General features: G+C 69.5%; 53 protein-coding genes and 1 pseudogene (1 of these 54 cut by a window edge). 23 read left to right on the plus strand and 31 right to left on the minus strand.

Translation table 11 applies throughout. The features are described 5' to 3' along the window. The 3 genes and pseudogenes from ASC65_RS17795 to mdh all read right to left on the minus strand — a co-directional run. Window positions 1-316: pseudogene (locus ASC65_RS17795) on the minus strand (hypothetical protein); the annotation flags it as partial. Beyond that, window positions 313-6,990 (minus strand): Ig-like domain-containing protein, encoded by a 6,678-nt coding sequence (locus ASC65_RS00005; protein WP_156459494.1) that lies wholly within the window; start codon window positions 6,988-6,990, stop codon window positions 313-315. The pseudogene ASC65_RS17795 and the gene ASC65_RS00005, both read right to left, overlap by 4 nt. A gap of 379 nt (window positions 6,991-7,369) precedes the next feature. Then, window positions 7,370-8,332 carry a malate dehydrogenase gene (gene mdh / locus ASC65_RS00010; RefSeq protein WP_056447760.1) on the minus strand — a complete coding sequence of 321 codons (963 nt, stop codon included), beginning with the start codon at window positions 8,330-8,332 and terminating at the stop codon, window positions 7,370-7,372. Between the two features lie 134 nt (window positions 8,333-8,466). Here mdh and ASC65_RS00015 point away from each other — a divergent pair, with 134 nt between their 5' ends. The 6 genes from ASC65_RS00015 to ASC65_RS00035 all read left to right on the plus strand — a co-directional run bounded on the left by ASC65_RS00015 (window position 8,467) and on the right by ASC65_RS00035 (window position 15,523). Continuing rightward, window positions 8,467-9,246 carry an EcsC family protein gene (locus ASC65_RS00015; protein WP_235561353.1) on the plus strand — a complete coding sequence of 260 codons (780 nt, stop codon included), beginning with the start codon at window positions 8,467-8,469 and terminating at the stop codon, window positions 9,244-9,246. Between the two features lie 135 nt (window positions 9,247-9,381). Further along, window positions 9,382-10,269 carry a hydrogen peroxide-inducible genes activator gene (locus tag ASC65_RS00020; RefSeq protein WP_056447763.1) on the plus strand — a complete coding sequence of 296 codons (888 nt, stop codon included), beginning with the start codon at window positions 9,382-9,384 and terminating at the stop codon, window positions 10,267-10,269. 51 nt (window positions 10,270-10,320) lie between these two features. After that, window positions 10,321-11,922, plus strand: coding sequence for a family 43 glycosylhydrolase (locus ASC65_RS00025; protein ID WP_056447766.1), 1,602 nt, complete (start codon window positions 10,321-10,323; stop codon window positions 11,920-11,922). Between the two features lie 83 nt (window positions 11,923-12,005). Continuing rightward, window positions 12,006-12,158 (plus strand): hypothetical protein, encoded by a 153-nt coding sequence (locus ASC65_RS17415; protein WP_200939765.1) that lies wholly within the window; start codon window positions 12,006-12,008, stop codon window positions 12,156-12,158. Between the two features lie 72 nt (window positions 12,159-12,230). Beyond that, complete coding sequence (locus ASC65_RS00030) at window positions 12,231-12,485, plus strand: hypothetical protein (protein ID WP_056447767.1); 255 nt, start codon at window positions 12,231-12,233, stop codon at window positions 12,483-12,485. Window positions 12,486-12,610: 125 nt separating this feature from the next. Next, on the plus strand, window positions 12,611-15,523 hold the full coding sequence (locus ASC65_RS00035) for a M16 family metallopeptidase (RefSeq protein ID WP_082525799.1): 2,913 nt from the start codon (window positions 12,611-12,613) through the stop codon (window positions 15,521-15,523). 89 nt (window positions 15,524-15,612) lie between these two features. Here ASC65_RS00035 and ASC65_RS00040 read toward each other — a convergent pair whose 3' ends face one another. The 5 genes from ASC65_RS00040 to ASC65_RS00060 form a co-directional block, all read right to left on the minus strand. Then, window positions 15,613-16,434 carry a S1 family peptidase gene (locus tag ASC65_RS00040; RefSeq protein ID WP_056447768.1) on the minus strand — a complete coding sequence of 274 codons (822 nt, stop codon included), beginning with the start codon at window positions 16,432-16,434 and terminating at the stop codon, window positions 15,613-15,615. 20 nt (window positions 16,435-16,454) lie between these two features. Then, window positions 16,455-16,832 carry a four helix bundle protein gene (locus ASC65_RS00045; protein WP_082525800.1) on the minus strand — a complete coding sequence of 126 codons (378 nt, stop codon included), beginning with the start codon at window positions 16,830-16,832 and terminating at the stop codon, window positions 16,455-16,457. A 50-nt stretch (window positions 16,833-16,882) separates the two neighbouring features. Next, entirely contained in the window at window positions 16,883-17,326 is a 444-nt protein-coding gene (locus ASC65_RS00050) for a DUF350 domain-containing protein (protein ID WP_056447769.1), read from the minus strand. Between the two features lie 231 nt (window positions 17,327-17,557). Further along, window positions 17,558-18,730: a 23S rRNA (adenine(2503)-C(2))-methyltransferase RlmN gene (rlmN, locus tag ASC65_RS00055; RefSeq protein WP_056447770.1), complete on the minus strand. Its 1,173-nt coding sequence runs from the start codon at window positions 18,728-18,730 to the stop codon at window positions 17,558-17,560. 219 nt (window positions 18,731-18,949) lie between these two features. Then, window positions 18,950-19,354, minus strand: a complete 405-nt coding sequence (locus ASC65_RS00060; protein WP_056447772.1) for a metallopeptidase family protein — start codon at window positions 19,352-19,354, stop codon at window positions 18,950-18,952. A 209-nt stretch (window positions 19,355-19,563) separates the two neighbouring features. Here ASC65_RS00060 and ASC65_RS00065 point away from each other — a divergent pair, with 209 nt between their 5' ends. Continuing rightward, window positions 19,564-21,888 carry a PAS domain-containing sensor histidine kinase gene (locus ASC65_RS00065; protein ID WP_056447775.1) on the plus strand — a complete coding sequence of 775 codons (2,325 nt, stop codon included), beginning with the start codon at window positions 19,564-19,566 and terminating at the stop codon, window positions 21,886-21,888. 111 nt (window positions 21,889-21,999) lie between these two features. Further along, entirely contained in the window at window positions 22,000-22,854 is an 855-nt protein-coding gene (locus ASC65_RS00070; protein WP_056447778.1) for an HAD family hydrolase, read from the plus strand. Here the strand turns inward: ASC65_RS00070 and ASC65_RS00075 are convergent. Next, the gene (locus ASC65_RS00075; RefSeq protein ID WP_056447781.1) at window positions 22,823-23,344 is read right to left on the minus strand and encodes an SseB family protein; all 522 of its coding nucleotides are present in this window, start codon (window positions 23,342-23,344) and stop codon (window positions 22,823-22,825) included. The genes ASC65_RS00070 and ASC65_RS00075 overlap by 32 nt on opposite strands. Before the next feature lie 129 nt (window positions 23,345-23,473). On the opposite strand from ASC65_RS00075, the gene ASC65_RS00080 reads away from it, so the two are divergent. Next, the gene (locus tag ASC65_RS00080) at window positions 23,474-24,469 is read left to right on the plus strand and encodes an acyl-CoA thioester hydrolase/BAAT C-terminal domain-containing protein (protein ID WP_056447784.1); all 996 of its coding nucleotides are present in this window, start codon (window positions 23,474-23,476) and stop codon (window positions 24,467-24,469) included. On the opposite strand, the gene ASC65_RS00085 is transcribed toward ASC65_RS00080, so the two are convergent. Genes ASC65_RS00085 through sdhC form a run of 8 tightly spaced genes read right to left on the minus strand, consistent with a single transcriptional unit; the run spans window position 24,466 to window position 30,306 of the window. After that, window positions 24,466-24,792 (minus strand): PilZ domain-containing protein, encoded by a 327-nt coding sequence (locus ASC65_RS00085; protein WP_056447787.1) that lies wholly within the window; start codon window positions 24,790-24,792, stop codon window positions 24,466-24,468. The two genes, ASC65_RS00080 and ASC65_RS00085, sit on opposite strands and share 4 nt — an antisense overlap. Further along, window positions 24,789-25,589, minus strand: coding sequence for a kinase (locus tag ASC65_RS00090; protein WP_056447790.1), 801 nt, complete (start codon window positions 25,587-25,589; stop codon window positions 24,789-24,791). Before ASC65_RS00090 ends, ASC65_RS00085 begins: the two co-directional genes overlap by 4 nt. Before the next feature lie 4 nt (window positions 25,590-25,593). Further along, on the minus strand, window positions 25,594-25,914 hold the full coding sequence (locus ASC65_RS00095) for a 2Fe-2S iron-sulfur cluster-binding protein (RefSeq protein ID WP_056447793.1): 321 nt from the start codon (window positions 25,912-25,914) through the stop codon (window positions 25,594-25,596). Between the two features lie 40 nt (window positions 25,915-25,954). Then, window positions 25,955-26,821, minus strand: coding sequence for a tetratricopeptide repeat protein (locus ASC65_RS00100; protein WP_162245644.1), 867 nt, complete (start codon window positions 26,819-26,821; stop codon window positions 25,955-25,957). Window positions 26,822-26,843: 22 nt separating this feature from the next. Next, window positions 26,844-27,647 (minus strand): succinate dehydrogenase iron-sulfur subunit, encoded by an 804-nt coding sequence (locus ASC65_RS00105; RefSeq protein ID WP_056447795.1) that lies wholly within the window; start codon window positions 27,645-27,647, stop codon window positions 26,844-26,846. Further along, window positions 27,647-29,431: a succinate dehydrogenase flavoprotein subunit gene (gene sdhA / locus ASC65_RS00110; RefSeq protein WP_056447796.1), complete on the minus strand. Its 1,785-nt coding sequence runs from the start codon at window positions 29,429-29,431 to the stop codon at window positions 27,647-27,649. Before sdhA ends, ASC65_RS00105 begins: the two co-directional genes overlap by 1 nt. Window positions 29,432-29,434: 3 nt before the next feature. Continuing rightward, complete coding sequence (gene sdhD, locus ASC65_RS00115) at window positions 29,435-29,836, minus strand: succinate dehydrogenase, hydrophobic membrane anchor protein (RefSeq protein WP_056447799.1); 402 nt, start codon at window positions 29,834-29,836, stop codon at window positions 29,435-29,437. After that, on the minus strand, window positions 29,833-30,306 hold the full coding sequence (gene sdhC / locus ASC65_RS00120) for a succinate dehydrogenase, cytochrome b556 subunit (RefSeq protein WP_056447801.1): 474 nt from the start codon (window positions 30,304-30,306) through the stop codon (window positions 29,833-29,835). The genes sdhD and sdhC overlap by 4 nt, the downstream gene beginning before the upstream one ends. Window positions 30,307-30,485: 179 nt before the next feature. On the opposite strand from sdhC, the gene ASC65_RS00125 reads away from it, so the two are divergent. Beyond that, window positions 30,486-31,040: a hypothetical protein gene (locus ASC65_RS00125; protein WP_056447804.1), complete on the plus strand. Its 555-nt coding sequence runs from the start codon at window positions 30,486-30,488 to the stop codon at window positions 31,038-31,040. Here ASC65_RS00125 and ASC65_RS00130 read toward each other — a convergent pair. Both ASC65_RS00130 and ASC65_RS00135 read right to left on the minus strand, forming a co-directional pair. Then, entirely contained in the window at window positions 31,024-31,452 is a 429-nt protein-coding gene (locus ASC65_RS00130; RefSeq protein WP_056447806.1) for an HIT domain-containing protein, read from the minus strand. The two genes, ASC65_RS00125 and ASC65_RS00130, sit on opposite strands and share 17 nt — an antisense overlap. Window positions 31,453-31,483: 31 nt before the next feature. Continuing rightward, on the minus strand, window positions 31,484-32,377 hold the full coding sequence (locus tag ASC65_RS00135; RefSeq protein WP_056449082.1) for an SIMPL domain-containing protein: 894 nt from the start codon (window positions 32,375-32,377) through the stop codon (window positions 31,484-31,486). 229 nt (window positions 32,378-32,606) lie between these two features. On the opposite strand from ASC65_RS00135, the gene ASC65_RS00140 reads away from it, so the two are divergent. Beyond that, window positions 32,607-33,161, plus strand: coding sequence for a peroxiredoxin (locus ASC65_RS00140; protein ID WP_056447809.1), 555 nt, complete (start codon window positions 32,607-32,609; stop codon window positions 33,159-33,161). Window positions 33,162-33,264: 103 nt separating this feature from the next. Further along, window positions 33,265-33,798 (plus strand): carboxymuconolactone decarboxylase family protein, encoded by a 534-nt coding sequence (locus ASC65_RS00145; protein ID WP_056447811.1) that lies wholly within the window; start codon window positions 33,265-33,267, stop codon window positions 33,796-33,798. Between the two features lie 42 nt (window positions 33,799-33,840). On the opposite strand, the gene ASC65_RS00150 is transcribed toward ASC65_RS00145, so the two are convergent. Together ASC65_RS00150 and ASC65_RS00155 are read right to left on the minus strand one after the other, a co-directional pair. Further along, on the minus strand, window positions 33,841-34,902 hold the full coding sequence (locus ASC65_RS00150; protein WP_156459496.1) for a hypothetical protein: 1,062 nt from the start codon (window positions 34,900-34,902) through the stop codon (window positions 33,841-33,843). Between the two features lie 95 nt (window positions 34,903-34,997). Continuing rightward, window positions 34,998-35,789 carry a LytTR family DNA-binding domain-containing protein gene (locus ASC65_RS00155; RefSeq protein ID WP_056447818.1) on the minus strand — a complete coding sequence of 264 codons (792 nt, stop codon included), beginning with the start codon at window positions 35,787-35,789 and terminating at the stop codon, window positions 34,998-35,000. Between the two features lie 104 nt (window positions 35,790-35,893). Between ASC65_RS00155 and ASC65_RS00160 the strand changes: the two genes are divergently transcribed. Next, entirely contained in the window at window positions 35,894-36,535 is a 642-nt protein-coding gene (locus ASC65_RS00160; protein WP_056447821.1) for a DUF2306 domain-containing protein, read from the plus strand. Here ASC65_RS00160 and ASC65_RS00165 read toward each other — a convergent pair. Genes ASC65_RS00165 through ASC65_RS00175 form a run of 3 tightly spaced genes read right to left on the minus strand, consistent with a single transcriptional unit; the run spans window position 36,511 to window position 38,319 of the window. After that, window positions 36,511-37,035, minus strand: a complete 525-nt coding sequence (locus ASC65_RS00165) for a hypothetical protein (protein ID WP_056447824.1) — start codon at window positions 37,033-37,035, stop codon at window positions 36,511-36,513. The two genes, ASC65_RS00160 and ASC65_RS00165, sit on opposite strands and share 25 nt — an antisense overlap. Before the next feature lie 49 nt (window positions 37,036-37,084). Beyond that, window positions 37,085-37,453, minus strand: a complete 369-nt coding sequence (locus ASC65_RS00170) for an MmcQ/YjbR family DNA-binding protein (protein WP_056447827.1) — start codon at window positions 37,451-37,453, stop codon at window positions 37,085-37,087. 5 nt (window positions 37,454-37,458) lie between these two features. Then, the gene (locus tag ASC65_RS00175) at window positions 37,459-38,319 is read right to left on the minus strand and encodes a glutamate racemase (protein ID WP_056447830.1); all 861 of its coding nucleotides are present in this window, start codon (window positions 38,317-38,319) and stop codon (window positions 37,459-37,461) included. A 122-nt stretch (window positions 38,320-38,441) separates the two neighbouring features. Between ASC65_RS00175 and ASC65_RS00180 the strand changes: the two genes are divergently transcribed. After that, window positions 38,442-40,631: a M3 family metallopeptidase gene (locus tag ASC65_RS00180; protein WP_056447837.1), complete on the plus strand. Its 2,190-nt coding sequence runs from the start codon at window positions 38,442-38,444 to the stop codon at window positions 40,629-40,631. A gap of 66 nt (window positions 40,632-40,697) precedes the next feature. Here ASC65_RS00180 and ASC65_RS00185 read toward each other — a convergent pair whose 3' ends face one another. Beyond that, complete coding sequence (locus ASC65_RS00185; RefSeq protein WP_056447839.1) at window positions 40,698-41,000, minus strand: UrcA family protein; 303 nt, start codon at window positions 40,998-41,000, stop codon at window positions 40,698-40,700. 139 nt (window positions 41,001-41,139) lie between these two features. After that, window positions 41,140-43,833, minus strand: coding sequence for a phosphoenolpyruvate carboxylase (gene ppc, locus ASC65_RS00190; protein WP_056447841.1), 2,694 nt, complete (start codon window positions 43,831-43,833; stop codon window positions 41,140-41,142). Between the two features lie 178 nt (window positions 43,834-44,011). On the opposite strand from ppc, the gene ASC65_RS00195 reads away from it, so the two are divergent. The 6 genes from ASC65_RS00195 to ASC65_RS00220 all read left to right on the plus strand — a co-directional run bounded on the left by ASC65_RS00195 (window position 44,012) and on the right by ASC65_RS00220 (window position 48,246). Then, on the plus strand, window positions 44,012-44,572 hold the full coding sequence (locus tag ASC65_RS00195) for a beta-class carbonic anhydrase (protein WP_056449085.1): 561 nt from the start codon (window positions 44,012-44,014) through the stop codon (window positions 44,570-44,572). A 193-nt stretch (window positions 44,573-44,765) separates the two neighbouring features. After that, a complete protein-coding gene (ffh, locus tag ASC65_RS00200) occupies window positions 44,766-46,295 on the plus strand; it encodes a signal recognition particle protein (RefSeq protein WP_056447844.1) in 1,530 nt (509 codons plus the stop codon). A gap of 20 nt (window positions 46,296-46,315) precedes the next feature. After that, window positions 46,316-46,891, plus strand: a complete 576-nt coding sequence (gene rpsP, locus ASC65_RS00205) for a 30S ribosomal protein S16 (protein ID WP_056447847.1) — start codon at window positions 46,316-46,318, stop codon at window positions 46,889-46,891. A 145-nt stretch (window positions 46,892-47,036) separates the two neighbouring features. Then, on the plus strand, window positions 47,037-47,564 hold the full coding sequence (gene rimM / locus ASC65_RS00210) for a ribosome maturation factor RimM (RefSeq protein ID WP_056447850.1): 528 nt from the start codon (window positions 47,037-47,039) through the stop codon (window positions 47,562-47,564). 35 nt (window positions 47,565-47,599) lie between these two features. After that, complete coding sequence (locus ASC65_RS00215) at window positions 47,600-47,809, plus strand: KTSC domain-containing protein (protein ID WP_056447853.1); 210 nt, start codon at window positions 47,600-47,602, stop codon at window positions 47,807-47,809. Between the two features lie 26 nt (window positions 47,810-47,835). After that, window positions 47,836-48,246: a VOC family protein gene (locus ASC65_RS00220; RefSeq protein WP_056447856.1), complete on the plus strand. Its 411-nt coding sequence runs from the start codon at window positions 47,836-47,838 to the stop codon at window positions 48,244-48,246. Between the two features lie 3 nt (window positions 48,247-48,249). On the opposite strand, the gene ASC65_RS00225 is transcribed toward ASC65_RS00220, so the two are convergent. Beyond that, window positions 48,250-49,047: an enoyl-ACP reductase FabI gene (locus ASC65_RS00225; protein WP_162245654.1), complete on the minus strand. Its 798-nt coding sequence runs from the start codon at window positions 49,045-49,047 to the stop codon at window positions 48,250-48,252. 195 nt (window positions 49,048-49,242) lie between these two features. Here ASC65_RS00225 and ASC65_RS00230 point away from each other — a divergent pair, with 195 nt between their 5' ends. Next, window positions 49,243-49,800, plus strand: a complete 558-nt coding sequence (locus ASC65_RS00230; protein ID WP_156459497.1) for a hypothetical protein — start codon at window positions 49,243-49,245, stop codon at window positions 49,798-49,800. 102 nt (window positions 49,801-49,902) lie between these two features. Here the strand turns inward: ASC65_RS00230 and fabB are convergent, their stop codons facing one another. The 3 genes from fabB to ASC65_RS00245 all read right to left on the minus strand — a co-directional run bounded on the left by fabB (window position 49,903) and on the right by ASC65_RS00245 (window position 52,416). Continuing rightward, a complete protein-coding gene (gene fabB / locus ASC65_RS00235; RefSeq protein WP_056447864.1) occupies window positions 49,903-51,132 on the minus strand; it encodes a beta-ketoacyl-ACP synthase I in 1,230 nt (409 codons plus the stop codon). A 66-nt stretch (window positions 51,133-51,198) separates the two neighbouring features. Continuing rightward, complete coding sequence (gene fabA, locus ASC65_RS00240) at window positions 51,199-51,747, minus strand: 3-hydroxyacyl-[acyl-carrier-protein] dehydratase FabA (RefSeq protein WP_056447867.1); 549 nt, start codon at window positions 51,745-51,747, stop codon at window positions 51,199-51,201. A gap of 108 nt (window positions 51,748-51,855) precedes the next feature. Next, a complete protein-coding gene (locus tag ASC65_RS00245) occupies window positions 51,856-52,416 on the minus strand; it encodes an SH3 domain-containing protein (RefSeq protein WP_235561355.1) in 561 nt (186 codons plus the stop codon). Window positions 52,417-52,445: 29 nt separating this feature from the next. Here ASC65_RS00245 and ASC65_RS00250 point away from each other — a divergent pair, with 29 nt between their 5' ends. Continuing rightward, window positions 52,446-53,432, plus strand: coding sequence for a 2-hydroxyacid dehydrogenase (locus ASC65_RS00250; RefSeq protein ID WP_056447872.1), 987 nt, complete (start codon window positions 52,446-52,448; stop codon window positions 53,430-53,432). Window positions 53,433-53,496: 64 nt separating this feature from the next. Then, the gene (locus ASC65_RS00255) at window positions 53,497-55,524 is read left to right on the plus strand and encodes an alpha/beta hydrolase family protein (RefSeq protein ID WP_156459498.1); all 2,028 of its coding nucleotides are present in this window, start codon (window positions 53,497-53,499) and stop codon (window positions 55,522-55,524) included. On the opposite strand, the gene ASC65_RS00260 is transcribed toward ASC65_RS00255, so the two are convergent. Beyond that, window positions 55,525-55,690, minus strand: the 3' portion of a protein-coding gene (locus ASC65_RS00260) for a HesA/MoeB/ThiF family protein (protein WP_056447878.1). The gene runs 575 nt beyond the window's last position; 166 of the gene's 741 nt are visible here — the last part of the coding sequence; its start codon lies beyond the right edge, outside the window; its stop codon occupies window positions 55,525-55,527.

A 55,690-nucleotide genomic window follows, 5' to 3' on the forward strand; every position in this document is an offset into this window, starting at 1 on the left:
TGCCGGTGCCGACGAAGGTGCCGGTGCCGCCGACATAGAGCAGGTTCTCGATGTTGGCGCCCATGGTGTAGCTGCCGATGCGGGCCTCGACGGTGTCGATGCCTTCGCCGGCCAGCTCGACGCAGGTGTCGAAGGCGTCCAGCACGTAATAGTCGTTGCCCTGGCCGCCCTGCAGCTGGTTGTTGCCGCCGCCGGAGCCGCCCCACAGGATGTCGTCGCCGCCGAAGCCCAGCAGGGTGTCGGTGCCGATGCCGCCGTGCAGGACGTTGTTCCCGGCGTTGCCGATCAGCAGGTCGTTGTAGACCGAGCCGGTCAGGTTCTCGACGCCGGTGAAGGTGTCGGTACGTTGTTCCCGGCGTTGCCGATCAGCAGGTCGTTGTAGACCGAGCCGGTCAGGTTCTCGACGCCGGTGAAGGTGTCGGTGGCCCCGTCGCCGTCGTTGGTGGCGCGCATCAGGTCGAGGCGGGCGGTGACGCCCGCCGCGGCCAGGGTGTAGTCGACGGTGTCGACGCCGGCGCCGCCGTTGAGCAGGTCGATCCCGCCGCGGCCGCGCAGATTGTCGTCGCCGTTTCCGCCGGTGATGGTGTTGGCCTGGGCGTTGCCGGTGGCCGCGAAGTTTCCGGTCCCGCCGAAGACGAGGGTCTCGACGTTCAGCGCCAGGACATAGGCGTTGATGCGGGCCTCGACGGTGTCATTGCCCTCGCCGGCGACCTCGACGACGGAGTCGTTGGCCTCGAGGACGTAGCGGTCATCGCCCAGTCCGCCCTGCAGCTGGTTCACCACGCCCGATCCGCCCCAGATCACGTCATTGCCGGCCAGGCCCAGCAGGGTGTCGGCCCCGAGGCCGCCGCGCAGGATGTTGCCGGCGCCGTCGCCGATCAGGGTGTCGTTGAAGGCCGAGCCGGTCAGGTTCTCGATCGAGCTGAACGAGTCCGTGCCGCCGTCGCCGTCATTCGATGACACGTTGGTGTTCAACTGGGCGCGCATGCCGGCGGCGGCCTGGGAGTAGTCCGCCGTGTCGTTGCCCGCCCCGCCGTTGAGGACGTCGACGCCGCCCCGTCCGCGCAGGGTGTCGTCGCCCCCGCCGCCGGTGATGGCGTTGTTCTGGGCGTTGCCCGTGCCAGAGAACGCGCCCGCGCCGGTGAAGATCAGGGTCTCTAGGTTCGCCGCCATGACGTAGGCGCCGATGCGGGCCTCCACCGTGTCGACGCCCTCGCCCGACAGCTCCACGATGGAGTCGTTGGCCTCCAGCACGTACCAGTCATCGCCCTGCCCGCCCTGCAACTGGTTGAGAGCGCCGCTCCCGCCCCACAGGATGTCGGCCCCGGCGAGGCCCAGCAGGGTGTCCGCTCCGAGACCGCCGCGCAGCACATTGGCGGCGCCGTCGCCGGTCAAGGTGTCGTTGAACGCCGAGCCGGTCAGATTTTCGATCCCGATGAGGGTGTCAGCCCCGCCGTCGCCGTCGTCCGAGGCGGAGCCGGTGTTCAGCTGAGCGCGCACGGCCGCGGCCGCCGTGGAGTAGTCCGCGGTGTCGAGTCCGGCGCCGCCGGTCAGCACGTCCGCTCCGGCGCCGCCCCGCAGGCTGTCTTCACCGTCCTCGCCGGAGAGCCTGTCGCCCCATTCAGTTCCGACAAGCAGGTCGCCGGCCGAGGTCCCGCTGCGGACGTCACCGAGGAGCCGCTCGGTGACGTCGGCGAACCGGGCGGACTCGACATCCGTCAGGGTATCGGCCCCCTCCGGTCCGGTGACGGTGAAGATCCCGTCCGCGTTCTGCCGTATCACGTAGCCGGCGCGGGCTCCGGCGAAGACGGCCGTGTCCTGACCCGCGCCGCCGTTCAACTGGTCGGCGCCCAGCCCGCCGTCGAGAAGGTCATCGCCCGCGAGGCCGGCAAGCACGTCGTCGCCCGCCAGGCCGGTCAGGGTGTCGGCGCCGCCGTCGCCCGTTAGCGCATCGGGACCTTCGGCGCCCGTCAGGACGACGGGCGCAGGGGCCGGCCGGACCTGCACGGTCTGGTAGGCGACCGTGGTCACGCTGTCCGAGCCCTGGCGCGTGGTGACGGTGACGATCAGGTCGAAGCCGGTCCCCGCGTAGGTGGACGATGTCGTCAACGTCAGGCCCTGAAGATCGGCCTGGTCGAGCAGCCAACGACCGTCCGCCTGTCGCTCGCCGGCGGAGAGAACGGCGCCGGCGGGCACGTTGGACACGATGATGTCCACGGTCTCCGCGGCATCATGGGGCGTCACCTCGATCTCGAGCCGGATCGCCTCGCCGACGCGGCCGACGAAGGGCGGCTCCGGGTCGACGGCGAACCGGCGGGAGTAGAGGTTGCCGTCCCGATAGTCCGTCCAGACGACCAGGAGGTCGCCGTTGTGATCGAGCGTCGCCATGGGATCGGCGTAGACCTCGACCGACCCCTGGTTGCCGTAATCCTCCGCGTTGATGCGGAAGGCGGCGCCGACCGGCCGGTCTTCGGCGTCATACCGGCGGGCGACCAGGTCGCTGGCGGCGTCGTCGTTCGTGTCCCAGTTCCACAGCACGATATAGCCGCCGTCCGGCAACGCCACGACGTCCGAGAACCTCAGATCATCCGTCGTCGTGGTGGTCTGGACCGCGAATTCGGCGCCGCCGGTCACGCCGTCCCGCGTGAGTTCGAACCGGCGCGCGTAGATGCCATGCACCGCGCCGGGCTGGTCGGCGAAGGTGGTCCAAGTCACCAGGAAGGACCCGTCCGCAAGGGTCGCGACCTTCGCCTCGGACTGGCTGCCGTTGGCGTACTGATTGACCCAGTAGACGGTGGCGTCGTTGCGGGCGTCATAGAGCCGCATGCTGACGCCGCCGCTCGAGCCGTCCGTCGCCATGTCCGACCAGACGGCGACGAAACCGCCGCCGTCCAGCGCGGCGACATCGGGCCACCGCTGGGCGCCGCCGTTGGTGACCGGCCGGACGAGAAACTCCGCACCGGAGACGGCGCCGTCCGCATTGAACCGCTGCCCGCGGATCTCGAACTGACCGGCCGACGGCTGGCTCTCGAACAGGACGACGAAGCCGCCGTCGTCGAGAACGGCGACAGTCGGCGCTTCCTGGGTCAAAGCGGTCGTGGTGTTGACGCGAAACTCGGATCCGACGGAAGCCCCGACGGCGTCGAACCGCTGGCCGTAGATCCCCCATTCCGAACCGTCCTGCCCGGACGAGTGCCAGACCACGAGGAAGCCGCCGTCCGGCAGGGCGACCGGGGACGGGTTGTCCTGGGCCCCTGTCGCGAAGGTGTTGACCGTGAAGTCCCCTGGTCCGCCCCAGACCCGATCCTGGCTGACGACGGCGCCGGCGGCGTTCATGACGACGGCGCGCACGCCCCAGCCGTTGGAATCCCCAAACTGACCGGACCAGGTCACCACCCAGTTGCCGTTGGTCAGGGCGGCGACGCCGCCGTCGGTGTAGCTTCCGCCCGTCACCTGGGTGACGTTGAAGTCTGCGTTGGAGAAGGCGTCGGCCCCGGTGCGGAAGGCGATTCCCGCGCCGTCGGCGTCATTGTCCACGGGCAGGACCTGAACCGAGCGATAGGACACCGCCGTAGAGCGGCTGGGGCCGTCGACGGTCGTGATCTCGATCCGCAGCAGGATGTCGCCGGCATAACCCGGCGGCGGCGTCAGGGTCAGGTTGGCGGCCTGCGCCGCCGTCACCACCCAGGCGCCGTCGATACGCTGGCTTCCTGCCGACAGGACCGAGCCCGGCGGCAGGTTGGAGATGGCCAGCTCGAACGTTTCGGACGCATCGACCAGGGTCACCGTCAGCGGGATGGCGATCGGCTGGCCCTGATAGGCGGTGAAGGCCGCTTCGGGCGGATCGAAGCGGCGATGATGCACCTCGCCGTCGCCCCACCATGTGGCGATGAGCGTGCCGTCCTCGAGCACCGCGAAGCTGGTGTCGGTGACGGCGCTGTCGGACAGCTGGTCGCCGGCCGTGGTCGCGTTCAGGCGGAACTCGGAGCCGAGGAAGAGCGTGCCGTCGGCGCTGACGCGCTGGCCGTAGACGCCGGCGCCGGAGCCGTCCGTGCCGGCCGAGGTCCACAGGATGATGAAGGTGCCATCGGCCAGGGCGACAATGTCCGGCGAGGTCTGATTGCCCGGCGTGGTGCGATTGGCCCACCGCTCGCCCAGGATCGGTTCACCGTCCCTGTTCAGAACCCTGAAGACGATCCCCGTGCCGGAGGCGTCCGGCGACTGCCAGGCCGCAACCATGTTGCCGTTGGCGAGGACCGCGAGCGTTGGATGGGTCTGGACGCCGGCTATGGTGGTGTTCAGCTGCAGCGGGTCCCCGACCGCTCCGGTCAGGCTGTAGCGTTCGATCCAGATGCCGTAGTCCATGTCTTGGCCCGACGTCGGGCCGTTATAGAAGCCACGGGAGTCCTGATAGACCCCGAACAGGCGGCCGTCCGACGTCTGCACGAGCTGCGGATGGTCGTCGAGGCTGGCGTCGGAGTCCATCCAGTGGCTGCCCAGCAGGGCGCCGTCCGGACCGTACTGTCGGTACCAGGCGTCGTTGTCGGAGGCCGAGAAGAAGGTGGTCCAGCCGATGGCGAAGCCGCCGTCCGCTCGCGGCGCGAGCGTCGGGGCGCCCTGGTTGTAGGCCGTTCCGGAATAGTACTGGGTGTTGAACGCGGCATCGGTCACCAGATGGGTCTGGGTCGCCGTCCCGTCGGCGGCGTAGCGTCGGGCATAGACGCCGGTCGTCGCCCCGCCCTCGATCGGACCGGCCCAGGCGACGACCCAGCCGCCGTCCGCCATGGAAAGCACGGCGGTCTGCTGCTGGTCCCCGGCCGTCAGGTGATTGACCAGTTGCTCGCCGCCGACCTTCTGGCCGAGACGGTCATAGCGCTGGCTGTAAACCCCGGTCCCCGAACCGTCCTGCCCGGCCGAGACCCAGACGATCAGATAGCCGCCGTCCTCGAGCGCCGTTACGGAGGACTGGCTCTGCACCCCGACCGTGGTCGTGTTGACCCGCACGTCCGCCGCGTCGATGGCCACGGGCGTCCAGTTCGCCAGTTGGCCATAGCTGAAGGTCGCGCCGTCGGTGACGGCGGCAAGGCGAAGCACGCCGGAGCCCTGGCTGCTGGCGCCGGCGGGGTCGCGCACCGTGTAGGTGAAGGCCTGTGCGCCGTGCCAGTGCTGCCCCGGCGTGAAGGTGACGGTCCCGTCGGCGTTCAGTCTCAAGCTGCCGACGCCGGCGATGGCGACGCTCTGGCCTGCCGCTACCGCTTGGCCGTTGAGGTGGGTGATCGTCATGACCTCGCCCTCGACCTCCCGGTCATTGGCGAGGGGCGAGAAGGTGACGACCTGGTCTTCAGACGCCTCGATCAGGTCGCTGGCGGCGCGTGGCGCATCGTTGACGGCCGCGAAACTGACCCCGAACGAACGCGTCACGCCATTGGCCAGGTCGCCGTCGGTGAACGCCGTGGCCTGCAGGGACAGGACGCCGGTGAAATCCGGCGGCGGTCTCAGGGTCAGGCCGGGCAGATCCTGGCGGTCGATCAGCCAAGAGCCGTCCTGCTGACGCGCGCCCGCCGAGAAGGACCCGCCTTCGGGCAGGCCGACGATCCGCACCTGGCCAGGCTCGCTGGGATCGACCTGAGTCATCGTCATCGTCAGGGCGATGGCCAGGTCTTCGGCCGTCTCCAGGGCGGACGGGACATCAACCCGTCGGAAGGTGATGTTTGGATCGGCTCCACCAGTGGTGGAGACTATGACCAGGTCTCCCGCGGCGTTCAGGGCGACCGCGTCGTAGCCGGCCAGGGATCCTGCGGTCGAGATGGGCGCGCCGATCGCGGCCCCACTGGAATTGTAGCGCTGCAGGGCGGTCCCGGAGGCGTTGGTGAAGGCGACCACATAGCCGCCGTCCTCGAGCGCGTGGACCATCGGCCGACCGATGATTGCGCCAGTGTCCTGAACCAGGATCGGCGCGCCGACGGGCGTCCCGGCTGCGTCGATCAATTGTGACATGACCGAATAGCTGGAGCCTGACCACTTCTGCCAGACGACCACGGCCGTGCCGTCCTCAAGCACGGCGATACTGGGCTGTCTCTGATAACCGCTGCTGGCCTGTGGGGAAGCGACCACTTGCAGGTCACCCGTGCGAGGGACGCCGGCGGCGTCGAAGGCGCGCACGAACACGCCGGCGCTGCCGCTCCAGGCGACCAGGTAGCCTCCGTCAGGGAGGCTGGCGATGTCGGCCTCGATCGAGGTCGTGGTGGCCTCGTTGACCCGCTGCGCCGCCCCCGAGAGCGCGCCGTTGGCGTCGAGGCGCTGGGTCCAGACGGAGTAGCCGCCTTGCGCGCGGCTGTAGGAGATCAGGAACTCTCCCGATTCCAGCTGGGTGATGGCCGGACCGTCCGTGCCGCTCATGCCGCCGGGTCCGACGGTGATCTTGGCTCCGACCGCCGCGCCGGCGGCCGAATAGCGCTGGGCCATCAGGCCGTCGAGTTCCTGCCAGACGACCATGAAGCCGCCGTCCGGCAGACCGATCGTGGCCGTGTGGCCCGTGTAGCGCACCGTGCCGACTGCGATGTCGCCGCTCAAGGCGACGCCGCTGGCGTCAAAGCGCCGTGCGAAAAGCGAACCGGTGCCGCCGCTGGAAAAGCCGCTGGTCCAGACCACCACATGGCCGCCGCCCTCCAAGGCGCCGACGCTGGCGTAGTTCTGCGCGCCCGTCAGTGAGGCGTTGGCGGTCACCGCCGCGCCTATCCAGGTCGGCGGACCGGCCTGGTTCACGGTGAACGTCAAGCCGGCCGACAGGCCGTCCATTGGCTGGTCGACCCCTGTGTAGGCGGCATGCCGGCCGTCATCTGGCGAGGCCTGAGTGATCGCGCCGGCGAGCGGGGGCTCCAGCGGCTGATCCACGCCGGCGGGGGCGAGATTGTCTCCGCGGACCGCGCCTTCCGTCCCGATGCAGGCCCCGACAAATCCGTCCTGTGACCGACCCAAGCGCTTGACCATCTGCCCCTCCTCCGCGACGGCCTCGCCCACCCCGAGAGGATAAGCTGCTGGAACAGCGAAGTTTTCTTACTTCTCGGCCGTCATTACTTCCTAGCGCGCCCGGCGGGCGACCCACACCCCCAAACGAGGACCGTCAGGCCGAACTTGCGAGACCCGTGTTCTCGATGACACGCGCGTCTCCCCTTGGCGTCCGGCCACCACCGCGCGGCATCGCCAGGAAAGCTACCGAACGAAGCGGCCTCGGAAATCATCATTTCTTAGTAGAGACGCCGCCGCGCTGTCGGACATGAGAAAAGGCCGCGGATCGCTCCGCGGCCTCTTTCCTTTTCGTCCGCGGTCGGCGGCCCTGCGGGACCGCCCGTCCCGGGCCGGCTGTGGCTTAAGCCAGCGAGCTGTCGATGTCCTTACAGGCCTGGATGAGGCCCTGGACCGACTCCACCGACTTGGCGAACATCGCCTTCTCGTCGTCGTTGGTGGTGAACTCGATGACCTTCTCGACGCCGGCGGCGCCGATCAGGGCCGGGACGCCGACGTAGAGGTCGGACAGGCCGTATTCGCCCGAGAGCCAGACGGCGCAGGGCAGGACGCGCTTCTGGTCGAGCAGGTAGGACTTGGCCATGGCGATGGCCGATTCCGCCGGGGCGTAGAAGGCCGAGCCGGTCTTGAGCAGGGCGACGATCTCGCCGCCGCCCTTGCGGGTGCGGTCGACGATGGCGTCCAGCTTCTCCTGGGTCAGGAAGCCGGCGGCGACCGCGTCGGGCAGGGGCAGGCCGCCGATGGTCGAGTGACGGACCATGGGGACCATGTCGTCGCCGTGGCCGCCCAGGGTCCAGGCGTTGATGTCCTGCACCGAGACGCCGGTGGCTTCCGACAGGAAGTAGGCGAAGCGGGCCGAGTCGAGCACGCCGGCCATGCCGACGACCTTCTCCTTCGGGAGGCCCGAGAATTTCTGCAGCGCCCAGACCATGGCGTCGAGCGGGTTGGTGATGCAGATGACGAAGGCGTTCGGGGCGTGCGCCTTGATGCCCTCGCCGACGGCCTTCATGACCTTCAGGTTGATGCCGATCAGGTCGTCGCGGCTCATGCCCGGCTTGCGCGGCACGCCGGCGGTGACGATGCAGATGTCGGCGCCGGCGATGTCGGCGTAGTCGTTGGCGCCCTTCAGCGAGACCGACGAGCCGAACACCGAGGTGGCCTCGGCGATGTCCAGCGCCTTGCCCTGCGGGGTGCCTTCGGCGATGTCGAACAGGATGACGTCGCCCAGCGCTTCGCGCGCCGCCACGTGGGCCAGGGTGCCGCCGATCATGCCGGCGCCGATAAGGGCGATCTTCGCGCGAGCCATATACATCTCCGTGGGCCTACCGCGCTGCGCGCTACTTGAGGCCGTCTGTCTAGGGTGGGGAGGAAAGGTTGGCGGCGGTCTAGACCCGCGCGCGCGAGCCTGCAACCGTGACGCCGCGTGAGGTTTCAGACGCCATGGCCCAGCCGCCCGAACTCATCCCCGCCGCCGACGTGCCCGCCGACCTGATCACGGTCGCGGACGAGGCCGTCGTGCGCGCCGAGATGGAGGCCTGGCGGGCCAAGGTGCTGAAGCGCCAGAATCTGTGGGACTGGGCCAGCAAGGGGACGCAGGAGCGGATCAACCGGATCATTCCGGAGCGGGTCCACGCGGTGATCACCGCCGGGGTCGAGGCGATGACCAAGGGCATCCTGTTCGGCTCGGACCTGGTGAAGGCCCGGCCGACGGCGCAGGGCTCGCTGGCGGCGCGGGAGCTGAGGGCGCGGGCGGCGATCAAGGTCTATCGCAACACGGCCGGGATCGAGGGCGGCGTCGCCGGGGCGGGGGGCTTCGTCATGGCGGCGGCCGACTTCCCGGCCCTGATGGCCATCAAGGTGCGGATGCTGGGCGACGTGGTCGCCTGCTACGGCTGGGGCGGCGGCTCGGTGCGCGAGCGGCTGTTCGTGCTGCACATCTTCCACCTGGCCTTCGCCAGCGCCCGGCGGCGGCCCGAGGCGCTGAAGGCGCTGGAGGACTGGATCGCGAACGTGGACCAGCCGACCGCCATCACCGACTACGACTGGCGGAAATTCCAGCAGGAGTACCGGGACTACATCGACCTCGCCAAGATGGCCCAGCTGATCCCCGTTGTGGGCTCGCCGATCGGGGCGGTGGTCAACTGGCGGCTGGTCGACCGGCTGGGCGACACCGCGGTGATGGCCTGCCGGATGCGATGGTTCGGCGAGGGCGGGACGTAGCCTTGGCCTCCCGGGCGATGATGGAGGATGGGCTCCATCCCCGCTTCGCTTCGTCGGGGATGACAAGGCAGAGTCTCGGCATAAGTGCAATCGATTGCATTTGAAGTTCGCATAGCGACGGCCTATTTCCGCCGCATGCTCCCCACCCTGCGCCAGCTCCAGTACCTCAAGCTCCTCGCCGAGCACGCCTCGTTCAGCCGGGCGGCGGAGGCGGCGCATGTGAGCCAGCCGGCGCTGTCGGCGGGAGTGCAGGAGCTGGAGAAGATCCTCGGGGCGCCGGTGGTCGAGCGGACGCGTGGCCATGTGCAGCTGACCGCGGTGGGGGCCGAGGCGGTGAAGCGAGCCGAGGACGTGCTGGCGCGGACCGAGGACCTGGTCGAGGCGGCGAAGAACGCCGGCAAGCCGCTGTCCGGGCGGTTCCGGCTGGGCGTCATCCCGACCGTCGCCCCCTTCCTGCTGCCGACCAAGCTGCCGGGCCTGAAGACGGCCTATCCGGCGCTGCGCCTGTTCATCCGCGAGGACCTGACGCCGCGGCTGGTGGCGGCGCTGAAGACCGGCCAGCTGGACGCGGCGGTGATCGCCCTGCCCTACACCGCCGCCGGCATCGACCACGCCCGCATCGGCGACGACGAGATCCTGGCCGCCGCCCCGGTCGGCCACGCCCTGGCCGCGGCCGGGCCGATCCCGCCCGGCTCGCTGAAGGCCGAGGACCTGATCCTGCTGGAGGACGGCCACTGCCTGCGCGACCAGGCCCTGGCCGCCTTCGACATCGAGCCGCCCAAGGGCGAGGACGTCTTCGCCGCCACCAGCCTGCACACGCTGGTGCAGATGGTCTCCTCGGGCCTGGGGGTCAGCTTCCTGCCGGAAATGGCGGTGCGCGCCGGCCTGGCCGACATGCCGGGGGTGGTGGTGCGGCACATCTCGGCCAAGGCCCCGCGGCGCGAGATCGTGGTGGCCTGGCGCGCCGGCTCGAGCCGGGCCGGCGAGGCGCGGCTGCTGGCCGAGGCGCTCAAGCTGGATTGACGCGGCGCCTGTCTACCGGTGTCATGCGCGCCGGGACAGGGAGACGTGCGCATGGCGTGGACGCGGCGGAGCGCCTTCGGGCTGCTGGGAACGGCCGGAGCGGCGCCGCTGCTGGCCGGGGGCGGCGAGGCGCGGGCGGCGGACTGTGCGGCCCCTGAGGCGACCTGGGCGCGCGGCGTCGAGGGCCAGCGCAAGGCCGACCTGGGCGACGGCCTCTACCTGAATCCCATCATGGCCGGGGACCATCCCGACCCGTCGATCCTGCGGGACGGCGACGTCTGGTACATGACCTTCTCGTCGTTCGAGTCCGTGCCGGGGCTGGTCATCTGGCGCTCGCACGACCTGGTCAACTGGAGCCCGGTGACCGCCGCCCTGACGCGCAACATCGGCTCTGTCTGGGCGCCCGAGCTGTGCAAGCACGCGGGCCGCTTCCACCTCTATATCCCCGCGCGGACGGCGCAGCGGCGGACCATCTGGGTGGCCTGGGCGGACCGGATCGAGGGACCGTGGAGCGATCCGGTCGACCTGAACCTGCCCGACCACATCGACCCGGGCCACGCGGTCGGCGATGACGGCAAGCGCTATCTGTTTCTCAGCGGCGGCGACCTGATCGGATTGTCCGAGGACGGACTGTCGACGGTCGGCGCGGTGCGGCATGTCTACGACCCGTGGCGCTATCCGGCCGACTGGGACGTCGAGAGCTTCTCGCCCGAGGGGCCCAAGATCACCCGGCGCGGCGACTGGTACTACATGATCACGGCGGTGGGCGGCACGGCCGGGCCGCCAACCAGCCACATGGTCATCGTCGCCCGTTCAAAGTCGGTGTTCGGGCCGTGGGAGGACCATCCGGACAATCCGCTGATCCGCACCAAGGACCGGTCCGAGCGCTGGTGGTCCAAGGGCCATGCGACCGTCGTCGAAGGGCCGGCCGGCGACTGGTGGATGGTCTATCACGCCTATGAGAACGGCTACTGGACCCTGGGCCGCCAGACCCTGCTGGAGCCGATCCGCTGGCGGGCCGACGGCTGGCCGGAGGCGGGCGCCGACCCGGCCGCGCCCATCACGGCGCCCCGCGGCGGGCGGCCCGTCGCGCACGGCGCGGCCCTGTCCGACAACTTTTCGAGCGAGCGGTTCGGGACGCAATGGAGCTTTCCCGATCCGGGTCCGGACGACCGCGCCCGCTTCGCCTGCCGCGACGGCGTGCTGCACCTGAAGGCCGCCGGCCGGTCGCCCAAGGACGGACCGCCGATCACCTTCGTCCAGGGGGAGCAGGCCTATCAGATCGAGGTCGACGTCGAGATCGATCCGGGGACCACCGCGGGGGTCGTGCTGTTCTACGACAGGGCCCTGTACGCCGGCCTCGGCTTCGACGGCGAGCGGTTCGTGACCCACCAGTACGGGCTGGAGCGGGGCCGGCCGGCCAATCCGCACGGGCGGCGAATGCGCCTGCGGATGACCAACGACCGGCACGTGGTCACCTTCCACCACAGCGGCGACGACGGCGCGACCTGGACGAAGTTCGACCGCCAGATGGAAGTCTCCGGCTATCACCACAACGTCCGCGGCGGCTTCATGATGCTGCGCCCGGGGCTCTATGCGGCGGGCGAGGGCGAGGCGCGGTTCCGGGATTTCCGGTTCCGGGCGTTGCCCTGAGCCCCCACTGTGAGCTTGACGGTCGCGGCGGCATGTCCGCTCATGCGGCGACCCCGGCCCGGCCGGACTGCGGAGGACGTTCGATGAACAAGGCCGGCGCGATCGGATTTCCCATGGGCATCATCATCGGCGTGATCGTCGGCGCGCTGATCGACAACATGGCCATCGGCATCATCCTCGGCCTGGCCCTCGGGTTCGGGGTGCTGACCTTCGGGGGGCGCAAGCCGAAGGCTTAGGACCGGAGTGAGGTCAGATTGATTCCAGGACGGGCCGCTTACCGGCGAGGCCTCTCGCCAGGAGGACAGGACATGGCTGAGATAGTCTATCTCACCCCTGGCGAAGACGCGCCCAACCACGGCGACGACCAACCTTGGCTACGGATCGAAGCGACCAGCGACGGGCTGTTCTACGGGACAGGCTGTTCCTGGAAGCCCAATGGCGAATTCGTCGGCTATTGCTCATTGCCGGAAGATGACGTCTCGCTTGAGACCGCGATGACGGCGGCCCAGGAATGGGCCGCAAAGTACGGCGTCCCGATCATCTGGGTCCAATTGACGCCATAGGCGGGGCGGGTTCACCCCCACGCTAACTGGCCCGCCCTTCATTACAGCAACGTAAGGGACGGCCCCGCTCCGGCTTTGATAGGGTCGGCGCAGGCCCGCGCGGCGGGCGACCGGAGCCTATCCCCATGAAATCCCGCCTGATCCTGACCGCCGCCGCCTCGGCCCTGCTGGCCGGCGTTTCGGCCTGCGCCACCGTCGATGCTCCGGCTCCGGTCGCGGCGACCACCACCACCGCTGCGAACGCCGACGCGCCGCAGCTGACGTGCAGGCCGACCCCGGTTCAGGCCCCGGTCGCGGCCGGCGAGGCCCCGGCGCTGGGCTTCCGCGAGTGCGTGCTGCCGAACGGGCTGCGGGTGTTCAGCGCGCAGGACCCCTCGACCGCCAACGTCACGGTGCAGGTCTGGTACCGCGTCGGCTCCAAAGACGATCCGGCCGGCCGCTCGGGCTTCGCCCACCTGTTCGAACACCTGATGTTCAAGTCGACCAAGAACATGCCGACCGAGACCTTCGACCGGCTGACCGAGGACGTGGGCGGCTTCAACAACGCCTCCACCTGGGACGACTTCACCAACTACTACGAGGTGGTGCCGGCCAACCACCTGGAGCGGCTGTTGTTCGCCGAGTCCGACCGGTTGGGGTCGCTGGTCGTCGACGCCGATGTCTTCGCCTCGGAGCGGGACGTGGTGAAGGAGGAGTACCGCCAGAGCTATCTGGCCAATCCGTACAACCGCTTCTTCGGCCTGCTGGCGCCGCAGACCATCTATGAGAACCACCCCTACCGCCGACCGGGCATCGGTTCGATCGAGGAGCTGAACGCGGCGACCATCGACGACGTGCGCCGCTTCCACGCCACCTACTACCGGCCGGACAACGCCGTACTGATCGTGGCGGGCAATTTCGACCAGGCGAAGCTGGACGGCTGGGTGGAGCAGTATTTCGGCGGCCTGACCAATCCGACCGCCGCCCTGCCCGCCAACAATGTCGTCGAGGCCGAGCCGACCGGACCGCGCGAGGCGACCTTCTACGGCGCGAACGTGCCGCTGCCGGCGGTGATGCTGGCCTGGCGCACCGTGCCCTACAGCCATGAGGACCGCGCCGCCCTGACCGTGCTGGACGGCATCCTGTCGACCGGCGAGAGCAGCCGCCTGTACCGCTCGCTGGTCTATGAGAAGCAGATCGCCCAGCAGGCCAGCTCCACCCCGGACTTCGCCAATCAGGCCGGCAACCTGACCGCCTACGCCATCATGGCCGACGGCGAGTCGCCCGACGAAGGCGTCGCCGCCCTGCGCGCCGAGATCGCCCGCTTCCGCGACGCCCCGGTCACCGACGCCGAACTGGCCGAGGCCAAGAACGAGCTGGTCGCCGACCTCCTACGGGAGCGCGAAGGGGTCGACGACCGCGCCAACGCGCTCGGCTTCGCCCTGATGTGGGATGGCGATCCGGCCGCCGCCGATCGCGAGGTCGCCGCGCTCAAGGCCGTCACCGCCGCCGACATCCAGCGCGTCGCCAACCGCTATCTGACCGAGCAGCGCATGATCACCATGCGCTACCTGCCGGCCGACGACGCCCACCCGCAGACCGAGCAGAACAAGAACGTCGACGCCCCGGTGCATGTGGCCGACCTGGCCGCCGCCGGCGTCCCGACCGTCCTGCTGCCCGAGGCCGAGCGCGCCCGCATCCCGTCGCCCGGCCCCGAGGTCGCCCCGGCGACGCCGGCCGTGGCCGACTTCAAACTGGCCAACGGCCTGCGCGTGCTGGTCGCCCCGACCGACGGCGTGCCTCTGGTTTCGGCGCGGTTGAGCTTCGACGCCGGGACGCGCGATGACGGCCGCGTCCCCGGCCTGGCCAGCATGACCGCCGGCCTGCTGACCCAGGGCACCACCACCCGCTCGGCGACCCAGATCGCCACCGAGATCGAGAGCCTGGGGGCCACCGTCGGCGCCGGCGCCGGGGTGGACTTCACCAATGTCTACGCCAACGCCCCGGCCGACGTCTTCCCGCAGACCCTGGCCCTGATGGCCGACGTCGTGCGCAACCCGGCCTTCGCCCAGGAGGAGTTGGACCGCCAGCGCGACCAGACCCTGGACGGCCTTCGCGTGGCCCTGAGCCAGCCCGGCCAGATCGCCTCGCAGTCGGTCGGCCGGGTGGTCTACGGCGACGCCGCCTACGGCGCGCCGGGCTCGGGCACGGTGACCTCCCTGCCGAAGATCGACCGCAACGCCGTGGTCGCCTTCCATCGCGCTCACTTCGCCCCGAGCGACGCCACCCTGGTGTTTTCCGGCGCGATTACCGAGGCCCAGGCCCGCACCCTGGCCGAGCAGGCCTTCGGCGACTGGCGACCGGCGACCAGCGCCCAACCGCGGATGACCAATCCGGCCGGCGCCGTGCTGGCCCCGCGGGTGGTGGTGATCAACCAGCCGGGCGCCGGCCAGGCGGCGGTGGTGGCCGCCATTCGCGGCGTCTCGCGCACCGACGCCGACTACTTCCCGCTGTCGCTGGGCAACACCCTGCTGGGCGGGGGGTATTCCTCGCGCCTGAACCAGGAGGTGCGGATCAAGCGCGGCCTGAGCTACGGCGCCGGCTCCTCGCTGGGCGCGCGCGCCGATGAGGGCGTCTTCACCGCCAGCGCCCAGACGCGCAACGACGCGGTGCCGGCCGTCGCCGAGCTGATCCTCGAGGAGATCGGCCGCATGGGGACCGAGACCGTTTCGGAGACCGAGTTGGCCCCGCGCCGGGCGGTCATGATCGGCGGTTTCGGCCGCTCGCTGGAGACCGTCGACGGCCTGGGCGGCTTCATCGCCAACCTGGCCCTCTACGACCTGCCGATGAGCGAGCTGGCCGCCTATGCGGGCAACGTCCGCGCCGTCACGCCCGAGCAGGTCGAGGCGGCCTTCGCCCGTCACCTGCCGGGATCGGAAGCCAGCCTGGTGATCGTCGGCGACGCGGCCCAGTTCATCGACGCCCTGCGGGCCAAATATCCGAACGTGGAGGTGATCGCGCTGGACGACCTGGATCTGGATAGGGCGGCGCTTCGCTGAGGTTCTGGGTTCTAGGGGCTAGGTTCTAGGGAATTCCGGCATCGCCGGCGGTCTCCCTAGAACCTAGAACCTAACCCCTAGAACCTGAGTCAGGCCGACAGACACACCACCTGGGCCACGCGCAGGTCGCGGCGGAGTTCGTCGGCGACGATGCCGTAGTTCTCGATGTCGACGGTGCGGCCCATCAGCGGCTCGTCGGCGCGCTGAACGCCGCGCAGCGCCGGGGCGAAGGTGTCCGGGGCCGTGGTGTAGATGCGGCCCCGGCGCGGGCTCTCGGCGATGGTCACCCCGACGACGCGGCCCTGGCGGTCGAGCACCGGCGCGCCCGACAGACCCGACAGGGTGCCGTCCAGCTGGTCGGTGCGGCCGACCTCGGCCCAGGCCAGCACCGGCTCGTCGCGCTGGCCGCGACCGCGCACGCGCAGGGTCTCGCGGCCCAGCAGCCGGCTGGTGACCTCGCCGGCGCGACCCTGCGGGAAGCCGGGATGGAAGGCGCGCTGGCCCTTGTGCATCGGAGCGTCGGCGGCGACGGGCAGGGCCGGCGGCCCGCCCGCGGTCAGCAGCACCGCCATGTCGGCCTGGGGGGCTAGGCGCACGTCGGCGGCCACGGCGCGGTCGCCGCCGACCATGATGGCCGGGCGGCGGCAGCCCTCGACGACGTGACGGGCCGTCACCCAGACGCCTTCCTGGGCGATCGAGAAGGCCGTGCCCGAAGCGGGCTGGAAGGGGATGTCCGGCGCGTTGACCGTGACGGCCGGATCGAACGGGGTCACCGGGCCGAGCAGCGCCCCTTCTACCTCGTCCGGCGGCGGCGGGGCTGGCGGGGCGTCGGCGTTTTCGCGCTGAGCAAGCGAGAGCAGCACCAGGGCGGTGACGACGGCGGCGTAAATTGCCCAGTCCGGAGGACGCATGAGGTTCTAGGTTCTAGGTGCTAGGTTCTAGGGGAAGAAGAGACGACCAAACTGCCTCTCAGAGCGGTCAACATTCGCCCGACCTCCTCGGCCTGACGCAACACAACATCGGTGGCGTCCCGAGGGGCAAGCTCGAGGTCCCCGACGAGGAGCAAGAAGGTCTCCAGCTCGGCCAATGAGCCTTTGGCGATGCTCACAAACTGAGCGTAATCCCGACGCGTCCCACGGCCATGACCTTCAGCGATGTTGGCCGGCACTGAGGTGGCCGCACGTATCATCTGGCCGGAGATACGGTACTCCTCGTGCTTCGGCATCTCGCGGGTCAGCCTGTAGACCGCGGCAGCCAACCCCATGCCCTTCTGCCAGACTGTCAGGTCCCTGTAAGATCGCACCGTCACGTCACCGCTCCCCGATTGATCCCTAGAACCTGATCCCTAGAACCTAGCACCTATCCAGTCAGAGCGGCGGCGAGGATCAGGGCGGTCGCCAGCTTGGCGCCGACCAGCAGGACGGCGGCGGAGATCTCGCCGTCGCGGATGCGCTGGGGCAGGCCGGTCAGCAGCAGGTCGACGATGCGGAAGGCCAGCAGCTGGAGAACCACCGTCGCCACGCCCCAGATGGTGATGTCGCGCACCGAGGTGGAGACGCTGAGGCTGACCGCCAGCGGGATGGCCAGGCCGACCAGCACGCCGGCGAAGGCGACCGCGGCGGCGGAGTTGCCCTCGCGGATCAGGCTGATCTCTTTCCAGGGGGTCAGCAGGGCGTAGATGACGGCGCCGGCGACAAGCAGGGCGAGAGTCACGCCCAGGTGAGCGAGGGTCGTCGGGAAACCGGTCGCGAAGGCCTGGACCTCCGGACTTTCCAGAATCTGAGCGAGGGACGAGGAGTCCATTGCTGACCGCGTGACTGACACAACTCCCGCTTGCCCCATTGAAGCCCCAATCCGCAAGCGCGGCGGCGCCACAGTCGGTCAAGATCTGTGTCGGTGTGTGTCGGGCGAAGTGATTAGTGGTTCGTGATTAGTGGTTGGCCGGCAGGGGTGAACGCCGCCGGCGCCCAGCTGCCCCCCGCAGGCGGTCCAGCACTGACCAATCACTAATCACGAACCACTAATCACTCGCCCTCAGGCGGCGTCGGCCGCCGCGTCCTGGCCCGCCTTACGCAGCGCCGAAGCCCGGACCTTTTCGCTCTCGGACTTGAGCTGGCCGCAGGCGGCGAGGATGTCGCGGCCGCGGGGGGTGCGGATCGGGCTGGCGTAGCCGGCCTTGTTGAGGATGGCCGCGAAACGCTCGATCGTCTTCCAGTCCGAGCACTCGTAGTCCGTGCCGGGCCAGGGATTGAACGGGATCAGATTGACCTTGGCCGGGATGCCCTCGATCAGCTTGAGCAACGCCCTGGCTTCTTCCGGGCTGTCGTTGACGCCCTTCAGCATCACGTACTCGAAGGTCACGCGACGGGCGTTGGACAGGCCCGGATAGGCGCGGATCGACGCCATCAGCTGTTCGAGATTGTACTTCTTGTTCAGCGGCACGAGCTGGTCGCGCAGCGGGTCGTTGGTGGCGTGCAGGCTGATCGCCAGCATGGCCTGGGTGCGGGTCCCCAGCGCATCGAGCTGCGGCGTCACGCCCGAGGTCGAGACCGTGATCCGACGGCGCGACAGGGCGATGCCCTCGTTGTCCGAGATGATGTCGATGGCGTTGGCGACGTGGTCCAGATTGTAGAGCGGCTCGCCCATGCCCATGAACACGATGTTCGACAGGCGGCGGTCTTCCTTGGGCGACGGCCATTCGCCGAGGTCGTCGCGGGCGACCTGGACCTGGGCCACGATCTCGGCGGCGGTCAGGTTGCGGACCAGCTTCTGGGTGCCGGTGTGGCAGAAGGTGCAGTTCAGCGTGCAGCCGACCTGGGACGAGACGCACAGGGCGCCGGCGCGGCCGACGTCCGGGATGTAGACGGTTTCGATCTCGATGCCCGGCGCGGTGCGGATCAGCCATTTGCGGGTGCCGTCCTTGGACACCTGGCGCTCGACGATCTCGGGACGGGCGAGGGTGAAGCTCTCGGCCAGCTTGGCCTGCATGTCCTTGGCGACGTTGCTCATCGCCGCGAAGTCGGTGACGCCGTAGTGGTGGATCCAGCTCCACACCTGCGAGGCGCGCATCTTGGCCTTCTCGGGCGGGCACACGCCGGCGTCGATCAGCGCCTGTCGCAGCTCGGCGCGCGTCAGACCCGAGAGGTTGACGGGAGCGGCGGGCTGGGCGGCGCTGGACGTGCGCGAAAGGTCGAGCGTGAGGCTCAAGGCTGCATCCTTCGGTGGCGGGAGGCGGGGCTTATACCACAGATCGTGCGGGTTTTAAGGCGGGGGGGAGTGGCTAGTGGCTAGTGGCTAGTGGCTGGCCGCCAGCCTGCGACGGAAAAGTTCGCGCCGCCCTTCCGCAACCAGCGAATCTGCGAACACTAGCCACTAGCCACTAGCCACTAGCCACTAGCCACTAGCCACTAGCCACTAGCCACTCAGTCAGTCCGCGTCCTCAATGTCGTGGATCTGGTCGTCGTCGAGGCCGAAGTGGTGGCCGATTTCGTGGATGAGGACGTGGGCGATGATCTCGGAGAGGCCGACGTCGCCGCGCTCGCACCATTCGTCGAGGATCGGGCGGCGGTAGAGGAAGATGCGCGAGGGCTCGGCGGCCGGGCCCATGCTGTCGCGGCGGCCGATATCGACGCCGTGGTAGAGGCCGGTCAGCTCGAACGGGTCCTCCATGTCCATCGCCGCCAGGGTCTCGTCGTCGGCGAAGTCGTCGACGCGGATGACCACCTCGCCGGCCAGGCCCTTGAAGGGCTGCGGCAGGGCGTCGAAGGCTTCGCGCGCCAGACGGGCGAAGTCGTCGAGGGACGGGGCGAGCTGGTTGGTCCAGGTGGTCATGGATGCGGCGCCCGTGGCGAGTGATTAGTGGTTAGTGATTAGTGATTGGCAGCGGCGTGTCCACGGCCGACGACGGGGCTACGACGACAGGGACCGCACAGGCCAACCATTAATCACTAACCACTAATCACTGCGCCGCCCCTCGTCCCTCGACCGCGCTCGCCCATGCGTTATGGTTACCGAATCGGAGCGGGAGCTGATCAGGACACATGGCTGAGGCGGACATCGCCTATGTCGCGACCGCGGGGGCTGCGGGGCTGGCGCTGGCGCTGAGCGCCTGGGCCGCGCGGCTGCGCGGTCAGCTGGCTCAGCGCACCGAGACCGCCGAGGCCGAGCTGGAGTCCGCCCACGCCGCCCTGGCCGACCGCGACGGGGCGCTGGCCGCCTTCGAGGACGTGCGCCTGGCCCTGACCCCCGACGGTCGCCCGCGGCGGCTGGGCTCGCCGGTGGCCTGGGACGCCATCACCGCCGAACTGGGCGGCGAGGGCGACGAGACCACCGACCCGGCCCTGCTGGTCATCGACGCGGTGCGCGCCGCCGCCGGGCCGCGGCTGGACGCCCTGCTGGATCACGGCGAGGCCTTCGACGCAGTGCTGGACGGCTCGGCCGGCGGCTGGGCGGTCGAGGGGCGCTCGTCGGCGGGGGCGGCCTGGCTGAGGCTGTCGCGGCTCGGCCTGGTCGGCACGGCGGCGGAGAGCGGGCTGGGCCTGCTGGCCGACGCCTATCCCAATCCGACCTGGATCACCGACGCGGCCGGACGGCTGGCCTGGGCCAATTCGGCCTGGCTGGCCGAGATGAAGACCGAGAGCGTCGAGGCGGCGCGCGAGAAGAAGCTGAGCTTCGACCGCGGCGCGGACGCCATCGTGGCGGAGGCCGGGCGGCTGCATCAGCGCCAGGAGGGCTTCCGCTGGACCACCGGCGGCGGTCGGCGGCGGGCCTGGCGGATCGTGGCCGAGCCGGCGCCGGGGGGCGCGGGCGCAGTGCTGGCCTTCGCGCTCGACATGACCGAGGCGGAAGAGACGCGCGACACCCTGCGCCGCCACGTCGAGGCCCATGACGAGACCCTGAACCATCTGGCCGACGCCGTGGCCATCTTCGGTCCGTCGAAGCGGCTGGCCTTCCACAACACCGCCTTCCAGCAGCTGTTCAATCTCGATCCGGCCTGGCTGGACGAGCGGCCGACCCACGCCGAGCTGCTGGACCGGCTGCGCCAGCGCCGGCTGCTGCCCGAGGTGATCGACTACGCCGGCTGGAAGGCCAATGAGCTGGACTTCTACGGCGCCTCCGAGGCCGCGCCGGACGACAGCTGGTCCCTGCCCGACGGCCGGACGCTGCGGGTGGTGCGCCAACCGCACCCTCTGGGCGGGGTGCTGCTGCTGTTCTCGGACATCACCGACGAGCTGAAGTTGCGCAGCCGCTACAATGCGCAGATCCAGGTGCAGACGGCGACGCTGGACAAGCTGAACGACGCCGTCGCCGTGTTCGGCTCGGACGGGCGCATCCGCCTGCACAATGAGGCCTTCGACAGCTTCTGGGGCATCAGCGGCGAGGCGCTGGACGCGGCCGGCGACTTCGACGCCGTCGCCGCCCTGTGCCAGTCCACCATGCCCGACCCGGCCCTGTGGCTGGGACTGAAGGCGCGGGTCGCCGACCCCGATCCGGAGAGCCGAGTGCCCATTTCGGGCGAGGGGCGGACCACCGACGGCCGCATCGCGGCCTGGCAGACCCGACCGCTGCCTGACGGGGCCACCCTGGTGGCGTTTGTCGACATCACCGCCCGCCGCGGCCTGGAACAGGCCCTGGCCGCCAAGGCCCAGGCGCTGGAGGAGTCGACCGCCCTGAAGCGCGAGTTCGTGGGCAGCGTGTCCTATGAACTGCGCACGCCGCTGACGACCATCGTCGGCTATTCCGAGCTGCTCGAGACCCTGGGCGACCTGCCCGACCGGAGCCGCCAGCACGCCGGGGCGATCCGCGTCGCCGCCAGCCAGCTGGCCCGCTCGATCGACGACGTGCTGGACATGGCTCAGATCGACGCCGGCGAGATGGAGCTGACGCTCGGCGACGTGCGCGTCTGCGACCTGCTGGACCAGGCGGCGGAACGGGTGCGCGGGCGGATCGAGGGTCGCGGGGCCAGCCTCAACGTCGCCTGCCCGTCCGGCCTGCGCCCGATCCGGGCCGACTCCCAGCGGGTCGGCCAGGCCATCGAATATCTGCTCGACAACGCCGCTCGCGCCGTCACCGAGGGCGGGGCCGTCAGCCTGACCGCGGAGGCGTCTCCGACCGAGGTCCGCATCCGCGTCGAGGATACCGGGCGGGGCATCCCCTATCATCTGCAGGCCCACGTCTTCGACCGCTTCGTGCGCCGCGAGCGCGGCGGGCCGGGCGTGGGCCTGGCCCTGGTCAAGGCCCTGGTCGAGCTGCACGGCGGCTGGGCCGAGGTCGAGAGCGAGCCCGGCAAGGGCGCGACCTTCATCCTGCACCTGCCGATCGAGGCGGCGGTGGCGGCGGCCGCGCCGGAGCTGCGGCTGGGCTGAAGTGAGTGATTAGTGGTTAGTGATTAGTGGTTGGCGGCCTCGGGCGCCGCTTTGACACCCCAATCACTAATCACTAGCCACTAATCACTTTTCGCGCCGGACCCCGCCCGCATGGCCAAGCTCCTCAAGACCGCCCTGATCTACGACTTCGACGGCACGCTTGCGCGCGGGAACATGCAGGAGGTCACCTTCATCCCGTCGGTGGGGATGGGCATCGGCGACTTCTGGGGCGCGGCGGACAAGCTGACCCGCGAGGCCGACGCCGACAACATCCTGATGTACATGCAGCTGATGCTGCAGCGGGCGCGGGAGAACGACGCGCCGATCACCCGCAAGCTGCTGGCCGAGCACGGCCAGGACGTGAAGCTGTTCGACGGGCTGAAGACGGACCTGACCGGGCCGGGCTGGTTCGAGCGGATCAACGCCGTGGGCGCCAAATACGGCCTGGAGATCGAGCACTACATCATCTCGGCCGGGCTGGAGGAGATGATCGACGGCTGCCCGATCCGCGAGGAGTTCCGCCACGTGTTCGCGTCGAAATTCGTCTACGACGACGCCGGCGTGGCCATCTGGCCGGCGGTGGGCGTCAACTACACGACCAAGACCCAGTATCTGTTCCGCATCAACAAGGGGGTGCTGAACCACTGGGAGCACGAGCGGATCAACAAATTCATGGCCGACGACGACCGGCCGGTGCCGTTCGAGCGGATGATCTTCCTCGGCGACGGCGACACCGACGTGCCGACCATGAAGATGATGCACACCAAGGGCGGCTTCTCGATCGCCGTCTATGACCCGCGCAATTCCGAGCGCGACCAGCAGAAGATCTACGGCCTGATCTCCGAGGACCGGGTCAATTTCGTCGCCGCTGCGGACTATCGCGAGGGCTCGGCGCTGGACCTCATCGTGAAGGGGCTGATCGGACGGATCGCGATCAATGCGGGGACGATGCCGGAAGGGGTGTGACGGGCGCCCGCTGGATCGACTGAAGCAGGATCGCGATTTCCTCCGGGGTGAAGATGACCACCGGCCCGTTGTTGTAGTTCAACACGAACCCCGCCTGGTTCTGCAGGCGCAGCACCTGTTCGCCGGTCATGCCCAGCAGGGGGACCTGTTGGCCGAAGGCCGCCGGCGCGAGCTCCTGTCGCGTGAACCCGAAGATCACCGACTTGCCGTTGATGTCGCTCGCGAACAACTGCATCGGCAGCGCCTCCAGCGTTCCGGCGCGCTCTCGAGCGGCCGCAGCGTCGTACGTCGACTGCTCGACCCGGACCCAGATCTTTCCATTGAGGAAGCTGGTGAGGAAGGCGTTCCGAGCCGCGGGGTTCTCGATCGCGGCGGCCAGATTGGCTTCGATCACCTCGGGGGACCATTGGGCCGCGACGGGCGACTGAGCCTGGGCTTGGGCGACACCAAAACAGCACCAGACAAGAACGGACAGGACGAGCGATTTCATGCTCGTCTTGGAGCAAAGCGGAGCCGTTTCGACAAGCTCCGAAGACCGCCGTGCGTTCGGCTGCATCCAAACCGGCGGTCGGCGACGACTACCCTGTGAAAGGCGGATATTCCGCCGGAGGGAACGACCGTGAGCCTGACCCGACTGACTCGAGTATTTCTCGGCGGCCTGTTCGGCCTGCTGGCCCTGATCTCGCTGCTGACCGCGGCCCCCGCCCAGGCCCAGGAGCGCGTGACCGAGACGCCGGTGCCTGGCTTCCCGCACGCGGTGCTCTACACGACGGACGATGCGCCCCGGCCGGTGGTGGTGATCCTGCACGGGGCCGACGGAAACGACGAGGCGAGCACGCGCTTCGGGCCGATCCTCGCGGAGCTGGGCTATGCGGCCGTGGGCCTGCCTTACTATTCGCCGAACTGGGGCGAATACGGTCCGCCGCCGAAATTCCCCGACCTGCCAGGCAGCTTCGTCGACATCCGCGTCGACCAGATCGGCGCGCTGCGCGAGGCGCTGAAGACCATGCCGGGTGTGGACGTCGAGCGCTTCGGCCTGTTCGGCGGCTCCAAGGGTTCGGAGTTCGCCCTGATCGCGGCCAGCCGCTATCCGTGGATCGACAGCGTCGTCGCCTACACCCCGTCGGACGTGGTGTGGGAGGGCTGGGGGCTGGAGACGGTCGAGGCCGAAGGAACGCGCTCGTCCTTCTCGTTCGGCGGACAGGCCCTGGCCTTCATGCCCTATCGCGGCTTCGTCGAGGGGCTGCTGGCCGGGCCGGGCAAGGCCGACCTGCGCGCCATCCACGAGAACGGTCGCGCCGACCATCCCGGGCGGGAGGCCGCGGCCCGTATCCCGGTCGAGCAGTATCCGGGCGCCCTGATGCTGATCGCCGGCGGCAAGGACGCGCAGTGGAACAGCGAACGCCAGGCTCGCAATATCGAGGCGTCGCGGCGGACGGCTGGGCTGGAGACCGAGCTGCTCGTCTATGCGGACGCCGGCCACGACCTGATCGGCGGCGACGGCGACCTGCGCGGCGAAGGGCGCGGCGGCGGCGCGCCGGAGGCCGATGCCGCGGCGCGGCTGGACGCCTGGCCGAAGGTGGTCGCCTTCATGGCGCGGACCTTGGGGGACTAGCGCCCCCCGGCCCGCATATAGGCGTCGCGGGCGGCGGCGAGGCGCGAGGGGACGAGGCCGCCCAGGCCGGCGGAAGCGCCGCGCTTGACCCCGGCCTCGACACCCTTGCACCAGGCCACCTCGACCTCGATGGCCAAGGCCTGGCCGACGTCGATGACGATCACCCGTGACGGCAGGGGGTAGGCGCGATCGAGGCGCAGCTTCATGCCGGCCGCCGATTGGTCGGCGATCAGGCAGGGCAGCTCCAGACCGGGCGCGACGATGACGCCGCGCGCATTGGCGGGCGATCGAGTCTCGAACCGGCGGTCCTGGCTGGGCTTCATGCGGCGATAGAGCCCGGAACGCGGTCCCGGTCCAGCGTCACCGTAAACGTCGCCGCGACGCCGCCCGAAAGCATGCGCCGGGTGAGCCGTTCGAAGTGGGCGATGAAGCCTTCGATCCGCACCCGGTCGGCGGCGGGCAAGGCGTCCGGCGCGAGACCGAGCAACTCCGCCTCCTGCTCGCAGCGCCAGTCCAGGACGACATCGAAGGACGGGGCCTTGAGGAAGACCAGGGCGTCGAAGCGGGCGAAGAGGTCGGCATAGGGACCGGCGACGGCGGTGTTGATCGCGCTCCGCCAGCGGCCGTCGGCGTCATGGTCGCGCTCCAGGGCGTTGACCGGCTCGGCCAGGGCGGCGGCGTCCTCGGCCTGCACGCCGAGGCACCAGCCTTCCAGCAGGATGGCCGAGGGGCGGCCCCGGACGACGGGCCAGTCGGCCTCGGTCCGGCGATCGTCGGCGTGTTTGTCGAAGGCCGGCAACAGCGTCGCGGCGTCGGGGCCGGCGGCCGACAGGGCGTCGAGGGTGCGGCTCAGGAGGGCCAGGTCGTGGGTCCCCGGCGGCCCGCGCACGGCGAACAGAGGATGGATCGTGCGGGCCAGGGCCTCGCGCTCGGCCCGGGTCAGATAGACGTCGTCGAGCGAGAGGTGGGCGGCGCCGAAGCGGGCGGCGGCCTCTCGGGCCAGGGTGGTCTTGCCGCAGCCCTGCGCGCCCGCCAGGGCGATCAGCGGCGGGCGGTCGGTCGGCCCCTGCGCAATCAGGCGGCCGATCAGGTCGATCAGTCGCGGATCGGCCCGCCCCATGGGATCAGTGCTGGTTCTCGGGGAGGCGGACGATCAGGCCGTCCAAGTCGTCCGAGACGCGGATCTGGCACGACAGGCGGCTGTTCGGCTGGACGTTCTCGGCGAAGTCGAGCATCGACTCCTCCATGGCCGAGGCGCGGCCGGTCTCGGCCTGGAAATTCTCGTCCACATAGACGTGGCAGGTGGCGCAGGCGCAGGCGCCGCCGCAGTCGGCGTCGATGCCGGGCACATTGTTGCGGATCGCCCCCTCCATCACGGAGAGGCCGTTCTTGACCTCGACGGTGTGCTCGCGCCCGTCGTGTTCGATGTAGGTGATCTTCGCCATGCTGCGGCTCATATCCCAGCCCGCGACGGACGCAAGGGGCTCAGGGCGCCTCGGGGCCCGCAAGAAGGCGGCGGACCAGGCCGAGATGCTTTTCCGCTTCGTCCCGTTCCGGGCCAGCGGCCACCTGGGGCAGGGCGATCTCGAACCACCGGATCGACTTGCGAAGAGCCTCCGCATCGAGGTCAGCGGCGCTCCGCCCCCGGACGCCACTGACCATATAGGCCCGGGCCAACTCCAGGGCGGCGTCCTCGCGGCCGGCGTCATAGGCGACGAGCCACCAGCGGACGGCCTCGTCGTTATCCTTCTCGACGGTATCGCCGTTCCAGTACATCTGGGCGAGGGTGAAGGAGGCGTTCCTCTGCCTCTGGGCGGCGGCGAGACTGTACCAGCGGAAGGCCTCAGCGTGGTCTTCGGCGACTCCGGAGCCGAAAAGATAGAAATTGCCTGTGTCGGTCTGGGCGTCGGCATCGCCCATCTCGGCGGCTCGGCGGCACAGCTCGGCCGCGCGGACGGGATCGGCGGTCACGCCCTTGCCCGTCATCAGTATCAGGCCGAGCGCACACAGGGACTTGGCGTAGCCGCCTTCGCCGGCGGCGGTATAGAGGGCGACCGCGCGCGGGAGATCAGCCACGCCGCCATGGCCGTGCTCGTAGCACTCGGCCGTCATGTGCGCGGCCTCGGCCGAGACTTCAGCGCCCGTTTCCCAGGCCCGGCAGGCGGCGGGAAAATCCGAACCGTTCCCCGCCAAGCCCAAGGCGCCGTAGCCGTCGTAGATGGCGCGGGCGCCTGGAACATCGGCTTCAGCGAGACGACCGATCTCGGCATAGGACTCGGCGATGGGCCGACGCGCCATGGCCGCGGTCAGCTCGGCATTCGCGGTCGGCCCGGCCGCTAGGGCGACCGACATGGAGAGGGTCGCCAGCATCACGTCAGGCCGACGCCTTCTCTTTCTTCCGGCTCGGCGAGACCATCAGCTTCTTGGTCTCGGCGATGGCCTTGGCCGGGTTCAGGCCCTTCGGGCAGACCTGGGCGCAGTTCATGATCGTGTGGCAGCGGTAGAGCTTGAACGGGTCCTCGAGGTCGTCGAGGCGCTTGTCCGTTGCGTCGTCACGGCTGTCGGCGATCCAGCGGTAGGACTGCAGCAGGGCGGCCGGGCCGAGGTATTCGGTCTGGTTCCACCAGTAGCTTGGGCACGAGGTCGAGCAGCAGGCGCACAGGATGCACTCGTACAGGCCGTCCAGCTTGGCGCGGTCTTCCGGCGACTGCAGGCGCTCCTTCTCCGGATCCGGCTCGTCCGACTGGAGGTAGGGCTGGATGGAGTCGTACTGGGCGTAGAACAGCGACAGGTCGGTCACCAGGTCCTTGACCACCGGCTGGTGCGGCAGGGGCGCGATGGCGATGGTGTTGGACGAGCACTCGTCCATGCCCTTGGTGCAGGCCAGGGCGTTGCGGCCGTCGATGTTCATCGAGCACGAGCCGCAGATGCCCTCGCGGCACGAGCGCCGGAAGGTCAGGGTCGGGTCGATCTCGTTCTTGATGTGGATCAGGGCGTCCAGCAGCATCGGGCCGTGCTCGTCGGCCGAGACCTCATAGACGTCCCAGCGCGGATCGGCATCGACCTCGGGGTCGTAGCGGTAGACCTTGTAGGTCTTGACGTTCTGGGCGCCGGCCGGGGCCTTGTGGACCTTGCCGGTGGTGGGCTTGGAGCCCCGCGGGAGAGTGAGCTGGACCATTAGTAAACCCGCGCCTTGGGTTCGATGTACGAGACCTCGTCCGACATCGTGTAATTGTGGACCGGACGGTAGTCGATCTTCACCTGATCGCCGGGGGTCTTCCAGGCGAGGGTGTGCTTCATCCAGTTGACGTCGTCGCGATCCGGGAAGTCCTCGCGCGCATGGGCGCCGCGGCTCTCGGTGCGGTTCAGGGCCCCCTCGATGGTGACCAGGGCCTGATCGATCAGGTTGTCGTATTCTAGGGTCTCGACCAGATCGGTGTTCCAGATCAGGCCGCGGTCGGTGGTGCGGATGTCGTCGCCCTGGGCGTGGATGGCGCGCAGTTTGGAGACACCCTCTTCCAGGGTCTTGCCGGTGCGGAACACGGCGGCGTCGGACTGCATGGCGCGCTGCATGGCCGTGCGCAGCTTGGCCGTCGGGGTCGAGCCGTTGGCGTTGCGGAAGCGGTCGAGGCGAGCCAGGTGGCCGTCGGTGGCCGAGGCCGGGGCGTCCGGCACGGCCGAGGTCTTGTCGACGACCTCGCCGGTGCGCAGGCCGGCGGCGCGGCCGAACACGACCAGGTCGGTCAGGGAGTTGGAGCCCAGGCGGTTGGCGCCGTGCACCGAGACGCAGGCGGCCTCGCCGACGGCCATCAAGCCGGGAACGACGCTGTCCGGGTTGCCGTCACGGAGGGTGAGCACCTCGCCGTGATAGTTCGTGGGGATGCCGCCCATGTTGTAGTGGACGGTCGGCAGCACCGGGATCGGCTCCTTGGTGACGTCGACGCCGGCGAAGATCTTGGCCGATTCCGAGATGCCAGGCAGACGCTCGTGCAGGATGGCCGGATCCAGGTGGTCCAGGTGCAGGAAGATGTGGTCCTTGTTCGGGCCCACGCCGCGGCCTTCGCGGATCTCGATGGTCATGGAGCGGCTGACCATGTCGCGCGGGGCCAGGTCCTTCACGGTCGGCGCATAGCGCTCCATGAAGCGCTCGCCTTCCGAGTTGGTCAGATAGCCGCCCTCGCCGCGGGCGCCCTCGGTGATCAGGCAGCCGGCGCCGTAGATGCCGGTCGGGTGGAACTGCACGAACTCCATGTCCTGCAGGGGCAGGCCGGCGCGCAGCACCATGGCGTTGCCGTCGCCGGTGCAGGTGTGGGCCGAGGTGGCCGAGAAATAGGCGCGGCCGTAACCGCCGGTCGCCAGGACCACCATCTTGGCGCGGAAGCGGTGCAGGGTGCCGTCGTCCAGCTTCAGCGCGGTAACGCCGGTGCAGGCGCCGTCCTGCATGATCAGGTCGAGGGCGAAATATTCGACGAAGAACTCGACCTCGCGACGGACCGACTGGCCGTAGAGGGTGTGCAGGATGGCGTGGCCGGTGCGGTCGGCGGCGGCGCAGGTGCGCTGCACGGGGCCCTCGCCGTAGTTGCGGGTCATGCCGCCGAAGGCGCGCTGGTAGATGCGGCCGTCGTCGGTGCGCGAGAAGGGTACGCCCCAGTGCTCGAGCTCATAGACCGCCTTGGGCGCCTCGCGGACGAGGTATTCGATGGCGTCCTGATCGCCCAGCCAGTCCGACCCCTTGACGGTGTCGTACATGTGCCATTTCCAGCTGTCCTCGCCCATGTTGCCGAGCGAGGCGGAGATGCCGCCCTGGGCCGCGACGGTGTGCGAGCGGGTCGGGAAGACCTTGGTGACGCAGGCGACCTTCAGCCCCTGCTGGGCGGCGCCGAGGGCGGCGCGCAGGCCGGAGCCGCCGGCTCCCACCACCACGACGTCATAGGCGTGATCGACGAATTCGTAGGCGGCCAACGATCAGGCTCCGAGACCGGCCGGGAGCGGGGCGGAGCCCAGCGCCAGGCGCACGAGGAAGAAGACGCCGGCGACGGCCAGCGCAAGACAGAGGACGCCGATCAGGCCCAGGAGGGCGGTGCGGCTCGACGGCTTGTGGATGTAGTCGTCGACGACGACCTTCAGGCCCATCCACATGTGCCAGATGCTGATCAGCAGGGTGATGGCGAGGACGACGGCGTTGACCGGCGAACGGAACCACTCGGTCGCGCCGGCGTAGCCCGAACCCGACACGGTCCAGGCGCTCCAGAAGCCCCACAGGGCCAGCGGGATGAGAATGAGGGAGGTGGCGCGTTCGGCCTTCCACTCGCCGGCGCCGTGGCGCTCGGACACCTTCACATTGCGGATGAAGCGGGCGTTGCTCACAGGACCACCTTTCCGCTCAGGAACAGGGCGGCCCAGAAGCCGACGGTGATGACGACGGCGGCGACCATGCTGATCACCGTCAGCTGGTCGGCGGGCTTGATCGCCAGGCCTTCGCCGGCGTCCCAGACCAGGTGCCGGATGCCGGCGGTCAGGTGATAGGCGGCGGCCAGGGTGACGCCGAACCAGATCAGCAGGCCGAGCGGCGAGCCCATGCAGCCGGTGTAGGCGGCGTAAGCGTCCGGCCCACAGGCGGCGGCGACCATCCAGCCGACCACGAACAGCAGGCCGAAGGACAGGCCGATGGCCGCGCCACGGTTCAGGATCGAGCCCCACATGGTGACGTGGAAGCGCCAGATCTGCAGGTGAGGCGACAGGGGCCGGATGCGGCCATTGGGCTGACGCACGAAGCGACCGGTCTGATCGGTCGTCGGATCGTTGGAGGCGTCGCCCGGCGGAGGGGTGCTCGACATATGCGAATGGTTCTCAAAAACCGAGCGAAATCAGTCGCCCGAAATCGGTGATCAGGCTTTAGTCAGCGGGGGGGCGGGGGTCAACGAAGCGCGGACCGATACCGCCACGCCGATCACGAATTCGCGGGTCGCCCGTTCGCCGCTTTGCCAGAACCGCGTGATCGCGGCAGAGTGCGCCCATGTCGGGGTACATCGTGGCCATATTGGCGGGCGTGCTGGTTCAGCAGGCCGCGCCCCATCCATCGACGCTGGAGACCTATTCGGCTCCGGCGATCCGGCCGTTCGAGCCGGCCTCGGACTTCGGCCAGGAAGTCGCCCAGGGCGATGCGGCGCCGAACCCGAACCGCGAGCCGCTGGCCGAGCCGGTGCGGGTCGACGCCTACGCCCGCTCCTATGAGTACGCCCCGACCGACGCCGAGACGGCTTATGACCAGGGCGTGGCCTCGGCCGAGGTGCGCACCGACCAGACGGCCGGGCCGCTGGACGGGGCCTGGCGCATCGCCGACGGCGAGGGCCGGACCCTCTATGAGGTGGTGCTGTTGGACGCCGGGGGCGCGATCGCCGAGGGCGGCTGGCGTCGGACCAGCGCTGAGGGCGGGGCCACGGCCAGCGCCGGAACGCTGACGCTGGAGGGCGTGGGGACCATCACGCTGACGCCTTCGGGCAAGGGCTGGACCGGGCGGCTGACCGCCGACGGCCGGACGACGGCGGTGACGCTCACCCGTCCCGACTGAGCCGGATCCGCGACACCGCGGCCTGCAGGGCCGAAGCCCCGTAGGGAACCGCGCCGCCGCGCCCCCAGATCGGATCAGGCCACAGTTCGTCGTCGTGGCGACGGCCGACCACATGCACATGCAGCTGGGCCGTGACATTGCCGAGGGCCGCCACGTTGAGCTTTTGCACCGGTCGACCGGCGGCGACGGCCAGGGCGCGCACCGCCTCGCCGGCGCGCACGATCTCCTCCATCAGCTCGGCCCGTTCCGCGGGCGTCAGGTCCTCGATCTCATGGAGCCCCGGCCGGCGGGGAATGAGGATCAGCCACGGGAAGCGGGCGTCGTCCTGCAGTCGCACCTGGCACAGGGGCCAGTCGCAGACCACGACGGAACCGGCGTCAAAGGCGAGATCGGCCTGGAAGGCTGCGTTCATGCCCAATGGGTTACGCGGTCAGGCTTAGGCGTCAACCTGTACCAAGGGCATAGACCACGCAGGCGCGGTCGCTGAGCTCGCGCAGCGGCGGCTGGAGGGCCAGGCGGGCGGCCTCGATCTGCGCCTCGGTGGGCGCCGCGCCGCCCGGCGGCGGGGGCGGCGGCGGCGGCGGCGGGGCCGGAGCGAAGGCGCGGGCGCCCGTCACCACGACATCGGTCGGCATCTCTTCGCCGCCGTAAGCGGGCCAGCCGGCCAGGACGTCGGTCTCGCAGGCGCGGCCGGAGGGGTCGATGACCTTGACCCCGCCCAGCGAGGCCCCTGCGTTGGAGGCGGCGGCGCGAGCGCGGTTGGCGGCGTCCTTGACCGCCTCACCCTGCAGCCAGGTGTTCAGCGCATTGTCCGGCTCGAGGTTGAACCAGACCTGGCCGATCGAGGTCGGCTGGGAGGCGACGACGGTGGCGTAGACCCGCTCGAGCAGGCGCACATCTCGGACGGTGACGGTGATGGTGGCGTCGGCCTGGTAGCGCTCGATCTGGTCGGCGCGGGCGTTCTCGCGGACGACGCCCTGTTCGTCCCGGTACTGGTCATAGAGCGGGCGGGTGGAGACGGTGGTCTCGACGCGGACGACCTCGGGGCCGTAGGCGGCCAGGGCCTGGCTGAGGGCGCGGACGCGCTCCGCGGCCTTGCGCGAGGCCTCCGCGGCGCTGCGTTCGACCGCCTGATAGGAGCCGCTGAAGCCGGCGCGGTTGGCCGGAACCTGGGTGCGGACGTGGCCGACCGAGGCGATGACCGGTTCGCGCATCCACCACGGCGCGGGGACGTAGCGCTCGCCGATGGTGGCGGGCGGAGTCTGGGCGAGGGCCGGCGCCGGCCAAAGCGCGGCGGGGGCGGCGGCGATCAGCAGCGAGGTGACGACGATACGCATGGCGGGCTCCTTGTTCGCCTGCACGCTGGCCGATCGCATGGACCGCGAGAAGCCTCCAGGGCCCAATCGTCAGGAGCCGTCAGCCCTATGAGCTCCATAAGTATTATCTATGGAGAAAAGCAGTTTCCAATCATTGACTTTGTGCACCGCAACGGCCATTTCGCGGCTGCGGCGCCGGACGACGGCGCTCCAAGCTTCCTTTTTCCAGAACTGCCAGGAGAACAGCCATATGCTGGGCGTCGGTCAAAAACTGCCGGAATTCAAAATCATCGGCGTGAAGCCGGGCTTCAACAGCCACGAAGAAGGCGGCGTTTCGGCGTTCGAGGCCGTCACCAACGAGAGCTTCGAAGGCAAGTGGAAGGTGATCTTCTTCTACCCGAAGGACTTCACCTTCGTGTGCCCGACCGAGATCGCCGAATTCGCCAAGCTCGGTAAGGACTTCGCCGACCGCGACACCGTTGTCCTCGGCGGCTCGACCGACAACGAATTCGTCAAGCTGGCCTGGCGCCGTGACCACGCCGACCTGAACGCCCTGCCGATCTGGCAGTTCGCCGACAACGGCGGCAAGTTCGCCCGCGACCTGGGCGTCCTGAACGAAGAAGAGGGCGTCGCCCTGCGCGCCACCTTCGTGGTCGACCCGCACAACGTCGTGCAGCACGTCTACGTCACCAACCTGAACGTGGGCCGCGCCCCGGCCGACACCCTGCGCGTCGTCGACGCCCTGCAGACCGACGAGCTGTGCGCCTGCAACCGCCCGGTGGGCGGCGAGACGCTCGCTGCTTAAGTTGAAGTGACGAGTGGCGAGTGACGAGTGGCGAGGTTCGCCGCGCGTTGCTCGCCACCACTCGCCACTAACCACTCGTCACTCGCCACTGCGGAGCCTCCCCATGTCCATCGACGCCCTGCGCGACCTCATTCCGGCCTACGCCAAGGACATCTCCCTGAACCTTGGCTCGCTGGCCTCGGAGACGGTGCTGAACGACCAGCAGAAGTGGGGCTGCTTCCTGGCCTCGGCTCACGCCATCGGCGTCGGCCCGGTCGTGAAGGCGATCGAGGCCCAGGCCGCGACCATCCTGTCGCCCGAGGCGATGAACGCGGCCAAGTCGGCCGCCGCCATCATGGGCATGAACAACATCTACTACCGGTCGCTGCACCTGATGAAGAACCAGGAGTACACGACCATTCCGGCGCGCCTCCGCATGAACGTGATTGCCAATCCGGGGGTCGAGAAGATGGACTTCGAGCTGTGGTCGACCGCGGTCTCGGGCATCAACGGCTGCGGCGCCTGCCTGGACGCCCACGAGGGCGAGCTGCGCAAGCACGGCGTGCCCGCGACCCAGATCCAGGCCGCCCTGCGCATCGGCGCCGTCGTCCACGCCGCCAGCCGCATCGTGGCCTCGGAAACGGCGCTGGCGAACTGATCGACTGAGCATCGAGGGGCGGCCCGCTCGCCCCTCGCTCCTTCACGGCGCAGGCGTCGCCAAGACCGCGCGGCTACCCCAGCGGTAGCCCGGCTCGAACGGCGCGCCAGGGATCTCAAGGGGGTAGATCCCGCTCCCATAGGCGCAAGGGACGGTGGACCCGTTCTGATAGGCGGCCACGCGCAGGCGACCGGCCAAGTCAGCGGTCAGCCGCCCAGGCACGTCCGCCGCGTTCAGGACCGGTCCAAGGGTCTCGCCGACCAGGTCAAAGGTTCCCGCGTAGACGACCTCGCCCGGCGCCACGTCGAAGGCCGCCGAGCCGAGGCAGTGGTTCACCCAGCCCGTCCCGCTGATCCGCCAGCGCCCCGCGGGGACTTCAAAGGCCTGCCAAGCGCCCTCTCGATTGCCGCTGATGAAGAAAACGGCATTGCCGCCCGTTTCCGGCGTCCGGGCAAAGCTCATGTGTCGCCCCACCGCTCGCACGATGATGATGGCGTTCCCCGCCGCCGGCGCCCCGATCCGGTCGAGGGCTACGCCGCGCTTGCCGGTCAACGGAGCGCCCGCCGCCTCGTCGTAGGTGCGCAACTGGAGCGGAAAATTCTTCAGTCCGAACGACCGGACGCTGAGCTGATGTCGGCTGGGCGCGCGCGGCCGGGACGGGGTGTGATAACGCGCCGGATGGGCCGCCTGATTATCCCACTGCCTGGCCATAAGCCCGGGCGGCGTCGCCGCGCCGACCATGGGCGCGAAGCGGGTCGTGAACTCTTCGTCGGACAGTCGCGACAGCGCGCGACCCTCCTCCTCGGGCAGCTGGAACACGCGCCAACCCTTGGCGATCATGCAGTTCTCGGCCGCTGAGGCCCCGATGGCCTGAAGCACGCCGCCCCAGATCACTGCAAACGCCAGCCCCTGCGAGGGAGCCGAGCCGTTGGGCCGGATATTGGTGGCGACGAAGCAATCCCGATACGCCTCGTCGTGCTCGTCGAGACTCGCGCCGGGCCGGTTGTAGAAGGCGTAGCCCTGAACGGGTTCGCTGATCATTAGGCGCGTGTCCCGCGACTGGGCTGACGCATCAAACGCCGCGGCTGCGAGCATCAGCCCCAACAGGCCGGTCTTCCAGGTCATCCGACTTCCCCCTACCGGCGGTGACAAACGACGCTTCCGCCGCCGCCAAGCTTGACGTTATCGCTCGCCGTTGACTAGCCCGGGCCGACCGGCGCGGCCCAGTCCGTCCCCTTCAGGGCGGCGGCGTAGGTGCGGCTGACCGGCGCCGCCGATCCGTCTGACAGGATCAGCTCCCCCCGGCCGGCCTTCCAGCTGGCCGTCTGGACGGCGGTGCGCGCCACCCACCAGGAGCGGTGCGTCTGGAAGCCGTCGGCGGCGCCCAGCGCCTCTAGAGCATCGCCGAAGCGCATCAGGACCAGCTCCGATCCCGCCTCGGTGCGGATCCGCAGGTAGTGGTCCTCGGCCTCGACGGCGACGAGCCGGGCCCGGGCCAGCCGTGGGGCGAGCTTGGCCCGGATGGCCGGCGGGGCGACCTCCGGCGAGGGCTGTGCTTCGGCGCGCGGGCGCAGAGCCGAGCGGGTCAGCCAGGCCAGGCCGACCACCGCGACATTGATCGTCAGCACGCTGGGCATGGTCAGAAGGACCCGCTCGAAGCCGAAGCTCTGGCCGAACAGGATGGCCGGGATCAGCGCCACCCAGAGCGAGATCGGCGGAGTCATGGCGACGATCTGGGCGAGGGCGAACAGGCGCGGGCGTCCGGGGACAAGCCGCGCCACCCAGGGCTCGATCAGGGCGCCGATGGCGCCCCCGCCGACCAGGGCGAACTGCCAGTAAAGATGACGCGGGAGGGTCGGGACCTCCTCGGTGTTGAAGGCCGCGATGGCCGCCAGGAAGGCGCCGAACAGCGACAAGCCGACCAGCTCGACCACGCCGGTGCGCCCCAGCTTCAGACGGGCCAGGCCGCGCTTCACGCCTTCGATCGTCACGCCCCGCTCCGTTGGCGAAGCGGTCGAACCCGTTCGCGAAATCAAGGCTGACACGCCCGGCGCAACCGTTTCAAGCGGCAGTCCTGTTTCGAAGGAGCGGACGGATGAAGCGAGCGGCGGCGACGATGGTGTTTGGCCTCATGGCCCTGATGTGTCTGGGCGTGGCGTTGTTCAGCGCCCGGTATCTGCTGCCGACCCCCATCATGGTCGAGGGAATGCGTTTTCATCTGGACGCGCGGCCTCTGGTCTTTCTGACCCATGTGGCGGGCGGGGTGACGGCGCTGGCGCTCGGGATCTTCCAGCCGGTCACCCGCCGCGGCCCGCGCCGCGTGTGGCACCGCTGGGCCGGGCGGGTCTATGTGCTCGCCTGCCTCGTTGGGGCGGTCGCGGGCCTGGGGCTGGCGCTGACCAGCACGGCGGGGCCGATGGCGCACTGGGGCTTCGGCCTGCTGGCGATCGCCTGGTTCACGACCACCGTCCTGGGCTGGCGCAAGGCGGTGGCCGGCGAGTTCGGCCAGCACCGCCGCTGGATGATCCGCAGCCTGTCGCTGACCTTTGCGGCCGTGACCCTGAGGATCATGCTGCCGCTGATCCCGCTGACCGGTCTGGACTTCGTCGAGGGCTACCGGTGGGTCGCCTTCCTGTGCTGGGTCCCCAACCTGCTGGTCGCCGAGCTGTGGATTCGGTTGAGTGGCTGGCCGGAGGCGTCCCCGATGGCGCTTCAGACGTCGCCGCGCTCCAGGTAGCGCAGCCAGCGCTGGAAGCCGGCGCCCATGACGCCGTCGACCCCGTCGGCCATGGCCCCGAGGCCCGGGCCTTCGACCACCATCTCCCAGGTCGGGGTCCAGCCGGCGTTGGCCGGCGGCCAGGTGACGGTCAGGACGGCCTTGGTCGCCTTGCCCTTGAGCGGTCCGAAGGGGGCGTCGAAGACGATGCGGTCGGGCGCGATCGAGACGACCCTGCCATGCTCGAACTGCGTGCCATCGGCCAGTTTCTCGCACCAGCAACCGCCGGGCGTCAGGTCGACGGTGATGTTGGCGGCGTCGCCGCTGTAGGTGTGGTCGCTGTCCCACCAGCGGCCGACGTCGACGAGGGCGCCGGGGATGTCGCTCGGATCGATCTCGGCGCCGACCTCATAGCGCAGGGTGAAGCTGTCGGCGGTGCGCGCGACGACCTCGGCGGCGGCGGTCGAGGCCGAAGCCAACACGGCCAGGGCGGCGAGCGCGCCCCACACGGATTTCATCATGGTCGATCCTCCCGCCGCCATCGGGCGACGGAAGCCGCCGCAGGTCAAGTCAGCCCGCGAAAGCCGGGGCAAGGGCGACCAGCTTCTTGGGGGCCTGGGCGCGGTAGCTCTCGTCGATCCAGGCGCGGAACATCGCCATCGGGTCGGCGACGTCGTCGGGCCAGGAGGCCGTGACCCAGCCGCTCTTGCCCAGGCCGTAGCCGGTCGGCTGCACAAAGCTCATCTCGCGCGCCTCGGGGCCGGTGAAGGGCAGTTTGCAGGAAAGGCTGAACGGCTCGCCGGCGGCGCTGACGTAGGCGAACGTCTTGTCCTTCACCGCCAGGTCCGCGTGCCCCGGCCAGGGGCTCTTCAGATGGGCTTCCGGATAGGTCAGGCCGAAGGCCCGCAGCTGGTCAGCGGCGTCGGCGGGGGCGCTCATCGACGTCAGGCGGGCTGGAAGGTCAGGGGCGCGCCCCAGAACTGTCCGACCAGTTCGGACTGCGGGCCCGGCTTGCCGGAGGTCAGGAAGTCGCGCCGGCCGGAGCCGCCGAGCAGATACTCCGGGTGGCGCTGGAAATAGCGGTCCAGGGCGTCGGCGACGGCGCTGGGCTGGTGGATCACCGGCGTGCCCTCCGGCAGGGCGGCGGCGAACAGGTCGGCGACGATCTCATAGTGGGTGCAGCCCAGGATGGCCTTGTCCGGGTGGCGGCCGATGCGCCGGCGCAGGGCGTCGACATGCTCGTCGACCACCACCTTCAGCTCGTCGGTCGTGGCGCCGAGCTCGATCAGGCCGGCCAGGCCGGGGCAGGCTTCGGAGAAGACGGCCAGGTCCTCGCGACGCTTGTCGATCTCGATCTCATAGACCCGGCTCATCGCCGTTGCGGCGGTGCAGAAGACGCCGGTGATCTCGATCGCCTCCTTCTTCTCGCCCTCCTCGCGGGCCCGCTCGGCCTCATAGGTCCAGGGCAGGCCGGTGGCCGCCTCAATGGTCGGAACGATGATGCCCAGCACGTTGATCGGCCGGCCGTGGCGGGCGCGGGCCTCGGGCACCCAGGTCTGCTGCAGGCGACGCAGGGCGATGGCCGAAGCGGTGTTGCAGGCCAGGACGATGACATTGGCCCCGGCCTCGAACAGGCGTTCGCAGCCGGCGCGGGTCAGATCGACGATCTCCTCGCCGCCGCGGCCGCCGTAGGGGGCGTTGGCCTGGTCGGCCAGATAGACGAAGTCCCGCTCGGGGAACCGCCGAGTGAGTTCGCGGTGGACCGTCAGTCCGCCCACGCCGGAGTCGAAAACGCCAATCGCCATGGCGGCGTGTTAGCGGGGCGGCTCCTCGCCGTCCATGTCCAAGATTACGGGCCTGTCATGTGACAGCGGGGCCGTAGAGGGCCTAGGTATCGGGGAACGATCTGAACCCCCGGAGTTTGTCCATGCATCGTCGCCAGTTCTTCATCGCAGGAGGCAGCCTCGTGGCCCTCTCGGCTTGCGCCACCAACGGCGCCGACATGGGATCGGGCGGGGGTTCGGGCTCCGGCTCGACGGCGCCGTCGAGCCTGGCCGAAGACGCCCGCATCGCGCGCGCCGTCCTGCCGGTGCAGACCCCGCGCGCCGAACTGCTGCAGCCGTGGACCGGCCCGTACGAGGGCGTGCCCCCGTGGGACAAGGTGACCGCGCCCAAGCTGCGTGAAGCCCTGCTGGAAGGCATCGAGCTGCAGCGCGCCGAGATCGCCGCCATCGCCGACAATCCCGAGCCGCCGACCTTCGCCAACACCATCGTCGCCATGCAGATGGCCGGCGAGCCGCTGGACCGCGCCAGCAACCTGTACGGCGTGATGACCCAGAACATCGGGTCGGACGACTACAACGCCGTCGACACCGAGCTGTCGCCCCTGCTGTCGGCCGCCGGCGACGAGATCACCTTCAATGAGAAGCTGTTCGCCCGCATCAAGGCGGTGGCCGACGGCGCCGAGGCCGCAGGCCTGAACGCCGAGCAGACCCGTCTGGCCGTGCGCAACCGCGACGCCTTCATCCGCAGCGGCGCCGCCCTGGACGCCGGCAAGAAGGCCGAGCTGGGTCGCATCAACACCGCCCTGTCGAACGCCTTCACCAGCTTCAGCCAGAAGGTGGTGGCCGACGAGAACACCTTCACCCACATCCCGAACGAAGCGGGCGTGCGCGGCCTCCCGGCCTCCAACAAGGCCGCCGCCGCCGCTGCGGCGCGGGCCCGCAACGTGCCGGGCTACGCCATCGTCAACACCCGCTCGAGCGTCGACCCCTATCTGTCCTTCGCCGACGATCGGGCCCTGCGCGAGCAGGTCTGGAACAAGTTCGTCAACCGCGGCGACAACAAGGACGCCAACGACACCAACGCCATCATCGCCGAGATCGTGAAGCTGCGCATGCAGCGCGCCAAGCTGCTCGGCTACAACAACCATGCCGAACTGCGCATGCAGGACACCATGGCCAAGACGCCGGCGGCGGCCTTCGAGCTGATGAACCGGGTGTGGGCGCCGGCCAAGGCCCGCGTCGCCGAGGAGGTCGCCGACATGCGCGCGATCGCCGGCTTCGACATCGAGCCGTGGGACTACCTGTACTATGCCGAGAAGGTCCGGAAGCAGAAGTACGACCTCGATCAGAACGAGCTGAAGCCCTATTTCGAGCTCAGCAACGTCCGCGCCGGCTCGTTCGAGATGGCCCGCCGTCTGTACGGGTTCACGTTCGAGAAGCTGGCTCCGGGCACGGTGCCGGTCTTCCATCCGGACGTGACGGTCTATGAGGTCAAGGACGGCGGCCGTCCGATCGGCCTGTACTACGCCGACGACTACGCCCGTCCGGGCAAGCGCTCGGGCGCCTGGATGACCTCGTACCGCGGCTACTCGACCTATGACGGGGTCAAGAACACCCTGGCCTCGAACAACAACAACTTCATCAAGGCCGAGGGCGACGAGCCGATCCTGATCTCGCTGGACGACGCCGCGACCCTGTTCCACGAGTTCGGCCACGCCCTGCACTATCTGTCGTACAAGATCACCTACCCGGGCCTGGGCAACACGCCGCGCGACTACGTCGAATATCCGTCGCAGGTGCACGAGCACTGGGTGCTGACGCGTCCGATCCTCGACGGCTACATGAAGCACGTCGAAACCGGCCAGCCGATGCCGCAGTCGCTGGTCGACAAGATCGACGCCTCGGGCACCTTCAACCAGGGCTATGACACGGTCAGCTATCTGTCGTCGGCCCTGGTCGACATGGACCTGCACACCCAGGCGACACCGCCGACCGACATCGACGCCTTCGAGAAGGCGAGCCTGGCGCGCTACGGCATGCCCAAGGAGATCGTGATGCGGCACCGCCTGCCGCAGTTCAATCACCTGTTCACGTCGGACAGCTACTCGGCCGGGTACTATTCGTACATGTGGTCGGAAGTCATGGACGCCGACACCTGGGCCTATTTCGAAGAGTCGGGCGACGTGTTCAATCCGGACATCGCCAGCCGCTACAAGGCCATCATCCTGGCCGAGGGCAACAGTTCGGACCGCGGCGAAGCCTATCGCCGCTTCCGCGGCCGCAACCCGGACGTCGCGGCCCTGCTCAAGGTGCGCGGCTTCCCGACCTCCTAAGGTCGAGCGCTACGCAGACGGACGAGGCCCGGCGGGAGGGAATTCCGCCGGGCCTTTTCGCGTCGATCAGATCTCCAACGCCGCCTTGCCCCGGGCGTAGTCGGCCTGGGCGTTGCGGGGGAGTTCATCGACCGCGACATTGCGCGTGGCCTCGCGACAGTAGGCGCGATCACTGATCAGGCTGCCCGGCCGCCGGGAATGGCGGCACAGCCGCTCGGCGGCGGCGTCGACGCGGGCGTCAAACGTGGCGGCGCCACGTCCGGTGCCGAGGTCGAGGTCGCCGTAACGGATCCGCGCCTCCTGGGCGGAGGCGGAGCCGGCGGCGGCAAGCAGAAGGGCAGCGCCGGCCAGGGAGTAAAGCACCTTCATGTCGATCTCCTGAGCGTTCGTCGCTCTTGTCGGCGACGCTCAAGTGGTGCGCGCGGCGTGTTTCAGCGCCGTGTGTCGACGGCGCCGAAATTAAGACGAAGATTATTTCGCGGACATCTTTGGCCTCTAGACCAAAGACTTACCCACTATTGCGTAGACCGGCTGCAACGCCGTTCAAAGCCAGCAGAATACCGGCGCGGACGCGGGGGTCGTCGTCGCCGGCGCGGCGGCGGCGGATCAGTTCGATCTGCACATGGTTGAGCGGCTCGACGTAGGGCATGCGCAGCCGGATCAACCGGTCGAGCTCGGGCTGGCCGCCGAGCAGGGCGTCCTGGCCGGTGATGGCCAGCACCGCCGCTTCAGTGCGATCCCACTCCGTACGGATGTCTGCGTAGATGCGCTCGGCCAGCGCCTGATCCGGGACCAGGGAGGCGTAGCGGCGGGCGATGGTCATGTCGGCCTTGGCCATGACCATCTCCATGTTCTGCAGCAGGGTGCGGAAGAAGGGCCAGTCGCGGTGCATGGCCCTGAGCTCGTCGGGGTCGACGCCCTCGACCGCCGAACCGAAGCCGAACCAGCCCGGCAGCATGACCCGGCTCTGGCTCCAGCTGAACACCCACGGGATGGCGCGCAGGTCTTCGATGGCGGTGGAGGACGAGCGGGAGGCGGGGCGCGAGCCGATCTTCAGGTCGGCGATCTCGGCGATCGGGGTGGCCGCGCGGAAATAGTCGACGAAGCCGTCTGTCTCATAGACCAGGGCCCGATAGGCCGACATCGAGGCCTGCGACAGGCGGGCCAGGGTCGCGCCGTGGCGGCGGGTCAGCTCCGCGTCCGGCGGCGGGGCCAGCGAGGCCAGCAGAACGCCGCAGGTCAGGGCGTCGAGGTTGCGGCGGGCGACTTCCGGCTCGCCGTATTTGTTGGCGATGACCTCGCCCTGCTCGGTCACCCGGATGCGGCCGGCGACCGTGCCCTGGGGTTGGCCCAGCACGGCGGCGAAGCTGGAGCCGCCGCCGCGGCCGACCGCCCCGCCTCGACCATGGAACAGCTGCAGTCGCAGGCCGGCGGCGTCGGTGACCTCCAGCAGGGCGCGCGAGGCCTCGTGCAGCTCCCAGGTCGAGGTCAGGTAGGAGCCGTCCTTGTTGGAGTCCGAATAGCCGATCATCACCTCCTGCACCCCGCGCGCACGCGCCACGGCGAGGGCCGACGGCTCCTTGAGCAGGCGTTCGAGCGTGGGACGAGCAGCGCGCAGGTCGCCGATGGTCTCGAACAGGGGGGCGGCCTGGATCGGACAGGCGGCCGGATCCTCGGGCCGGTAGAGCCCGACCTCCTTGAGCAGCAGATAGACCTCCAGCAGGTCGGAGGCGGCGTCGGTCTTGGAGACGATGTGGGTGCGGATGGCCTGGGGGCCGAAGCGGGCCAGGGCCTCGGCCGCGGCCTGGAGGATGGCCCGCTCCTTGAGCGTCTCCTCGGCGTAGTCGGCGAAGGGGCTGAACAGCAGCCGCGCCGAGGCCAGCTCAGCGGCCAGCACGGCGAGGCGGCCTTCTTCGTCCAGGGCGGAATAGTCGGGGCAGACGCCGGCCACCTTGAGCAAATCCGCAACGACGCGCTCGTGCACGTCCGAGTTCTGGCGCAGGTCCAGGGTGGCCATGTGGAAGCCGAACACATCGGCGGCGGTGATCAGCCGGGTCAGGCGGTCGTCGGCGAAGACGGCGCCGTGGTTGGCGATCAGGCTGTCACGCAGCACGGCCAGATCGGCGCGAAAGGCCTCCGGCCCGACGTAGGGCTCGGCCGCAAAGGCCGCGGCGCGCGGCGCGGGCTGGCCCGTCAGGATCGGGTGCACCGCGGCCAGCCGGGCGTAGATCTCGCTGAGCGCCCGACGGTAGGGCTCGTCGGCGCGGTGGGGCGAGCGGTCGCCGGACGCCCCGGCCAGGGCGGCCAGCTCAGGCGAGACCGAGCTCATCGAGCCCGACAGGCTGAGCTCGGCTCCAAGGGCGTTCACCTCGTCCAGATAGAAGCGCAGCACCGAGCGGGCGGCGGTGGCGAAGGCGGCCTTCAGGGCGGCGGCGTCGACGTTCGGATTGCCGTCGCGGTCGCCGCCGACCCAGGTGCCCAGGCGGATGAAGGGCGGCAGGTCCGGGGCGTCGAGCCGCTTGCGCCAGTCGGCCAGCTGGGCCGGGGCGACGTGCAGGAAAACGCGTTCGAGGAAGGAGACGACGGTGTCGATCTCGTCCTGGACCACCAGCCCGGCCTGGCGCACCAGCCGGGTCGACCACAGGATGGTCGCCTGACGGCGCAGCCCGGCGTGCAGCACGTCCGGGCGGCAGAAGTCGTCGTCGTGGTCGCAGGCGTCGAGCAGGTCCGAGACCGAGGCGATGCGGTCGATGACGCTCTTGCGCCGGACCTCGGACGGGTGGGCGGTCAATACCGGCGAGACCAGGGCCCCGGCCAGCAGGTCTCGCGCCTCGCCCGCCGAACGCCCCGCCTCCGCCAGGCGCTGCAGGGCGCCCTCGGGGGTGTCGGGGCGGGCCCCGGCTGCGGACTGCTCGCGCGCCCGGCGCTTGCCGGCCCGGTCCTCGGCGACATTGGCCAGCAGGGAGAAGACGGCGAAGCCGTGGGCCAGGCCGACGGCGTCGTCGAGCGACAGGTCGGCCAGCAGGGCCTCGAGCCGGGCGGCGTCGCCCGCGGCGTCGCGGTGATAGGCGACCGAGGCCTGCCGCACCGCTTCGATGCGGTCGTAGAGCGCCTGGCCGCCCTCGGCGCGGATGACCTCGCCGAGCAGGCCGCCCAGCAGTCGGACCTCGTCGCGCAAACGGTCGTCGGCGGCCTGGATCATGGAGCGGCGTCCCTCTGGGGCGGCTGGGGAGAGAAGAGGCGACCTCCAGGCCGAGCGAGTCAACCGCGCGAACGGCGCTTTGCGGCCCAGCTTTGCTGCATTGCGTACAAATTGTGTTGCGGCGCAGCAAATCCGTGCGCCTACTGCCGGGGTCGGGGACCTCGCCATGGAGAACGCCATGTCCAAGAGTCCGATCTACAACGAAGTCACCGCGGCCAACGCCGCCTACGCCGAAAGCTTCGACAAGGGCGACTTGGCCCTGCCGCCCGCCCGGGGCTTCGCCATCCTCACCTGCATGGACGCCCGGCTCGACCCGGCCAAATACGCCGGCCTGGCCGAGGGCGACGCCCATGTGATCCGCAACGCCGGCGGCCGGGCCAGCGACGACGCCATCCGCTCGCTGGTCATTTCGCACAAGCTGCTGGGCACCAGGGAGTGGTTCGTCATCCATCACACCGACTGCGGCATGGCGCTGTTCGACGGCGACATCATCGCGACCCTGCTGGAGACCAGCCGGGCGACGGCCAGCTACGACGGCAAGGCGTGGAGCAATAACGCCTCCGAGGGCGGCTCGACCGCGGGCCACTACGTCCAGTGGCTGGCCTTCAAGGACCTGTCCAAGAGCGTGGTCGACGACGTGAAGCGGATCCGCGAGCACCCGCTCACCCCCGATGACGTGCCGGTGCACGGCTTCATCTACGACGTGAAGACTGGGCGGCTGCTGCCGGTCGAGGCATGAGGGCTGCGCCGATTCGACAAACGGCCCATTTTCCCTCATAAGCCGCCGCTTCCGACGCAAGTGAACCTCGCGTCTCCACCTGCACGACCCTGGTTTCGACCAGACGAGGCAGGCGAGAACCCCCTGCCGACGTGATCGTCGCCAGGGGCCGTTGTCGTATGGAGCCGTTTCACCCGTCGCAACGAGGTAGTGAATGTTCGAGGCTCTGAACGAGCGGCTGACAGGCGTCTTCGACCGGATCACCGGCCGCGGCGCCCTGTCCGAAAAGGACGTGGCCGAGGCGATGCGCGAAGTGCGCGTGGCCCTGCTCGAGGCCGACGTCGCCCTGCCCGTCGTCAAGGACTTCATCGCCTTCGCCACCGAGCGCGCCACCGGCGAAGAGGTGATCCGCTCGGTCAAGCCGGCCGACCAGGTCATCAAGATCGTCTACGACGGCCTCGTCGAGATGCTGGGCGGCGAAGAGCCGACCCCGATCAACCTGAACGCCACGCCGCCCGCCGTCATCCTGATGGCCGGCCTGCAGGGCTCGGGCAAGACGACGACCTCGGCCAAGCTGGCGCTGCGACTGACCAAGTTCGATCGCAAGAAGGTCATGATGGCCTCGCTCGACACCCGCCGTCCGGCGGCGATGGAGCAGCTGGCCACCCTCGGCAAGCAGATCGAGGTCGCGACCCTGCCGATCGTGGCCGGCGAGAGCCCGGTCCAGATCACCAAGCGCGCGCTGCAGTCGGCCAAGCTGCAGGGCTTCGACGTCCTGATCCTCGACACCGCCGGCCGCATCACCCTGGACGAGGCCCTGATGGCCGAAGTGGCGGAAGTCGCCGCCGTGTCCAAGCCCGTCGAGACCCTGCTGGTCGCCGATAGCCTGACCGGTCAGGACGCCGTCCGCACCGCCAAGGCCTTCCACGAGCGCCTGCCGCTGACCGGCCTGGTGCTGACCCGCGCCGACGGCGACGGCCGCGGCGGCGCCATGCTGTCGATGCGGGCCGTCACCGGCCTGCCGATCAAATACCTGGGCGCCGGCGAGAAGGTCGACGCGCTCGACGTCTTCGACAGCCGTCGCGTCGCCGGCCGCATCCTGGGCCAGGGCGACATCGTCGCGCTGGTCGAGAAGGCCAGCCAGGAGCTGGACGCCTCCAAGGCCGAGGCCATGGCCCGCAAGCTGGCCAAGGGGCAGTTCGACCTGAACGACCTGGCGAACCAGCTGGCCCAGATGAAGAAGATGGGCGGTCTTCAGGGCATCATGGGCATGCTGCCCGGTGTCGCGAAGATGAAGGCCCAGATGGCCGACGCCAACATCGACGACCGCATGATCGCCCGCCAAGAAGCGATCATCAGCTCGATGACCAAGGCCGAGCGCAAGAAGCCCGATCTGCTCAACGCCAGCCGCAAGAAGCGCGTCGCCGCCGGCGCCGGCGTCGAGGTCCAGGACATCAACCGCCTGCTCAAGCAGCACCGGCAGATGGCCGACATGGTCAAGTCGCTGTCGCGCGGCGGGCCGAAGAAGATGCAGCAGATGGCCGCCATGCTCGGCGGCCTCGGCGGCGGCGGCGGCATGGGCGGCGGACCCGACATGGCCCGCCTCAAGGCGATGGGCGGCGGAAAGATGCCCGAGCCGACCGAAGAAGAGATGAAAGCCATCCAGGACCGGCTCGCCGGGCTGGGCGGCGGACAACTGCCGGGAGGGCTTCCGGGCCTTCCGGGCTTCCCCAAGAAGAACTGACTACCTGAAAGAGACTGAAAATGCTGAAGATTCGTCTGGCCCGTGGTGGCGCCAAGAAGCGCCCCTACTACTACATCGTCGTCGCTGACTCGCACGCCCCGCGCGACGGCAAATTCATCGAGCGCGTCGGCACCTACAACCCGATGCTGCCGCGCGACGGCGAGCAGAAGCGCGTCACCCTGAAGACCGACCGGATCTCGGACTGGCTCGCCAAGGGCGCCCAGCCGACCGACCGCGTCGCGCGTTTCCTGAGCCAGGACGAAGCCCTGGCCGGCAAGGTCAAGTGGACCCAGTCCAACAACCCGAACAAGGCCCAGCCGGGCAAGAAGGCGCAAGAGCGCGCCGCCGAGCGCGCCCAGCGCGAAGCCGACCGCGCCGAAGCCGAAGCCGCCGCCAAGGTCGAGGCTGCTGAAGCCGCCGCCCGCGCCAAGGAAGAAGCCGCCGCCGCCGCCGAAGCCGCCAAGAACGCCCCGGCGGTCGAAGAGGCCCCGGCTGCTGAAGAAGCCCCGGCCGCTGAAGCCGCTGCGGAAGAGGCTCCGGCCGAAGCCGCCGCCGAAGAAGCTCCGGCTGCTGAAGAAGAGAAGTCGGAAGGCTAACTTCCATCATCCGATCACCCCGGCGACTGCCGGGGACCAGATGACAGAGAGCAGCACCTGGACCTCCAGGCGCTGCTCTTCTGCTATGGGACTGCAGCATTTGTGATCTGGATCCCGGCCTTCGCCGGGATGAGCGGGATTAAAGATGGCCGACAAAGACAAACTGATCCTCGTCGGCCAGGTGGCCGGCGGCTTCGGGGTCAAGGGCGAGGTGCGGGTGACCGCCTATACGGCCGAGCCGACGGCCCTGCTCGGCTACGGCGTGCTGCTGCGCGCCGACGGCTCGCCGGGCCTGACCCTGACCTCGGGACGGCCCGACAAGAACGGCGTCGTCGGCCGGGCCAAGGAGATCGCCACCAAGGAACAGGCCGACGCCCTGCGCGGGCTGAAGCTGTTCATCCCCCGCGACCGCCTGCCGGAACCGGACGAGGACGAGTTCTACCTCACCGACCTGGTCGGGCTGGAGGCGCGCGAGCCCGCAGGGACCGTGCTCGGCACGGTGAAGTCGGTGCAGAATTTCGGGGCCGGCGACATGCTCGAGATCGCTCCGGCGCTCGGCGGCCCGACCTGGTACCTGCCCTTCACCCGCGACGCCGTGCCGGAGCTGCACCTCGCCGACGGATGGCTGGAGGCGGTGCGGCCGACCGAGGTCGGCGAGCGCGAGCCGGACTGACCGGAGCCGCCGGGCGCGGCGCGCGTTTCCCGGCCATGCCCTCCAGCGTCATCGCCGCCTGGACCTATGACGAGCCGGCCCGCCGCCTGGTCATCACCTTCGTCTCGGGCGACGTCTACGCCTATCTGGAGGTGCCGCCGATGGAGGCCGAAGGCCTCCGGGTCGCGCGGTCCAAGGGCCGCTTCTTCTCGGAACGGATCCGCGATCGCTTCGCTTTCGAGCGGGTGAAGATCGCCCTGCCCTAGACCTGGGCCCTGACCGGAGACCCGCCATGCTCGATCACACCGGGATCGTCGTCACCGACCTGAAGGCTGCGCGCCGCTTCTACGACGCGGTCGCCGAGGCCCTGGGCCTGCAGACCAAGACCCTGCACCCCGAGTTCTTCATCCTCGGCAAGAGCCAGGAGGAGGCCATCCCCTATCTGTGGATCGGGACGCTGATCCCGTCCTACTGGGCCGAGGGCTCGAAGGCCGGGATCAACCAGATGCACGTCGCCTTCCGCGCCGACAGCAAGGCCATGGTGCAGGCCTTCTACGACGCCGCGCTGGAAGCGGGCGGCACGGACAACGGCGCGCCGGGCCCGCGGGAAGGCGCGGACCAGTACTACGGAGCTTTCGTGCTGGATCCCGACGGCAACAACATCGAGGCGGCGTATCGGGGCCCGGACGCGACGGACGGGTGAGGTTTAGCCCTCCTCGTCGCCCGCCAGGCCCATCATGTGGAAGCCGGCGTCGACGTGGATGACTTCGCCCGTGGTCGAGAAGCCGAGGTCCGAGCAGAGCCAAAGGGCGCAGCCGGCGACGCCTTCCATCGAGGTGTCTTCCTTCATCGCCGACATGGCCCGGCCCTGGGCGATCATGCCGCGGCCGCCCGAGATGCCGGCCAGGGACAGGGTGCGCATGGCGCCGGCCGAGATGGCGTTGACGCGGATGCCCTTGGGACCCAGGTCACGGGCGATGTAGCGGGTCGCGGCCTCGAGCCCGGCCTTGGCCACGCCCATGGTGTTGTAGTTCGGGATGGCCCGCTCGGCGCCGAGGTAGGTCATGGTGATCATCGAGCCGCCGTTCGGCATCAGCTTGGCGGCGCGCTTGGCGACGTCGACGAAGCTGAACACCGAGATGTTCATGGCCAGCAGGAAGCTGTCGCGGGTGGTGTTGTCGACGAAGGAACCCTGCAGCTCGTTCTTGTTGGCGAAGGCCACCGAGTGGACGACGAAGTCGATCGTGCCGAAGGTCTTCTCCAGCTCGGCGAAGGCGGCGTCCATCGAGGCGTCGTCGGTGACGTCGGCCTGGATGATGGCCTTGGCGCCGACGCTCTCGGCCAGCGGACGCACGCGGCGCTCCAGGCCCTCGCCGAGGTAGGTGAAGGCCAGTTCGGCGCCCTGGGCGGCCAGCTGCTGGGCGATGCCCCAGGCGATGGAGTTGGCGTTCGCGACCCCCATGACCAGGCCCTTCTTGCCCTTCATGAGTTCGCCCGCGGGCATGTTCCAGCTGCTCTCAGCGGCCATGGGAAGTCTCCTCGTCTTGGGTGGCCTAGCGCTCGCGACGCGGTCGCTCGCTGCTTGAGGCGATTTGCGAGAGGGTTAGCAGGGGCGATGACGCGGGGGAAGGCCGTCAGCTTTGGTGGAGTTGTGCGCTCGGCCTGTCCCGTCCTAGCTTGACCGTAAATGGAGGCGGTCATGGCGACATGGGTCGGACTGGCGGCTGCGCTGGTGCTGCAGACGGCGCCCGAAGCGCAGGATCAGCGGCCCGAGGTCGCTGTAGTGGTGATTACGCTCGATAGCGTCCGTCACGGCCAGATCAAGCACGGGCGAGACGTTCTGGCCGCCCTGGGAGACGAGCGGTTCGGACGCTACCGGCTGATCGATACGACCCTCCCGCTGGACGACTTCCGCTCCTGCGAGGACGACAGCCCGGCGTACGGCCTGGATTTCTGCGCGCGCTATTCCCTGCAGCACGGGCTGACGGCGGACTCGCCACGGCACGTCGTGGTGGCCTTCGACGACCGCAGCCCGGTTGCGGGAGGGTCCCTGTCACGGGGCGGCGAGATGCGCGTGCTGTGCTTTGGGCGCGGCGCGGTGGCCGCTGACGCCAAGGTTCAGGACACCTGGCTGTGGCCCGGCTCAGCCCGGATACACGGGGTCAACGACTGGAACCGTGACCAGGACGCCCTCGCCGCCTGCATCGAGGCCGCCCTGTCTGAAACCCCCGGCGTGCCGAGACCGCGGCCGCTGTGAGGTCGCGCCTTGTCGGCTCAGTCCTTGCGACTGGCCGGGAGGACCGGTTTTGGGTGATGACCGTCCCGGATCGCCGCTGGGCGGCGTCCGGGATGACAGCCGTCAGACCTTCGACAGGATCAGCGTGCCGTTGGTGCCGCCGAAGCCGAAGCTGTTCGACATGACGTGCTTCAGCGGGCCGTCGTGGCGTTTGCGCAGGATCGGCATGCCCTCGAATTCGGGGTCGAGGTTCTCGATGTGGGCGCTCTCGGCGGCGAAGTCGTTGTCCATCATCAGCAGGCAGTAGATCGCCTCCTGGGCCCCGGCGGCGCCGAGCGAATGGCCGGTCAGCGACTTGGTCGAGGAGATCATCGGCAGGTCGTCGCCGAAGACGTTGCGCACCGCGCCCATCTCCTTGCTGTCGCCGACCGGCGTCGAGGTGCCGTGCGGGTTCAGGTAGTCGATCTTCGGATTGCCGGCCATTTCCAGCGCGATCTTCATGCAGCGCTCGGCGCCCTCGCCCGAGGGGGCGACCATGTCGTAGCCGTCCGAATTGGCGCCGTAGCCGGTGACCTCGGCGTAGATCTTGGCGCCGCGGGCCACGGCCCGCTCATACTCTTCCAGCACCACGATGCCGGCGCCGCCGGCGATGACGAAGCCGTCGCGGTCCTTGTCATAGGCGCGGCTGGCCTTGGCCGGGGTCTCGTTGAAGTTGGAGGACATGGCGCCCATGGCGTCGAACATGTTCGACATCGACCAGTCGATGTCCTCGACGCCGCCGGCGAAGACCACGTCCTGCTTGCCCCAGGCGATCTGCTCGGCGGCCGCGCCGATGCAGTGGGCGCTGGTCGCGCAGGCCGAGGAGATCGAATAGTTGATGCCCTTGAGCTCGAACCAGGTGGCGAGCACGGCCGAGGGGCCCGAGGCCATGGCCTTGGGCACGGCGAACGGGCCGATGCGCTTGGGCGAGCCCTTTTCCTTGGTGGTCTCGGCGGCCTGCAGGATGACCTGGGTGGAGGGACCGCCCTCGCCGACGATGAGGCCGATGCGCTCGTCCTTGATCTCGTCCGGCGTCAGGCCGGAGTCCTTCAACGCCTCCTCGAAGGCGATGTGGCCCCAGGCGGTGCCGTTGGCGAGGAAGCGAGCGGCGCGGCGATCGACGTGCGGCGCCCAGTCCTCGGCCGTGTGGCCGAGCGCGGGCGGGGCCCAGACCTGCGAGCGGAAGCCGTAGGCGGCGTGGTCGGCGGCGTGCTGCACGCCGGACTTGGCGTCGCGCAGGGACGCGGTGACCTCTGCGGCCCCGGTGCCGATGGAAGAGACAATGCCCAGACCGGTGACGACGACACGCCGCATGGCAGTTTCCTTCTAAATCAACGCTCAGTCGCCGCGTTCGCCGCGGTCTGTCTGAATATAGGGGGTTTAGCCGCCGACCGCTTCCGTGGTTCCGCCGAACAGGCCCACGCGCATGTCGTTGCAGGTGTAGATCACCTCGCCGTCAGCCTCGAGCACGCCGTCGGCGATGCCCATGACCAGCTTGCGATTGATCACCCGCTTCAGGTTGATCTTGTAGACGACCTTCTTGATGTCCGGGGTCACCTGGCCGGTGAACTTCACCTCGCCGACGCCCAGGGCGCGGCCGCGGCCCGGGCCGCCGATCCAGCCGAGGTAGAAGCCGACCAGCTGCCACATGGCGTCCAGGCCCAGGCAGCCCGGCATCACCGGGTCGTTGATGAAATGGCACTGGAAGAACCAGAGGTCCGGATGGATATCCAGCTCGGCCTCGACATAGCCCTTGCCGTGCTCGCCGCCGTCGGCGCTGATCTGGGTGATCCGGTCGAACATCAGCATCGGCGGGGCCGGCAGCTGGGCGTTGCCGGAGCCGAACAGCTCGCCACGGCCCGAGGCCAGCAGGGCCTGATAGTCGAACGACGACGGATATTGGGATTGGGTCAAAGGGACCGCTCGCATCTCGAAGGCCGACGGCGCGGACGCCGCTTCAAGCCGGGTGTGGCGGCCGGGTTACACGAGCCCGGGAGCGGGCTCAACTGTCGTGTGTAGAGGCGCGTCGGGCGCGGCTCAGCGCTCGCGCGGTCCGGCGGGGCGGGCGGCGTTGCAGAGCGGACGTTCCTGGGTCCCGAAGACGGCGCTCTGACGCACCCAGCCGCGCATGCGACGGACCCGCACCTCGCACCAGCCGTCGACGCATTCGTCCATCGCCACCAGGGCGTGCGGCGACAGGCGGGCGCGCACCGGCGAGGTGTCCGAGCGGCCGACGTGGATAGGGACTTCCTGGTTCGTGGTGTTGAACACGCTGCGCCGGCTCGAGACGACGCTGCGGTGGACCCAGGCGACGGCGCCCTCGGGGTCGCAGATCTTTCGCCACTCGCGGGTCTCGGCGATGACCTGAACCGGCAGGCCCGAGGCGTGGTACTCCCACAGGATGCGGTGATCGAGGCCGGGGCCGAAGCGGGCGCGGACCTCGGACGACTTCAGCGACAGCCAGCGCGGCACCGGTTGGCCGCTCGGGGTCGGCCGGCCGTCGGGCATGGTGTTGCTGGCCGAGGCGAGGACGGCGACGCCCAGCATGGCCGTGACGGCGACGAGCCTTTGGATGCGGGGGCGTGCTTTGCTAGACACCGGGGTGCGCCGTGAAATGAAGGCTTCGAATGTCCGCCCCCAAGCTTAAGGTCGTATTAACCAGACGGCTTCCGGACGCGGTCGAAACGCGCATGCGCGAGCTGTTCGACGCCGAACTGAACCTGACGGACCGGCCGATGACGCGGGACGATCTGCGCGCCGCCATGCAGCGCGCCGACGTGCTGTCGCCGACCATCACCGACACGATCGACGCCGAGCTGATCAGCGAAGCCGGCGAGCGGCTGAAGATGATCGCCAATTTCGGGGCCGGGGTGAACCACATCGACGTCGAGGCGGCGGTGGGTCGCGGCCTGATCGTGACCAACACCCCCGGCGTGCTGACGGAAGACACCGCCGACCTGGGCATGGCCCTGATCCTGGCGGTCAGCCGGCGCATCGTCGAAGGCGCCCAGGTGATGCAGGAGCAGCGCTTCGAGGGCTGGACCCCGACCTGGATGACCGGGCGCAAGCTGTGGGGCAAGCGGCTGGGCATCGTCGGCATGGGCCGCATCGGCCAGGCCCTGGCCCGTCGCGCCAAGGCCTTCGGCATGCAGGTGCACTACCACAACCGCAAACCGGTCCCGGAGATGATCGCCGAGGAGTTGGGCGCGACCTGGTGGGACGACCTGGACCAGATGCTGCAGCGGATGGACATCATCTCGCTGAACTGCCCGGCGACGAAGGAAACCCACCACGTGCTGTCGGCCGAGCGGCTGGCGAAGCTGCAGCCGCACGCCCTGCTGATCAACACCGCCCGCGGCGAACTGATCGACGAGGCGGCCCTGGCCGAGGCGGTGGCGCGGCGGGCGCTCGCGGGCGTCGGCCTGGACGTCTATGAGCACGAACCGGCGGTGCATCCGGGCCTGCTGGGCCATCCGAACGTGGTGCTGCTGCCCCACCTCGGCTCGGCGACGCTGGAGGCCCGGCAGGACATGGGCGACCGGGTGATCGCCAACATCATGACCTTCCAGAACGGCCACCGGCCGCCGGACCGCGTCATTCCGGCGATGCTCTGATCTCCAAGCTTGACGGCGCCGGCTAGGTTTGGCTTGTCTCCCGCGCAAGTATCGGGGGATTATCGTGAAGTCTGGTTCGAGTAAGGCGGCGCTGGCGGCGCTGTCGCGACGTGGGTTGCTCGCCGCGGCGGGTGGAATTGCGGGCCTGGCGGCCCTGCCGCCGGGGATGGCGCGAGCCCAGGTCGCGGCCTTTGCGTTGGCTGAATTCTTCGTCCCTCAGAAGAGCCTCGGCGCCGTGCTGTCGCCCTCAGGCGACCGCATCGCGGTGCTCGAGCAGAGCGGAACGCCAGGCGACCTGCGCGGCGACATCGACATCATCGACGCCCGCGATCCCGAGGGCCCGCGCCGCCGCCTCCCGCTGGGCGACGTCGAGATCGATTTCATGGAGTGGGCGAGCGACGACCGCCTGTTGATCCGAGCGGTGCTGACGGCCGAGACCGGACGCCAGATCCGGACCGGCTCCAGCATTCCGGGCGCCTCCGTCGAGTACCGCATGCGCCGCGTGGCGTCGGTGAACGTGAACACGGGCGAGACCGTGGTCCTTTTCAGCGATCAGCGGCAGCGGATGCGCGAAACCTACGACATGGGTCGGATCATCGACCTGCTGCCGAACGAGCCCGACCATGTGCTGATGGCCGCATGGGAGCGGGACGGGGTCATGGCCCTGCACCGTGTCGACCTGAGAGACGGGTCCGCGCAACTGATCGAGCGCGGAGGCTCCGGCACCTATCTCTGGCGGACCGTGAACGGCGTGCCCGTCATGCGCCATGACATCAACAAGCGCCGCACCGTGGAATCCATCATGGTCCGCGCTCCGGGTGAGGCGGAGTGGAAATTGGCGCGCCAGTCGCGGATCCGCGAGGCGCCCGAATTCGCCTGGGTCGGCCCCACCGACAAGCCGGGCGTCGTCCTGGTCATCGCGCGGGCGGAGAACGAGGACGTCCAGAGCGTTCGCGAGATGGACCTGACGACCACCGCCATCGGCGCCCCTCTGAACCAGCGGCCCGGCCGCGACGTGGTCTACGGACTGCGAGACTCGGCGGGCAGTTACCTCGGCGCCGCCTATTATGGCGACCGGCTGGAGTACGAGTTCGCCGAGGCCGGCCTGGCCACGCACCACCGCGCCCTGAACCGCTTCTTCGACAACCAGTGCGACGTTCACCTGACCGACGTCGACATCGCCCGCAATCGCTTCATTGCCCGGGTGACCGGGCCGAACGAGCCCGGCGCCTGGTTCTTCTACGACCGCGCCGCCCGCAAGATCGTGGCCATCGGCCAGGCGCGGGTGCTGGACCCGGCGAGGCTGGGAGCCACGGACACCTTGAAGGTCCAGACCCGCGACGGAGCGACCATCGAGGCCTATCTGACCGCCCCTCCTGGCGGCGCCCCGGGCCCCCTCGTGGTGCTACCGCACGGTGGCCCCGAGGTCCGCGACACTCCCGGCTGGGATCGACAAGTCCAGGTCCTGGCGGCGCAGGGCTGGTGGGTCCTGCGTCCGAACTTCCGCGGTTCGGGCGGCTACGGCATGAGCTTCGCCCGTGAGGGGTGGACCCGCTGGGGCACGCGGATGCAGGAGGACGTCGAGGACGCCGTCGCCCACGCCATCACCCTGAAGGGCCTCGACGCCTCGAAGGTCGGCATCATCGGCACGAGCTACGGCGCCTATGCGGCCCTCATGGGGGCGGTCAAGCGGCCGGATCTCTACAAGGCGGCGATCGGTATCTGCGGCGTCTACGACCTGCCGGATGTCCTGGCCTGGGTGGAGCGCGACGACGACGCTCCCGGCAAGCCAATCTACGAGTTCTGGACCCGGCGCATCGGCGAACGCGCCACCATGGGGGCGGCTCTGGAGGCGGCCTCGCCGCGTCGCCATGTGGCCGCAGTGACCTGCCCGGTCCTGCTCGTCCACGGGGTGGAGGATCCGGTCCTGCCCGTCGCCCAATCGCGCCGCATGCGCGACGCGTTGCGCGGCGCAGGCAAGACGGTCGAACTGATCGAAGTCGAGGACGCGGGACACGCTGACTGGGACGACGCCAAGGAGCAGCAGCTCATGGGTCGCTACGTCGACGTACTGCGCCGCGCCTTCGCCTGATCAGGCCGGCGCGCAAGCCGGGCAGGTCGGGTCGGCGGCGACGCGCACCGTGCGCGCCGTCCCGGCTAGGCCGTCGTAGAGCAGCAGGCGGCCGGCCAGCGGCTCGCCGGCGCCGGTGATCAGCTTGATCGCCTCCAGCGCCGCCATCGCACCGACCACGCCCGCC

The sequence above is a fragment of the Brevundimonas sp. Root1279 genome (assembly GCF_001425945.1).
Classification (GTDB): Bacteria; Pseudomonadota; Alphaproteobacteria; order Caulobacterales; family Caulobacteraceae; genus Brevundimonas.

Coding starts and splice junctions, on each gene's coding strand:
- ASC65_RS00215 (WP_056447853.1), top strand. CDS start 47,600: ATGCCCTCCAGCGTCATCGCCGCCTGGACCTATGACGAGCCGGCCCGC.
- ASC65_RS00090 (WP_056447790.1), bottom strand. CDS start 25,589: ATGGGGCGGGCCGATCCGCGACTGATCGACCTGATCGGCCGCCTGATT.
- ASC65_RS00225 (WP_162245654.1), bottom strand. CDS start 49,047: ATGCCCGCGGGCGAACTCATGAAGGGCAAGAAGGGCCTGGTCATGGGG.
- ASC65_RS00185 (WP_056447839.1), bottom strand. CDS start 41,000: ATGAAGGTGCTTTACTCCCTGGCCGGCGCTGCCCTTCTGCTTGCCGCC.
- ASC65_RS00065 (WP_056447775.1), top strand. CDS start 19,564: ATGGCTGAGGCGGACATCGCCTATGTCGCGACCGCGGGGGCTGCGGGG.
- ASC65_RS00030 (WP_056447767.1), top strand. CDS start 12,231: ATGGCTGAGATAGTCTATCTCACCCCTGGCGAAGACGCGCCCAACCAC.
- rpsP (WP_056447847.1), top strand. CDS start 46,316: ATGCTGAAGATTCGTCTGGCCCGTGGTGGCGCCAAGAAGCGCCCCTAC.
- ASC65_RS00040 (WP_056447768.1), bottom strand. CDS start 16,434: ATGCGTCCTCCGGACTGGGCAATTTACGCCGCCGTCGTCACCGCCCTG.
- ASC65_RS00125 (WP_056447804.1), top strand. CDS start 30,486: ATGTCGGGGTACATCGTGGCCATATTGGCGGGCGTGCTGGTTCAGCAG.
- ASC65_RS00170 (WP_056447827.1), bottom strand. CDS start 37,453: ATGAGCGCCCCCGCCGACGCCGCTGACCAGCTGCGGGCCTTCGGCCTG.
- sdhC (WP_056447801.1), bottom strand. CDS start 30,306: ATGTCGAGCACCCCTCCGCCGGGCGACGCCTCCAACGATCCGACGACC.
- ASC65_RS00070 (WP_056447778.1), top strand. CDS start 22,000: ATGGCCAAGCTCCTCAAGACCGCCCTGATCTACGACTTCGACGGCACG.
- ASC65_RS00005 (WP_156459494.1), bottom strand. CDS start 6,990: ATGGTCAAGCGCTTGGGTCGGTCACAGGACGGATTTGTCGGGGCCTGC.
- ASC65_RS00085 (WP_056447787.1), bottom strand. CDS start 24,792: ATGAAGCCCAGCCAGGACCGCCGGTTCGAGACTCGATCGCCCGCCAAT.
- ASC65_RS00050 (WP_056447769.1), bottom strand. CDS start 17,326: ATGGACTCCTCGTCCCTCGCTCAGATTCTGGAAAGTCCGGAGGTCCAG.
- ASC65_RS00165 (WP_056447824.1), bottom strand. CDS start 37,035: ATGATGAAATCCGTGTGGGGCGCGCTCGCCGCCCTGGCCGTGTTGGCT.
- ASC65_RS00230 (WP_156459497.1), top strand. CDS start 49,243: ATGGCGACATGGGTCGGACTGGCGGCTGCGCTGGTGCTGCAGACGGCG.
- ASC65_RS00160 (WP_056447821.1), top strand. CDS start 35,894: ATGAAGCGAGCGGCGGCGACGATGGTGTTTGGCCTCATGGCCCTGATG.
- ASC65_RS00075 (WP_056447781.1), bottom strand. CDS start 23,344: ATGAAATCGCTCGTCCTGTCCGTTCTTGTCTGGTGCTGTTTTGGTGTC.
- ASC65_RS00060 (WP_056447772.1), bottom strand. CDS start 19,354: ATGACCACCTGGACCAACCAGCTCGCCCCGTCCCTCGACGACTTCGCC.
- ASC65_RS00220 (WP_056447856.1), top strand. CDS start 47,836: ATGCTCGATCACACCGGGATCGTCGTCACCGACCTGAAGGCTGCGCGC.
- ASC65_RS00035 (WP_082525799.1), top strand. CDS start 12,611: ATGAAATCCCGCCTGATCCTGACCGCCGCCGCCTCGGCCCTGCTGGCC.
- ASC65_RS17415 (WP_200939765.1), top strand. CDS start 12,006: ATGAACAAGGCCGGCGCGATCGGATTTCCCATGGGCATCATCATCGGC.
- ppc (WP_056447841.1), bottom strand. CDS start 43,833: ATGATCCAGGCCGCCGACGACCGTTTGCGCGACGAGGTCCGACTGCTG.
- ASC65_RS00250 (WP_056447872.1), top strand. CDS start 52,446: ATGTCCGCCCCCAAGCTTAAGGTCGTATTAACCAGACGGCTTCCGGAC.
- ASC65_RS00105 (WP_056447795.1), bottom strand. CDS start 27,647: ATGGTCCAGCTCACTCTCCCGCGGGGCTCCAAGCCCACCACCGGCAAG.
- ASC65_RS00195 (WP_056449085.1), top strand. CDS start 44,012: ATGTCCAAGAGTCCGATCTACAACGAAGTCACCGCGGCCAACGCCGCC.
- ASC65_RS00130 (WP_056447806.1), bottom strand. CDS start 31,452: ATGAACGCAGCCTTCCAGGCCGATCTCGCCTTTGACGCCGGTTCCGTC.
- ASC65_RS00015 (WP_235561353.1), top strand. CDS start 8,467: ATGGCCCAGCCGCCCGAACTCATCCCCGCCGCCGACGTGCCCGCCGAC.
- mdh (WP_056447760.1), bottom strand. CDS start 8,332: ATGGCTCGCGCGAAGATCGCCCTTATCGGCGCCGGCATGATCGGCGGC.
- ASC65_RS00020 (WP_056447763.1), top strand. CDS start 9,382: ATGCTCCCCACCCTGCGCCAGCTCCAGTACCTCAAGCTCCTCGCCGAG.
- ASC65_RS00180 (WP_056447837.1), top strand. CDS start 38,442: ATGCATCGTCGCCAGTTCTTCATCGCAGGAGGCAGCCTCGTGGCCCTC.
- ASC65_RS00140 (WP_056447809.1), top strand. CDS start 32,607: ATGCTGGGCGTCGGTCAAAAACTGCCGGAATTCAAAATCATCGGCGTG.
- ASC65_RS00100 (WP_162245644.1), bottom strand. CDS start 26,821: ATGTCGGTCGCCCTAGCGGCCGGGCCGACCGCGAATGCCGAGCTGACC.
- fabB (WP_056447864.1), bottom strand. CDS start 51,132: ATGCGGCGTGTCGTCGTCACCGGTCTGGGCATTGTCTCTTCCATCGGC.
- ASC65_RS00025 (WP_056447766.1), top strand. CDS start 10,321: ATGGCGTGGACGCGGCGGAGCGCCTTCGGGCTGCTGGGAACGGCCGGA.
- ASC65_RS00175 (WP_056447830.1), bottom strand. CDS start 38,319: ATGGCGATTGGCGTTTTCGACTCCGGCGTGGGCGGACTGACGGTCCAC.
- ASC65_RS00135 (WP_056449082.1), bottom strand. CDS start 32,377: ATGCGTATCGTCGTCACCTCGCTGCTGATCGCCGCCGCCCCCGCCGCG.
- ASC65_RS00095 (WP_056447793.1), bottom strand. CDS start 25,914: ATGGCGAAGATCACCTACATCGAACACGACGGGCGCGAGCACACCGTC.
- ASC65_RS00145 (WP_056447811.1), top strand. CDS start 33,265: ATGTCCATCGACGCCCTGCGCGACCTCATTCCGGCCTACGCCAAGGAC.
- ffh (WP_056447844.1), top strand. CDS start 44,766: ATGTTCGAGGCTCTGAACGAGCGGCTGACAGGCGTCTTCGACCGGATC.
- fabA (WP_056447867.1), bottom strand. CDS start 51,747: ATGCGAGCGGTCCCTTTGACCCAATCCCAATATCCGTCGTCGTTCGAC.
- rimM (WP_056447850.1), top strand. CDS start 47,037: ATGGCCGACAAAGACAAACTGATCCTCGTCGGCCAGGTGGCCGGCGGC.